Annotated in this window: 48 protein-coding genes and 1 tRNA gene (2 of these 49 cut by a window edge); 24 read left to right on the top strand and 25 right to left on the bottom strand. The window is 66.3% G+C overall.

Annotated elements, in window-relative coordinates; genetic code table 11:
- Window positions 1-817, bottom strand: the 5' portion of a protein-coding gene (fadD8, locus tag ACKY0X_RS08595; protein ID WP_409429092.1) for a fatty-acid--CoA ligase FadD8. It extends 776 nt beyond the left edge of the window; the window shows 817 of its 1593 coding nt (coding positions 1-817); the start codon lies at window positions 815-817; the stop codon falls past the left edge of the window.
- 119 nt (window positions 818-936) lie between these two features.
- On the opposite strand from fadD8, the gene ACKY0X_RS08590 reads away from it, so the two are divergent.
- Together ACKY0X_RS08590 and ACKY0X_RS08585 are read left to right on the top strand one after the other, a co-directional pair.
- Window positions 937-1353: an ArsR/SmtB family transcription factor gene (locus ACKY0X_RS08590; protein ID WP_409429091.1), complete on the top strand. Its 417-nt coding sequence runs from the start codon at window positions 937-939 to the stop codon at window positions 1351-1353.
- A 7-nt stretch (window positions 1354-1360) separates the two neighbouring features.
- Window positions 1361-1579, top strand: coding sequence for a zinc transporter Slc39a7 (locus ACKY0X_RS08585; protein ID WP_409429090.1), 219 nt, complete (start codon window positions 1361-1363; stop codon window positions 1577-1579).
- Window positions 1580-1643: 64 nt separating this feature from the next.
- Here ACKY0X_RS08585 and ACKY0X_RS08580 read toward each other — a convergent pair whose 3' ends face one another.
- Window positions 1644-1862, bottom strand: a complete 219-nt coding sequence (locus ACKY0X_RS08580; RefSeq protein WP_409429089.1) for a hypothetical protein — start codon at window positions 1860-1862, stop codon at window positions 1644-1646.
- Window positions 1863-2473: 611 nt separating this feature from the next.
- On the opposite strand from ACKY0X_RS08580, the gene ACKY0X_RS08575 reads away from it, so the two are divergent.
- Window positions 2474-3895 carry a hypothetical protein gene (locus ACKY0X_RS08575; RefSeq protein ID WP_409429088.1) on the top strand — a complete coding sequence of 474 codons (1422 nt, stop codon included), beginning with the start codon at window positions 2474-2476 and terminating at the stop codon, window positions 3893-3895.
- 932 nt (window positions 3896-4827) lie between these two features.
- On the opposite strand, the gene ACKY0X_RS08570 is transcribed toward ACKY0X_RS08575, so the two are convergent.
- The 4 genes from ACKY0X_RS08570 to ACKY0X_RS08555 all read right to left on the bottom strand — a co-directional run bounded on the left by ACKY0X_RS08570 (window position 4828) and on the right by ACKY0X_RS08555 (window position 6488).
- Window positions 4828-4902 (bottom strand) — tRNA-Val (locus ACKY0X_RS08570).
- A gap of 96 nt (window positions 4903-4998) precedes the next feature.
- Window positions 4999-5460, bottom strand: a complete 462-nt coding sequence (locus ACKY0X_RS08565) for a peroxiredoxin (RefSeq protein WP_409429087.1) — start codon at window positions 5458-5460, stop codon at window positions 4999-5001.
- The gene (locus tag ACKY0X_RS08560; RefSeq protein ID WP_046188338.1) at window positions 5460-5882 is read right to left on the bottom strand and encodes a DUF3052 domain-containing protein; all 423 of its coding nucleotides are present in this window, start codon (window positions 5880-5882) and stop codon (window positions 5460-5462) included. The genes ACKY0X_RS08565 and ACKY0X_RS08560 overlap by 1 nt, the downstream gene beginning before the upstream one ends.
- A gap of 84 nt (window positions 5883-5966) precedes the next feature.
- Complete coding sequence (locus ACKY0X_RS08555) at window positions 5967-6488, bottom strand: hypothetical protein (RefSeq protein ID WP_409429086.1); 522 nt, start codon at window positions 6486-6488, stop codon at window positions 5967-5969.
- Window positions 6489-6741: 253 nt separating this feature from the next.
- On the opposite strand from ACKY0X_RS08555, the gene aceE reads away from it, so the two are divergent.
- From aceE to ACKY0X_RS08515, 8 genes are all read left to right on the top strand, one after another.
- Window positions 6742-9531: a pyruvate dehydrogenase (acetyl-transferring), homodimeric type gene (gene aceE, locus ACKY0X_RS08550; protein WP_409429085.1), complete on the top strand. Its 2790-nt coding sequence runs from the start codon at window positions 6742-6744 to the stop codon at window positions 9529-9531.
- A 64-nt stretch (window positions 9532-9595) separates the two neighbouring features.
- Complete coding sequence (locus ACKY0X_RS08545) at window positions 9596-10912, top strand: PucR family transcriptional regulator (RefSeq protein WP_409429084.1); 1317 nt, start codon at window positions 9596-9598, stop codon at window positions 10910-10912.
- A gap of 178 nt (window positions 10913-11090) precedes the next feature.
- Window positions 11091-12023 carry an ACP S-malonyltransferase gene (locus tag ACKY0X_RS08540; protein ID WP_409429083.1) on the top strand — a complete coding sequence of 311 codons (933 nt, stop codon included), beginning with the start codon at window positions 11091-11093 and terminating at the stop codon, window positions 12021-12023.
- Between the two features lie 90 nt (window positions 12024-12113).
- Entirely contained in the window at window positions 12114-12413 is a 300-nt protein-coding gene (gene acpM / locus ACKY0X_RS08535) for a meromycolate extension acyl carrier protein AcpM (RefSeq protein ID WP_046287036.1), read from the top strand.
- A gap of 2 nt (window positions 12414-12415) precedes the next feature.
- The gene (gene kasA / locus ACKY0X_RS08530) at window positions 12416-13669 is read left to right on the top strand and encodes a 3-oxoacyl-ACP synthase KasA (RefSeq protein WP_064887541.1); all 1254 of its coding nucleotides are present in this window, start codon (window positions 12416-12418) and stop codon (window positions 13667-13669) included.
- 32 nt (window positions 13670-13701) lie between these two features.
- Complete coding sequence (kasB, locus tag ACKY0X_RS08525; protein WP_046286328.1) at window positions 13702-14970, top strand: 3-oxoacyl-ACP synthase KasB; 1269 nt, start codon at window positions 13702-13704, stop codon at window positions 14968-14970.
- Between the two features lie 55 nt (window positions 14971-15025).
- Window positions 15026-16447 (top strand): acyl-CoA carboxylase subunit beta, encoded by a 1422-nt coding sequence (locus ACKY0X_RS08520; RefSeq protein ID WP_409429082.1) that lies wholly within the window; start codon window positions 15026-15028, stop codon window positions 16445-16447.
- A gap of 150 nt (window positions 16448-16597) precedes the next feature.
- Window positions 16598-19054, top strand: coding sequence for a sulfatase-like hydrolase/transferase (locus ACKY0X_RS08515; protein WP_409429556.1), 2457 nt, complete (start codon window positions 16598-16600; stop codon window positions 19052-19054).
- A gap of 6 nt (window positions 19055-19060) precedes the next feature.
- Here the strand turns inward: ACKY0X_RS08515 and ACKY0X_RS08510 are convergent, their stop codons facing one another.
- Window positions 19061-19810: an SDR family oxidoreductase gene (locus tag ACKY0X_RS08510; protein ID WP_409429081.1), complete on the bottom strand. Its 750-nt coding sequence runs from the start codon at window positions 19808-19810 to the stop codon at window positions 19061-19063.
- A gap of 107 nt (window positions 19811-19917) precedes the next feature.
- Between ACKY0X_RS08510 and ACKY0X_RS08505 the strand changes: the two genes are divergently transcribed.
- Both ACKY0X_RS08505 and ACKY0X_RS08500 read left to right on the top strand, forming a co-directional pair.
- Window positions 19918-20796, top strand: coding sequence for a LysR family transcriptional regulator (locus ACKY0X_RS08505; protein ID WP_409429080.1), 879 nt, complete (start codon window positions 19918-19920; stop codon window positions 20794-20796).
- Between the two features lie 75 nt (window positions 20797-20871).
- Window positions 20872-21438, top strand: a complete 567-nt coding sequence (locus tag ACKY0X_RS08500; protein ID WP_409429079.1) for a methyltransferase family protein — start codon at window positions 20872-20874, stop codon at window positions 21436-21438.
- Here the strand turns inward: ACKY0X_RS08500 and ACKY0X_RS08495 are convergent.
- From ACKY0X_RS08495 to ACKY0X_RS08480, 4 genes are all read right to left on the bottom strand, one after another.
- Complete coding sequence (locus tag ACKY0X_RS08495) at window positions 21374-23050, bottom strand: FAD-dependent monooxygenase (protein ID WP_409429078.1); 1677 nt, start codon at window positions 23048-23050, stop codon at window positions 21374-21376. The two genes, ACKY0X_RS08500 and ACKY0X_RS08495, sit on opposite strands and share 65 nt — an antisense overlap.
- A 62-nt stretch (window positions 23051-23112) precedes the next feature.
- The gene (locus ACKY0X_RS08490; RefSeq protein ID WP_409429077.1) at window positions 23113-23739 is read right to left on the bottom strand and encodes a TetR/AcrR family transcriptional regulator; all 627 of its coding nucleotides are present in this window, start codon (window positions 23737-23739) and stop codon (window positions 23113-23115) included.
- A 46-nt stretch (window positions 23740-23785) separates the two neighbouring features.
- Window positions 23786-25324: an FAD-dependent oxidoreductase gene (locus ACKY0X_RS08485; RefSeq protein WP_409429076.1), complete on the bottom strand. Its 1539-nt coding sequence runs from the start codon at window positions 25322-25324 to the stop codon at window positions 23786-23788.
- On the bottom strand, window positions 25324-25902 hold the full coding sequence (locus tag ACKY0X_RS08480) for a TetR/AcrR family transcriptional regulator (RefSeq protein WP_409429075.1): 579 nt from the start codon (window positions 25900-25902) through the stop codon (window positions 25324-25326). Before ACKY0X_RS08480 ends, ACKY0X_RS08485 begins: the two co-directional genes overlap by 1 nt.
- 56 nt (window positions 25903-25958) lie before the next feature.
- On the opposite strand from ACKY0X_RS08480, the gene ACKY0X_RS08475 reads away from it, so the two are divergent.
- Window positions 25959-27539 carry an FAD-binding oxidoreductase gene (locus ACKY0X_RS08475; protein ID WP_409429555.1) on the top strand — a complete coding sequence of 527 codons (1581 nt, stop codon included), beginning with the start codon at window positions 25959-25961 and terminating at the stop codon, window positions 27537-27539.
- Complete coding sequence (locus ACKY0X_RS08470; protein ID WP_409429074.1) at window positions 27536-28444, top strand: diacylglycerol kinase; 909 nt, start codon at window positions 27536-27538, stop codon at window positions 28442-28444. The genes ACKY0X_RS08475 and ACKY0X_RS08470 overlap by 4 nt, the downstream gene beginning before the upstream one ends.
- A gap of 28 nt (window positions 28445-28472) precedes the next feature.
- Here the strand turns inward: ACKY0X_RS08470 and ACKY0X_RS08465 are convergent, their stop codons facing one another.
- The 3 genes from ACKY0X_RS08465 to ACKY0X_RS08455 form a co-directional block, all read right to left on the bottom strand.
- Window positions 28473-28994 (bottom strand): DUF3145 domain-containing protein, encoded by a 522-nt coding sequence (locus ACKY0X_RS08465; protein WP_065040603.1) that lies wholly within the window; start codon window positions 28992-28994, stop codon window positions 28473-28475.
- Window positions 28995-29129: 135 nt separating this feature from the next.
- Window positions 29130-29972 (bottom strand): serine hydrolase domain-containing protein, encoded by an 843-nt coding sequence (locus ACKY0X_RS08460; protein WP_409429073.1) that lies wholly within the window; start codon window positions 29970-29972, stop codon window positions 29130-29132.
- An 11-nt stretch (window positions 29973-29983) separates the two neighbouring features.
- On the bottom strand, window positions 29984-30994 hold the full coding sequence (locus ACKY0X_RS08455) for an AraC family transcriptional regulator (protein ID WP_409429072.1): 1011 nt from the start codon (window positions 30992-30994) through the stop codon (window positions 29984-29986).
- A 92-nt stretch (window positions 30995-31086) separates the two neighbouring features.
- Between ACKY0X_RS08455 and ACKY0X_RS08450 the strand changes: the two genes are divergently transcribed.
- From ACKY0X_RS08450 to ACKY0X_RS08440, 3 genes are read left to right on the top strand one after another with little or no spacing between them, the layout of a single operon-like run.
- Entirely contained in the window at window positions 31087-32892 is a 1806-nt protein-coding gene (locus ACKY0X_RS08450; protein WP_409429071.1) for an N-acyl-D-amino-acid deacylase family protein, read from the top strand.
- 9 nt (window positions 32893-32901) lie between these two features.
- Window positions 32902-33987, top strand: a complete 1086-nt coding sequence (locus ACKY0X_RS08445; protein WP_409429070.1) for an S-(hydroxymethyl)mycothiol dehydrogenase — start codon at window positions 32902-32904, stop codon at window positions 33985-33987.
- Window positions 33984-34616 carry an MBL fold metallo-hydrolase gene (locus ACKY0X_RS08440; RefSeq protein ID WP_409429069.1) on the top strand — a complete coding sequence of 211 codons (633 nt, stop codon included), beginning with the start codon at window positions 33984-33986 and terminating at the stop codon, window positions 34614-34616. The genes ACKY0X_RS08445 and ACKY0X_RS08440 overlap by 4 nt, the downstream gene beginning before the upstream one ends.
- 126 nt (window positions 34617-34742) lie before the next feature.
- Here ACKY0X_RS08440 and ACKY0X_RS08435 read toward each other — a convergent pair whose 3' ends face one another.
- Complete coding sequence (locus ACKY0X_RS08435; protein ID WP_409429068.1) at window positions 34743-35459, bottom strand: SHOCT domain-containing protein; 717 nt, start codon at window positions 35457-35459, stop codon at window positions 34743-34745.
- Window positions 35460-35542: 83 nt separating this feature from the next.
- On the opposite strand from ACKY0X_RS08435, the gene ACKY0X_RS08430 reads away from it, so the two are divergent.
- Window positions 35543-36619, top strand: a complete 1077-nt coding sequence (locus ACKY0X_RS08430; RefSeq protein ID WP_409429067.1) for an SAM-dependent methyltransferase — start codon at window positions 35543-35545, stop codon at window positions 36617-36619.
- On the opposite strand, the gene ACKY0X_RS08425 is transcribed toward ACKY0X_RS08430, so the two are convergent.
- Window positions 36616-38154: an Hsp70 family protein gene (locus tag ACKY0X_RS08425; RefSeq protein ID WP_409429066.1), complete on the bottom strand. Its 1539-nt coding sequence runs from the start codon at window positions 38152-38154 to the stop codon at window positions 36616-36618. The two genes, ACKY0X_RS08430 and ACKY0X_RS08425, sit on opposite strands and share 4 nt — an antisense overlap.
- 151 nt (window positions 38155-38305) lie before the next feature.
- Between ACKY0X_RS08425 and ACKY0X_RS08420 the strand changes: the two genes are divergently transcribed.
- The 3 genes from ACKY0X_RS08420 (at window position 38306) to ACKY0X_RS08410 (ending at window position 41138) form a co-directional block, all read left to right on the top strand.
- Window positions 38306-39559 (top strand): MFS transporter, encoded by a 1254-nt coding sequence (locus tag ACKY0X_RS08420; protein WP_409429065.1) that lies wholly within the window; start codon window positions 38306-38308, stop codon window positions 39557-39559.
- A 154-nt stretch (window positions 39560-39713) separates the two neighbouring features.
- Entirely contained in the window at window positions 39714-40388 is a 675-nt protein-coding gene (locus ACKY0X_RS08415; RefSeq protein ID WP_065040572.1) for a cutinase family protein, read from the top strand.
- Between the two features lie 90 nt (window positions 40389-40478).
- Window positions 40479-41138, top strand: coding sequence for a cutinase family protein (locus ACKY0X_RS08410; protein WP_409429064.1), 660 nt, complete (start codon window positions 40479-40481; stop codon window positions 41136-41138).
- An 11-nt stretch (window positions 41139-41149) separates the two neighbouring features.
- Here ACKY0X_RS08410 and ACKY0X_RS08405 read toward each other — a convergent pair whose 3' ends face one another.
- The 8 genes from ACKY0X_RS08405 to ACKY0X_RS08370 form a co-directional block, all read right to left on the bottom strand.
- Window positions 41150-42709 carry an acetolactate synthase large subunit gene (locus ACKY0X_RS08405; protein ID WP_409429063.1) on the bottom strand — a complete coding sequence of 520 codons (1560 nt, stop codon included), beginning with the start codon at window positions 42707-42709 and terminating at the stop codon, window positions 41150-41152.
- A 55-nt stretch (window positions 42710-42764) separates the two neighbouring features.
- Window positions 42765-44147, bottom strand: coding sequence for an FAD-binding oxidoreductase (locus ACKY0X_RS08400; protein WP_409429062.1), 1383 nt, complete (start codon window positions 44145-44147; stop codon window positions 42765-42767).
- Between the two features lie 6 nt (window positions 44148-44153).
- A complete protein-coding gene (locus ACKY0X_RS08395) occupies window positions 44154-46496 on the bottom strand; it encodes a Tex family protein (protein WP_409429061.1) in 2343 nt (780 codons plus the stop codon).
- 11 nt (window positions 46497-46507) lie between these two features.
- Window positions 46508-49936, bottom strand: coding sequence for a DEAD/DEAH box helicase family protein (locus tag ACKY0X_RS08390; RefSeq protein ID WP_409429060.1), 3429 nt, complete (start codon window positions 49934-49936; stop codon window positions 46508-46510).
- A complete protein-coding gene (locus tag ACKY0X_RS08385; protein WP_409429059.1) occupies window positions 49933-51156 on the bottom strand; it encodes a Fic family protein in 1224 nt (407 codons plus the stop codon). Before ACKY0X_RS08385 ends, ACKY0X_RS08390 begins: the two co-directional genes overlap by 4 nt.
- Before the next feature lie 224 nt (window positions 51157-51380).
- Window positions 51381-52607, bottom strand: coding sequence for an exonuclease domain-containing protein (locus ACKY0X_RS08380; protein ID WP_409429058.1), 1227 nt, complete (start codon window positions 52605-52607; stop codon window positions 51381-51383).
- On the bottom strand, window positions 52607-53779 hold the full coding sequence (locus ACKY0X_RS08375; RefSeq protein WP_409429057.1) for a restriction endonuclease subunit S: 1173 nt from the start codon (window positions 53777-53779) through the stop codon (window positions 52607-52609). Before ACKY0X_RS08375 ends, ACKY0X_RS08380 begins: the two co-directional genes overlap by 1 nt.
- A complete protein-coding gene (locus ACKY0X_RS08370; protein WP_409429056.1) occupies window positions 53776-55233 on the bottom strand; it encodes an N-6 DNA methylase in 1458 nt (485 codons plus the stop codon). Before ACKY0X_RS08370 ends, ACKY0X_RS08375 begins: the two co-directional genes overlap by 4 nt.
- 198 nt (window positions 55234-55431) lie before the next feature.
- Here ACKY0X_RS08370 and ACKY0X_RS08365 point away from each other — a divergent pair, with 198 nt between their 5' ends.
- Both ACKY0X_RS08365 and ACKY0X_RS08360 read left to right on the top strand, forming a co-directional pair.
- A complete protein-coding gene (locus tag ACKY0X_RS08365) occupies window positions 55432-56820 on the top strand; it encodes a DUF222 domain-containing protein (protein WP_409429055.1) in 1389 nt (462 codons plus the stop codon).
- Window positions 56821-56865: 45 nt separating this feature from the next.
- The gene (locus ACKY0X_RS08360; protein WP_409429054.1) at window positions 56866-57576 is read left to right on the top strand and encodes an ankryin; all 711 of its coding nucleotides are present in this window, start codon (window positions 56866-56868) and stop codon (window positions 57574-57576) included.
- Here ACKY0X_RS08360 and ACKY0X_RS08355 read toward each other — a convergent pair.
- Window positions 57567-57671, bottom strand: the final stretch of a protein-coding gene (locus tag ACKY0X_RS08355) for an AMP-binding protein (protein WP_409429053.1). Its footprint extends 1479 nt past the window's final position; 105 of the gene's 1584 nt are visible here — the last part of the coding sequence; the start codon falls outside the window, past its right edge; it ends in the stop codon at window positions 57567-57569. The two genes, ACKY0X_RS08360 and ACKY0X_RS08355, sit on opposite strands and share 10 nt — an antisense overlap.

Here is a 57671-nt window from a genome sequence, read left to right as displayed (position 1 = left end):
CCATCAGCGCGTAGATCATCGACGGCACCAGCATGGTGGCGGTGATCTTCTGCTCCTCGATCACCCGCAGCACCTCGGCCGGGTCGAATTTGGTCAGCACCACCAGCTGACCGCCCTTGATGATCGTCGGCACGAAGAACGCTGCGCCGGCGTGCGAAAGCGGGGTGCACATGAGGAACTTGGGGTGCTCCGGCCATTCCCACTCGGCGAGCTGAGTGGTGGTCATCGCGGTGATGGATGCCACGGTGCCGATGACGCCCTTGGGCTTGCCGGTGGTCCCACCGGTGTAGGTGAGACCGCCAATGTGGTCTGGGGCAAGGTCGGCGGGCACCAGTGGCTGCGGCGCGTACTTGGCCGCCTCGGCGGCCAGGTCGACGGCCTTGCCTTCGAGCTCCGGCGGCACCGGACCGATGGTCAGCACCTGGCGCAACGTCGGCACCTTTTCGAGCAGGCCCAGGGCCCGCTCCACGAACGCCGGTGTGGGATCGATGATCAGAGTGCTGACTTCGGCGTCGGCCAGCACGTAGGCGTGGTCGTCCAGCGAACCCAGCGGGTGCAGTGCCGTGCGCCGGTATCCCCGGATCTGCCCGGCACCGATGATCATCAGCACCTCGGGACGGTTCAGTGACAACAGCCCGGTCGCGTCAGCTCCGAGTGCGTCGAACGCCTGGATGTACTGGCTGATGCGCTCGGCGAGCTGACCGCCGGTCAACGTGGTGTCGCCGAGGAACAGCACCGGCTTGTCTTTATTGCGCTTGAGGGCGCCCACGGTGAGATGCCCGGAATGAATGGGCTGGCGCATGGACTGCGTCGACATCGGGGCTACCTCCACTAGTGCGTAACGACCTGCCCGCAGGACACTACCGACCGCCTCATCCGCCGTTGGGACGAGCCGAGGGTTGACAGCCGGCGGACCCCAAGGCCTACTATTTGCGTATGCATGCAGATAATGGTCCAGCGGATCGGCTGCCGGAGGATCAGGTCGGCCTGATCGTCGAGGTGTTCCGAATGTTGGCCGACGCCACGCGGGTTCAGGTGTTGTGGGCGCTGACCAGCCGGGAAATGTCGGTCAACGAACTCGCCGAGCACGTCGGCAAGCCGGCGCCATCGGTGTCACAACACCTGGCGAAACTTCGGATGGCGCGGCTCGTGCGTACCCGCCGCGAGGGCACCACGATCTTCTACAGCATGGAGAACGAGCACGTCTGCCAGCTGGTCACCGACGCCGTCTTCAACGCCGAGCATGCCGGCCCGGGGGTGCCGCCGCATCACCGCGCCGCCAAGAACCTCCCGGCTACGGCCGGAGAGGCGTTGCCCCAATTGAGGCAACGAGCCATCGAACAAGGGAGATGAGCCACCCATGTCGCACCACAACCACGGTGAAGACCACAACCACGACGCGCCGCACGCGCACGAGCACACCCACGGCGACCTGACGCACACCCATGTGCACGACGCCCACGAGCACGAGCACGTCGAGCACGAACACGAGCACACTCACGAAGACGGGACCGTGCACAGCCACCCGCACACTCACCAGGCGGGCCTGGAGCACGCGGGCCACGCTCATTCGCACTGAGCACGCGGTGTAGCGATGCCCGCCCGGTCAGGTGCCTGCCCGGGCGGGTTTTCGCTGTCGGCGCTCAGGCCGAGAGCACGATCAGCAGGACGATGACGCCGATCAGCACGAGCAGGGCCGCCCACAGCACCGCACGCACGCCTGGCGGCTTTTCAGAACGGCCCGTGCGAGTGAACTGAGGGCTGGTCGACGGAGGTACGCCCCACTTGCCGGTCGGCGCCCGTTGCGGAGGAACGGGCGGCGACTGTGGAGTGGGTTCGTCCGGTGTCGCAGAAGTTGTCATGCCCACCGCATTGACGATCTGCGGCGGTGTCAAACAACTGGTGGGCGCGGACGGTATCGAACCGCCGACCGCTGGTGTGTAAATGGTTTATTGCCGCACTTGGAACGTTTCGCGCTGTGCATTCTCACAGCATCTACAGTTCAGCGTGTCGCAGCCGCCCTGCGGTGTCAACGGTCAATCGTCAGTTGACACCCGTCTTGGCACACTCTCGGCGCAGCGGGGGCTTGGATTTCCGGTCGTTCCGGCCGCCCGCGGACCCCCGCCAGTGGCAATCTCACCTTGCGTCCCGCAAGCCCGGACATGCTGCGCGACGCAGTAGCTTGTACGGCATTTGGTGTGGACACGGTTCCCTGCGTTGACTAGAACCGAACAATCGTTGATGCTGGGTGGCCGTGCGTTACGTACAGCGTTTGCGTGACCTCTGGGCGCAGCCACCGTGGGGCGGACGCGGTTTACCGCGGACGAGGTTCAAGTCCTCGATGCGCCACACAACCGGGGAGAAGCAGATGCAGTTGGACGTGCAGTGGATCACGGCCACGACTGTCCCTGCACTTTCATGGACCGAGGCCCGAGTTCGACGATTTTTTGACGTTAAGCCCCATCCTGCGTTAGTGAGCCAATTCGACATCCCCGAGCCGTACGTTGTCGTACCTTATGCGCTCAGACCTAAGGACGGGTTCTATCGGCTATTTTCCCGAAGCTCAGACCTCTTCGACCAAGAACTTACACGCCTGCCGAGCGCTCCGACGCAATTTGGCAACTTCACCGGATCAATTAATTCTATTTCAGGTGAACTCTTTCCAGGGGTTTTACTCGCCCGCATCAAGGCGACTTTAAATATCGATGCAACCAAGATCGCAAACAAGGATTTCGACGATCTATATAGACTGCGCTCACCCCGAACCATTCCCGTAATCGACCACGCGTTGCGGATGATAAATTATCTAGCCGAAGGAGATCGCGAGGCAGAATACGAGGCCATTCGGTACCAGGATAGCTATTTCGGATTTCATCTCAACTTGAACCAACCGTCAGATAACTTCCAAAATTCAGCGCTTGAAAATATTGAGGAGATCGTCGCACTATTAATCGGCACTCGCGATCCAAAATCCCTCAACAAAGAGCTAGTCAAGGCCGTTATAGACGAATGTGAAGCGATTAACAGGAAATCGCGGACAGAATATCTCATCCTAAATCGACAGGGATCGATTTACTTGACACCTCGCGACACCTATACCGGACCCCATAAGCATCGATTTACGCGCAGCATGGACCTCGCATGCTTAGCTATGTTTAGCGCCTCATTTTACCAGAATTCCGCTCATAGCAGCCGCCATCCCATATACAATGAATTCATCGGCGAAAGACTAAGCCACTGGGTTACCGCTCCTCGCCTTGTGTTTAAATCCAGTGAATCTAACAAACTGACATGGGATGCACTCTCATATTCGCTAGCGCTACAAGGCCATCTTGATCACTGGCAGAAATCGTTAGATGCCCAGACCGATCGCCAATCTGTGCGAAAATTCGGGGCAGCGCCTGCAGATTGGTGGTCAGACGCCGAGTTTCCACAACTCATCGAAGTTCAGTCTGAACCCGACGAGAGTGGCATTGCATGCATCATCGATCCGTCTCTTCGAGAATTCGTTATGGCCGACCGCCTTGAATCGACGCGCTGCCGCGTCACGGGAAATTATAGGGCCTCAGTAGTGATGGCAGGAATCGCGATCGAGGGCATCCTACTCGACGTAGCGATCCGGTCCTCAAACCTGCCACGAGAGAAGGCTATAAAACTTGGCTTCCAAGGCCTCATCAACGCCTGCTGCCCCGGGTTCGCAGATGATCCGTCCAATACGAAAAATGCGCAGCGCTATATTAAGCCGACCACTGCGCAACTATTGGATAATGTCTTTAGGAAATGGCGGAATTTTGTTCACCCCGGTGTTGCACTGCGTTCAGGTGACGAGGTGACTAAAGCCGTTGCAGATTCTGCCATTGCAGCGCTCGACCTGCTTTTGGAGGAACTGAGCTGACATACTCGAATTTCGACGGAGATACTACGGAACGGCCGGTGACACGCCTGTCATCGAAGAACGATGGTGGCAACCGCTGCGCTTGCCACCATCATCGGGTCGTGAGCCCCGAGCGATGGCGCTCGGGCGCAGGTCGACATCGGTGAAGAGCACATCGCTGCTCTCATTTCGCCGCTCGATGCCAATTTACGCTTGCGACCTGGCTAATCGTCGACTCCGTGCAACCGTCGCGGATAGTCTCCGTGGCCTCGCTATGGAGTTGCACAGCCGATCGCTGAATTCAGTCGTGCACCGCGTTCGGAGCCGTGGGGGCCGCTGCGCCGGCAGACCGTCGTGACACATGTGTGTCAGCACGCCGGCGTTGGCGCAGTCCGTTGTGCGACCCTTTCGCATCATCTTCGCGAGCCTCAAAGCTCCGAGCGCAACGTCGATGCGCGTTGAGGCTGGCGGATCCGAGAGGCATCCTGCGTTCCCGGCCTAGAGAAAGCCACTTCCTCATTCAGTAAAGTCTCCATCCCGCGACGAGATTGTCCGCATGGGGCCGCCACGAGACATCTTTCGGTTGAACTTCAGAATCGACGGACGTTAATACCTTGCCGAGACGGGTCACCGCGCTCATAGTCCTCTCGAACGGCTCAATCAGGTGTTCGCGCGACTCACCGAGGATGTCCTCCAACTGTGTACCGATCGTGGCCAATGATCCTCCCCGGCAATCCGACTCACAGTCACCTTGAGGCTTAATCCCGCTTCTATCACTGTCGCGGTTATTTCACGTCTTCGGGTATCTTCCGATTCGTTGGCGTTTGGTAGATCGCGCACACGCTGTTTCGGGTCCCATCGCCTCGCAGAAAACCTCGGCACACTGTTGGCGCAACGGGGTTTTGGAGAACGAGAGAGAACGCAGTTCAACATCCTCTGAACTGGAGTTTTGATGGTGGGCGCGGACGGTATCGAACCGCCGACCGCTGGTGTGTAAAACCAGAGCTCTACCACTGAGCTACGCGCCCCTGCCTCGGGCAGGTTACCCGGATCGGTGCCCCAGACCCAAAACGGCCACCACACATCCCGCTGATTGGAGGCCCGGCTTTCCGGGGTTGCCGGAACTACCCCTTGAGCGCGCCCAGGGCGTCGAGCCAGAGCTGCTGGTCGCGCGCCTCGCCGGGCTGCTTCATCTCGGCGAACCGGATGATGCCGGACTTGTCGATGACGAACGTGCCGCGGTTGGGAAAGCCGGTGTCGGAGTTGAACACCCCGTAGTCCTGGCTGACGGCGCCGTGCGGCCAGAAATCCGAGAGCACCGGGAACAGGAACCCGCTCTCGGTCGCCCAGATCTTGTGGGTGGGCGGCGGGCCGACCGAGATCGCCAGCGCCACACTGTCGTCATTGACGTAGCTGGGCAGGTGATCGCGCAGCTGATCCAGCTCGCCCTGGCAGATGCCGGTGAAGGCCAGCGGGAAGAACACCACCAGGACGTTCTTGTCGCCCCGGAAGCTGCTCAGCGTCACCTGCTGCTGATTCTGGTCCTTGAGGGTGAAGTCAGGGGCCTGCGCGCCGACTTCCAGCATCAACGCTTCCCCGCGCGGGACTTGGGCTGCACCAGACGACTGGCACTCCAGTCCCCCAGGTTGACCGACGACGTCGGCATCAGGCCGGCAGTCGGCGCCGCCTCGGCGATCTCGGCGGGCTGCACGTGGCCGGATCGGCCGGTCTTGGGTGTCAATACCCAGATCACCCCGTCGTCGGCCAAGGCGGTGATCGCATCCATCAAGGTGTCCACCAAGTCACCATCGCCATCGCGCCACCAGAGCAGCACGACGTCGACCACCTCATCGGTGTCCTCGTCGAGCAGTTCGCTGCCGGCGGCCTCTTCGACGTCGACACGGATGTCGTCGTCGGCGTCCTCGTCCCAGCCGAACTCCTGGACCAACTGCTTGCTCTCGATGCCCAGTTTGCGGGCGAAGCTCGGGGCGTTATCCGCCGCGACCACCGTGTGACCTCCCTCGATCGTCAGCGCTGTGTGTGATGTGAATCATCGTTGCACAGCTCCCCGTGCGGCGCGGGATCAGCGGGCTCAGAAGGCTTTGCACAGCTGCATCCCCTTGTCCCGAGCCCGGTTGAGTTCATCCTTGCGGGCGTTGTACACCGACACCGGCGCCTTGGATGAGATCGCCGTCGCGACGCCGCGCGCGGCCTGTGCATAGGTATTGAATGCGTCGGTCAGGTCCTGCGACAACTTCTCGTTGATTGCCGCAGCAACCTCGTCGGCGCTGTGGTTGAGCGCCTCCACCGCCGGCCCAGCAGTGCCGGAGATATCGCCACCGTTGTTGAACGCCTCGACGTACTTGTTCACCACGTCGACGGCGTCGCTGCTGCTCGAGGCGAACCGGCCGCACGCGCCACGGACCGCCTGGGTGGTCATCGACTGCTGACGCTGGGTCTCACGAATGCTCGAGGTGGCCTCCGAGGCCGACACCGACGCCGACACCGAGGAGCGGTAGGCCGGGGCTTCTGAGGTGTCCGCCTCCGGGGTGCCGGCGATGATGCTGGTACAGCCGACGACACCCATCGCCAATGCCGCAACCACACCGGCCACCGACGCGCCTGCCCGAGCGTGTCGCCGCGTCTGGGCGCGCGAGGCAGTCAGCCGTCGGGTCAGCACAACTTCAAACGTTACCGCGTACCTGCCGCCAGGCCGAGATCAGCCCACCCAGGGGCACTGGCGCACCGGCGGTCGGGTGTCCGGTGGGGCACGATAGAAAAGACGAGACCGGCGAATCGATCGGTCGGTGTCGTCCTGGCCACAAGCCGGGAGGCACATCTTGTCCTCCGAACCAAGGAGCATTGCGTTGACCACTGAGGCCGTAGATCAGGATCAGGCCAAAAAGCCAAGCAGCACAACCGAATCCGACCGGGTCCGGGTGATCCGCGAGGGGGTGGCGTCCTACCTTCCCGACATCGACTCCGACGAGACCTCCGAGTGGCTGGAGTCCTTCGACGAACTGCTGGCCCGCTCCGGTCCGGCCCGCGCCCGCTACCTGATGTTGCGATTGCTCGAGCGCGCCGGCGAGCAGCGGGTGGCGATCCCCGCGCTCACCTCCACCGACTACGTCAACACCATCCCGACCGAACTGGAGCCCTGGTTCCCCGGCGACGAGGAAACCGAGCGCCGCTACCGCAGCTGGATCCGCTGGAACGCCGCGGTGATGGTGCACCGCGCGCAGCGCCCCGGAGTGGGAGTCGGCGGGCACATCTCGACCTACGCGTCGTCGTCGACGCTCTATGAGGTCGGCTTCAACCACTTCTTCCGCGGCAAGGACCATCCCGGTGGTGGTGACCAGGTGTTCATCCAGGGCCACGCCTCCCCCGGCATCTACGCGCGCGCCTTCCTCGAAGGCCGGCTGAGCACCCACGACCTCGACGGCTTCCGTCAGGAGCACAGCCACCCGGGCGGCGGGCTGCCGTCCTACCCGCATCCGCGGCTGATGCCCGACTTCTGGGAATTCCCCACGGTGTCGATGGGCCTGGGCCCGATGAACGCCATCTACCAGGCCCGGTTCAACCACTACCTGCACGACCGTGGCATCAAGGACACCTCCGATCAGCACGTGTGGTGCTTCTTGGGCGACGGCGAGATGGACGAGCCAGAGAGCCGCGGGCTGCTGCACGTCGGCGCGCTGGAGGGCCTGGACAACCTGACGTTCGTGGTCAACTGCAACCTGCAGCGCCTGGACGGCCCGGTGCGCGGCAACGGCAAGATCATCCAGGAGCTGGAATCGTTCTTCCGCGGCGCGGGCTGGAACGTGATCAAGGTGGTGTGGGGCCGCGAGTGGGATGCCCTGCTGCACGCCGACCGGGACGGCGCCCTGGTCAACCTGATGAACGTCACCCCCGACGGCGACTATCAGACCTATAAGGCCAACGACGGCGGCTACGTGCGGGAGCACTTCTTCGGCCGCGACCCGCGCACCAAGGCGCTCGTGCAGAACCTGTCCGATCAGGACATCTGGCACCTCAAGCGCGGTGGACACGACTACCGCAAGGTCCACGCCGCCTACCGCGCGGCCATCGAGCACAAGGGCCAGCCCACCGTCATCCTGGCCAAGACCATCAAGGGCTACAGCCTGGGCAGCTACTTCGCCGGCCGTAACGCCACCCACCAGATGAAGAAGTTCCGGCTGCAGGACCTCAAGGACTTCCGCGACGAGATGCGGATTCCGATCCCGGACGCCGAACTCGAGGAGAACCCGTACCTGCCGCCGTACTACCACCCCGGCGAGAACGCCCCCGAGATCCGTTACCTGCTGGATCGGCGACGTGCCCTGGGCGGCTTCGTGCCGCACCGCCGCACCCAGGCCAAGACGGTGGAACTGCCGGGCTCGCAGGCCTATGCGGCGGTCAAGAAGGGTTCGGGCAACCAGGAGGTCGCCACCACCATGGCGACCGTGCGGGTGTTCAAAGAGTTGTTGCGGGACAAGCAGTTAGGCCCGCGCCTGGTGCCGATCATCCCCGATGAGGCGCGCACGTTCGGGATGGACTCGTGGTTCCCGTCGTTGAAGATCTACAACCGCAACGGCCAGCTCTACACCTCGGTGGATGCCGACCTGATGCTGGCCTACAAGGAAAGCGAAGTCGGCCAGATCCTGCACGAGGGCATCAACGAAGCCGGCTCGACGGCCTCGTTCACCGCGGTCGGGACGTCGTATGCGACCCACGACGAGCCGATGATCCCGATCTACATCTTCTATTCGATGTTCGGCTTCCAGCGCACCGGCGACGGCCTGTGGGCGGCCGCCGATCAGATGGCACGCGGCTTCGTGCTGGGGGCCACCGCGGGACGCACCACGCTGACCGGTGAGGGTCTGCAGCACGCCGACGGCCACTCACTGTTGTTGGCGTCCACCAACCCGGCGGTGGTCTCCTACGATCCCGCGTTCGCCTACGAGGTCGCCCACATCATCGAAAGCGGCCTGCACCGGATGTACGGCCCGGACCCGGAGAACGTGTACTTCTACGTCACGCTCTACAACGAGCCCTACGTGCAGCCGGCCGAGCCCGAGGGTTTTGACCCCGAGGGTCTGCTGCGCGGAATCTACCGTTTCCGCAAGGCCGCCGACGCGCGGTCGCACACCGCGCAGATCCTGGCTTCGGGAGTGGCGGTGCCCGAGGCGCTGCGGGCCGCCGACATGTTGGCCGCCGACTGGGATGTGGCCGCCGACGTGTGGTCGGTGACCAGCTGGGGTGAGCTCAACCGGGACGGTGTCGCCATCGAGCGCGAGCGGCTGCGGCACCCCGAGCGCCCGGCCGCGGTGCCGTATGTGACCCAGGCGTTGGCGGACGCCACCGGCCCGGTCGTCGCGGTGTCGGACTGGATGCGTGCGGTGCCCGAGCAGATCCGCCCGTGGGTGCCCGGCAATTACGTCACCCTGGGCACCGACGGGTTCGGGTTCTCCGACACTCGTCCGGCCGCGCGGCGCTACTTCAACACCGACGCCGAGTCGGTGGTGGTGGCGGTGCTAGCGGCGCTGGGCCGCGACGGGGTCATCGACCCGTCCGTGGCGGTGACTGCGGCCACGCAGTACCAGATCGACGACGTGTTGGCGGCCCCCGAGCAGACGTCGGATTCCGGGGTGGCCTAAGGAGGCTGGGGCGACGCCCGTGGGGTTGTCAGTTGTCACTAGAAAATTGGCGTAGCTTTTAGGAATGGTTGACAACCCGGCGGGCCCCGTCCTGCCGCGCTCCACGCTGGATCTGCTCAGCGCCGTTCCGGACACCTTGCTGCGCCGGCTCAAGCACTACTCGGGCCGGCTGGCCACCGAAGCGGTCTCCATGATGGGCGATCGGTTGCCGTTCTTCGCCGACCTCGAGGCCTCCCAGCGCGCCAGCGTGGCCCTGGTGGTGCAGACGGCGGTGGTCAACTTCGCCGAGTGGATGCACGACCCGCACGGCAACGTCAGCCACACCGCGCAGGCGTTCGAGTTGGTTCCCCAGGATCTGACCCGCCACATCGCGCTGCGGCACACCGTGGACATGGTGCGGGTCACCATGGAGTTCTTCGAGGAGGTCGTGCCGCTGCTGGCCCGCTCCGAGGAGCAGGTGACCGCACTGACGGTCGGCATCCTCAAGTACAGCCGGGACCTGGCGTTCACCGCCGCCTCCGCCTACGCCGACGCCGCGGAGGCCCGGGGCACCTGGGATTCCCGAATGGAGGCCAGCGTGGTGGACGCCGTGGTCCGCGGCGACACCGGTCCGGAGTTGTTGAGCCGCGCAGCCGCGCTGAACTGGGACACCACCGCCCCGGCCACCGTCGTGGTGGGCACCGCACCGCCGGGCCCGGACGCCTACGCCGGACAGAAGGCCAGCCAAGACGTCCGTGATGTCGCCGAACACCACGGCCGGGCGGCATTGACCGACGTGCACGGCACATGGCTGGTGGCCATCGTGTCGGGCCCGCTGACGCCCACCCAGAAGTTCTTCGCCGACCTGCTCGGCGCGTTCTCCGACGGTCCGGTGGTGATCGGACCGACGGCACCGACGCTGACCGCCGCCTATCACAGTGCCAGCGAAGCGATCTCAGGGATGAACGCCGTCGTCGGCTGGACCGGGGCCCCGCGGCCGGTGCTGGCACGCGAGCTGCTTCCGGAGCGGGCACTGATCGGCGATGCGTCGGCGATCGCGGCCCTGCACACCGATGTGATGCGACCGCTGGCCGAGGCCGGGCCCACGCTCACCGAGACCCTGGACGCCTATTTGGACTGTGGCGGCGCGATCGAGGCGTGCGCCCGCAAGTTGTTCGTTCATCCAAACACCGTCCGTTACCGACTCAAGCGGATCGCCGATTTCACCGGACGCGATCCGGCCGTGCCGCGCGACGCCTATGTGCTGCGGGTTGCCGCCACGGTCGGGCGGTTGGCCAACCAAGCGCAGCACGCCAGTTTCAGCAGTGCGGGCGTGACCTACGCCGCCCCGCCGCTGTCCTCCGGTGGTCCCGATGAACCTCAGGTCAGCCCGGAGGAGTGACTTGCCGGAGGTAGTCCGGGCACGTACGGGTGCACACCAACGGCGGACAGTTGTCGCAGTTCGGTATCGAACACGTCGCATCGAACGGCAGGTTTGTAGGGTCTCCACAAAAACATAAGACAATGTTCATAATCTAGGACATCCTGCAAATCGCGCTTCACAATGTTCTCTTAAAGACGTGATTGCGTTGCTCGCTCCCGGACAGGGATCTCAGACCCCCGGCATGCTCGCGCCGTGGCTGGAGTCGGCTGACGCCGATGCCGCCCGCGAGCAGTTGGCCGCCTGGTCGGAGATCGCCGGCCTGGATCTGATCGCGCTGGGCACCACCGCGACCGCCGAGGAGATCACCGACACCGCGGTCACCCAGCCGCTGGTGGTGGCGGCGACCCTGCTGGCCTACGCCGAGCTGGTCAAGCTGCGCAACGCCCCGGTAAGCGGCAGCGACGTGATCGTGGCCGGCCACTCCGTCGGTGAGATCGCCGCCTACGCGATCGCCGGCGTCATCTCCCCTGACGACGCCGTCATGCTGGCCGCCACCCGCGGCCGCGAGATGGCCAAGGCCTGCGCTCTCGAGCCCACCGGCATGGCCGCGGTGCTCGGCGGCGACGAGGCCGAGGTGCTGACCCGCCTCGAGCAACTCGATCTGACCCCGGCCAACCGCAACGCCGTCGGTCAGATCGTGGCCGCCGGCCCGCTGCCGGCGCTGGACAAGCTCGCCGAAGACCCGCCTGCCAAGGCTCGGGTTCGCAAGCTGGCCACCGCCGGGGCGTTCCACACCCAGTACATGGCACCGGCGCTGGAGGCCTACGCCGCCGCCGTCGAGCAGGTCAAGGCGTCCGGCGTTTCGGAACCCACCGCTACCCTGTTGTCCAACCGCGACGGGCAGCCAGTGACGTCGGCGGCCGAGGCACTGGAGCACCTGGTGGCGCAGCTGACCCGGCCGGTGCGTTGGGACCTGTGCACCGAGACGCTCCGCGCCCGGGAGGTCACGGCGATCGTGGAGTTTCCGCCCGCCGGCACGCTGGCCGGTATCGCGAAACGCGAACTTCGGGGGACTCCGACGCACGCCGTCAAATCTCCCGCGGATCTGGACGGGCTTCCCGAGTTCTAGCCCTTTTCAAGCCCGCTCCAACCTGCACAACCAGATACGCAGTAATTCACCCCCGCACACCCCGTGCGGATCCAACCGAAGGGAAACACAGTGGCTGCCAGCCAGGAAGAAATCATCGCCGGTCTCGCGGAGATCATCGAAGAGGTGACCGGTATCGAGCCGAGCGAGGTCACCGTCGAGAAGTCCTTCGTCGACGACCTGGACATCGACTCGCTGTCGATGGTGGAGATCGCGGTTCAGACCGAAGACAAGTACGGCGTGAAGATCCCGGACGAGGACCTCGCCGGTCTGCGCACCGTGGGTGACGTGGTGGGCTACATCCAGAAGCTCGAGGCCGAGAACCCCGAGGCTGCCGCCGCGCTGCGCGAGAAGTTCGGTTCCGAGAGCTAATCGTGTCCTCTCAGCCTTCTACGGCCAACGGCGGTTACCCGAGTGTGGTGGTAACCGCCGTTGAGGCCACGACTTCAGTCGGGGCGGACATCGAGAGCACGTGGAAGGGCTTGCTCGCCGGTGAGAGCGGCATTCACGTGCTCGAAGACGAGTTCGTCAGCAAGTGGGACCTGCCGGTCAAGATCGGCGGCCACTTGAAGGATCCGGTCGACGACCACATGGGCCGGCTGGACATGCGGCGCATGTCCTACGTCCAGCGGATGGCCAAGCTGCTCGGCACCCGCCTCTGGGAGAACGCCGGCACGCCTGAGGTGGACCCTGACCGGTTCACCGTGGTGATCGGCACCGGTCTGGGCGGTGGCGAGAAGATCGTCGAAACCTATGACCTGATGAACGAGGGCGGACCCCGCAAGGTGTCGCCGCTGGCCGTTCAGATGATCATGCCCAACGGTGCGGCCGCGGTGGTCGGCCTGCAGCTCGGCGCTCGCGCCGGGGTCATCACCCCGGTGTCGGCCTGTTCGTCGGGTTCGGAGGCGATTGCACACGCGTGGCGTCAGATCGTCATGGGCGACGCGGACTTCGCGGTCTGCGGCGGTGTCGAAGGCGGCATCGAGGCGCTGCCGATCGCGGCGTTCTCGATGATGCGCGCGATGTCGACCCGCAACGACGACCCCGAGGGTGCGTCGCGGCCGTTCGACAAGAACCGGGACGGCTTCGTCTTCGGTGAAGCCGGCGCGCTGATGATCATCGAGACCGAAGAGCACGCCAAGGCACGCGGCGCCAAGCCGCTGGCCCGGCTGATGGGCGCCGGAATCACCTCCGACGCCTTCCACATGGTGGCTCCCGGCCCCGATGGCAAGCGGGCCGGCCGTGCGATGACCCGGTCGCTGGAGTTGGCGGGTCTGTCCGCCAAGGACGTCGATCACATCAACGCGCACGGAACGGCTACTCCGATCGGTGACACGGCCGAGGCGAACGCGATCCGGGAAGCCGGTTGCCAGCACGCCGCGGTCTACGCACCCAAGTCGGCGCTGGGCCACTCCATTGGGGCGGTCGGTGCGCTGGAGTCGGTGTTGACGGTGCTCTCGCTGCGTGACGGGGTCATCCCCCCGACGCTGAACTACGAGACGCCGGACCCCGAGATCGATCTGGATATCGTGGCGGGCGAGCCCCGGTACGGCGACTACAAGTACGCCATCAACAATTCATTCGGGTTTGGTGGGCACAACGTCGCGCTCGCCTTTGGGCGGTACTGACACCGGATCAGAGAGGGAAGTTCGCAACAGCCATGTCAACGCTGGCAACGGGAAAGGGTCTCCCCAACGTCGTCGTCACCGGCTACGCCATGACGACGGCATTGGCCGCGGACGGGGAGAACACCTGGAAGAAGCTGCTGGACGGCCAGAGCGGCATTCGCAAGCTCACCGATTCATTCGTCGAGGAGTATGACCTGCCGGTTCGTATCGGCGGGCATCTCGTCGAGACCCCGGAGTCGTTCGACGAAGGGCTGAATCGGACCGAGCTGCGTCGGCTTTCCTACCTGCAGAAGATGGCTTTGGTGCTGAGCCGGCGTGCGTGGGAGCACGCCGGCTCACCCGAAGTCGACACTCGGCGCCTCATGGTGTCGATCGGCACCGGGATGGGTTCCAGCGAGGAGCTCGTCTGGGCCTATGACGGCATGCGCGAACGCGGCCTGAAGGCGGTCTCGCCGTTGGTCGTGCAGAAATACATGCCCAATGGAGCGGCCGCCGCGGTCGGTCTGGACCGGCAGGCAAAGGCCGGGGTGATCACTCCGATCTCGGCCTGCGCATCCGGCTCCGAGGGCATCGCCCATGCCTGGCAGCAGATCGTGCTCGGCGAGGCCGACATGGCGATCTGCGGTGGTGTGGAGACCCGGATCGAAGCAGTGCCGATCGCGGGGTTCGCCCAGATGCGCATCGTGCTGTCCACCAGCAACGACGACCCGGAGGGCGCCTGCCGCCCCTTCGACCGCGACCGCAACGGGTTCGTGTTCGGCGAGGGCGCCGCACTGATGGTGATCGAGACCGAGGAGCACGCCAAGGCGCGCGGGGCCAACATCCTCGCCCGGATCATGGGTGCCTCGATCACCTCGGACGGCTACCACATCGTCGCGCCGGACCCCGACGGCCAAAGCGCGGGTCGGGCGATGACACGGGCAATCCAGGCCGCCGGGCTGACCCCCGGCGACATCAGCCACGTCAATGCGCACGCCACCGGAACCACGGTGGGTGACGTGGCCGAAGGCCACGCCATCAACCTCGCGTTGGGCCCGCACGGCGGCAACGCCGCGGTGTACGCGCCCAAGGCGGCACTCGGCCACTCGGTCGGTGCGGTCGGCGCGGTCGAGTCCATCCTGACGGTGATGGCTCTGCGTGAACAGATCGTCCCGCCGACTCGGAACATGGAGAACCTCGACCCCGAGATCGACCTGGATGTGGTGGCGGGCGAACCGCGACCTGGCAACTACGAGTACGCGATCAACAACTCATTCGGGTTCGGCGGGCACAACGTCGCAATCGTCTTCGGCCGGTACTGAAGACCCCAGACGGACCAGAAGCGAGACCCGCGATCAAAAACCAAGGAGAGGCGCGATGACGACTATGGCTCCCGAAACGGTGGGCGAATCGCTCGACCCGCGCGATCCCCTGCTGCGTCTGTCGACGTTCTTCGACGACGGCACCGTGGAATTGCTGCACGAGCGCGATCGATCCGGCGTGCTGGCCGCGGGCGGCACCGTCAACGGAGTGCGCACCATCGCGTTCTGCACTGACGGCACCGTGATGGGCGGGGCGATGGGCATCGAGGGCTGCGACCACATCGTCAACGCCTACGACACCGCGATCGCCGAGCAGAGCCCGATCGTGGGCCTGTGGCACTCGGGCGGCGCCCGGCTGGCCGAGGGCGTGCGAGCCCTGCACGCGGTCGGACGGGTCTTCGAGGCCATGATCCGGGCTTCCGGATTCGTCCCGCAGATCTCGGTGGTGGTCGGTTTCGCCGCCGGCGGCGCCGCCTACGGGCCGGCCCTGACCGACGTCATCGTGATGGCACCGGAGGGTCGGGTTTTCGTCACCGGCCCCGATGTGGTGCGCAGCGTCACCGGTGAGGACGTCGACATGGCCGCGCTGGGCGGCCCCGACACCCACCACAAGAAGTCCGGCGTGTGCCACATCGTCGCCGACGACGAGCTCGACGCCTACGAGCGGGGCCGCCGTCTGGTCGGGTTGTTCTGCCAGCAGGGCCATTTCGACCGCAACAAGGCCGAGGCGGGCGAGATCGACCTGCACGCGCTGCTGCCGGAGTCGGCCCGACGCGCCTATGACGTGCACCCGCTGGTCAACGGGCTGCTCGATGCCGACGCTCCGTTCGATGAGTTCCAGGCCAAGTGGGCGCCGTCGATGGTGGTCGGGCTGGGCCGGTTGTCGGGTCGCACCGTCGGTGTGCTGGCCAACAACCCGCTGCGGCTGGGCGGCTGCCTGAACTCCGAGAGCGCCGAGAAGGCGGCACGTTTCGTGCGGCTGTGCGACGCGTTCGGAATTCCGCTGATCGTGATCGTCGACGTGCCGGGCTACCTGCCCGGTGTCGGCCAGGAATGGGGTGGCGTGGTGCGCCGCGGCGCCAAGCTGCTGCACGCGTTCGGTGAGGCCACCGTCCCCCGCGTCACGCTGGTGACCCGCAAGACCTACGGCGGGGCCTACATCGCGATGAACTCGCGGTCGTTGGGCGCCACCAAGGTGTTCGCCTGGCCGGACGCCGAGGTCGCGGTGATGGGCGCCAAGGCCGCGGTCGGCATCCTGCACAAGAAGAAGCTGGCCGCCGCGCCCGATCACGAGCGCGAGGCGCTGCACGAGGAGCTGGCCGCCGAGCACGAGCGGATCGCCGGCGGGGTGGACAGCGCCATCGACATCGGCGTGGTCGACGAGAAGATCGACCCGTCGCACACTCGCGGCAAGATCACCCAGGCACTGGCTGAGGCGCCCGCCCGCCGCGGCCGCCACAAGAACATCCCGCTGTAAACACACCGCTGCAGATCTGACAGCGGATGGGCCCGAATCGCCATCCGCCGGCCGACATTTGGCGAATACTCCATTCCCATGGAGTCATTCGACGAGACATCGCAAGTCAACACCGGTGAGTCCGAGACCGATGACGGCCGACCTCGCGCCATGCTGCGACGACGCCAGATATTGGGCGGCCTAGCGGCTTTAGGGGTGGGCGGCGCCGGCGTCTCGGCGCTGGCCGGCTGCGAAAGCAAAGGCAGCAGCGGTGAAGCTGCCGGCGCCCCGGGTTATGGCACCGGGATCAACGACGGGTTCAACGGCAAGATCGAACTCGACGTGCGCGATTCGCAGCCCGACTGGGGCCCGTTCGAGCTCAAGCATGCCCCCCAGGACGCACCCAATGTGCTGGTGGTGCTCTACGACGACACCGGGATGGCGGCGTGGTCGCCCTACGGCGGGGCAATCGACATGCCCGTCATGCAACGCCTCGCCGACAACGGGCTGACCTATTCGCAATGGCACACCACGGCGCTGTGTTCACCGACCCGATCCTGCGTCTTGACCGGTCGCAATCACCACGTGAACCGCTTCGCCTCGATCACCGAGGGCTCCGACGGCTTCCCCGGCGCGGCGGCCCGCCTGCCCGCGCAATGCGCGACGATCGGGCAGGTACTTCAGGACAACGGGTACAGCACGTTCTGGGTGGGCAAGAACCACAACGTGCCCGAGGAGGACGTGTCCAGCGGGGGCAGCAAATCGGAGTGGCCACTGCAGAAGGGCTTCGATCGGTTCTATGGGTTTCTCGGCGGGGAAACCAACCAGTGGTACCCGGATCTGGTGGAGGACAACCGATTCATCGAACAGCCCTACAGCCCGGAAGACGGCTACCACCTGTCGAAAGATCTGGCCGACAACGCGCTTCGCATGCTGCGCGACCAGCGGTCCAGCAATCCGTCCAAACCCTGGTACATGTGGTTCTGCCCGGGGGCCAATCACGCCCCGCACCACAGCCCGACCGAGTACGCCGAGAAGTACCGCGGCAGGTTCGATGACGGCTACGAGGCGTATCGGGAGTGGGTGTTGGCCCGCATGGTCGACAAGGGCATCATGCCCAAGGGCACCCGGCTGACGCCGCTCAATCCCCTTCCCGACGACGTCGCGTTGCCGGCTGACGCGGTACGGCCATGGAATTCGCTCAACGCCGACGAGAAACGCCTGTTCTCCCGGATGGCCGAGGTCTTCGCCGGATTCTCCGAATACACCGACGCCCAGGTGGGCCGCATCGTCGACTACCTCGAGCACACCGGCCAGTTGGACAACACGCTCATCTTCTACTGCGCCGACAACGGCGCCTCCGGCGAGGGCTCCCCCAACGGCTCGGTCAATGAGAACAAATTCTTCAACGGCTACCCCGATGACCTGGCCGAGAACATGCGCTACCTCGACACGCTGGGCACCCCCGCCACCTACAACCACTATCCGACCGGCTGGGCGGCTGCGTTCTCCACACCGTTTCAGATGTTCAAGCGCTACTCGCAGTTCTCCGGAGGTACCTGCGACCCCATGGTGATCCACTGGCCCGCCGGGATCAAGGCCAAAGGCCAAGTGCGCCACCAATACCACCACGCCACCGACATTGTGCCGACCATCCTCGATGCGGTCGGCATCCCGATGCCCGGGGAGTATCGCGGCGTGAAGCAGTACCCGCTCAACGGGGTGTCGATGCGCTACAGCTTCGACTCCCCCGATGCGCCCACCGCCAAGAAGCGGCAGTACTACGCCATGCTGGGCACCCGCGGAATCTGGGAGGACGGCTGGAAGGCGTCAGCGCTGCACGCACCGATCAGCGGCAAGGGCCACTTCGACCAGGACCGCTGGGAGCTCTACCACGTCGATGAAGATCGCTCCGAATCCACGAACGTCGCCGACCAACATCCCGACAAGCTCAAGGCACTCATCGACGCGTGGCACGTGGAGGCCAAGGACAACTACGTCCTGCCGCTGGACGACCGCACGGCAACCGAGTTGATCACCATCACCCGGCCGCAGTTCGAACCACCGCGCGATCGCTACACCTACTACCCGGACACCGCGCCGGTTCCGGAAGGCGTGGCAGCCAACATCCGCGGGCGGTCCTACAAGATCGTGGCGAGCGTCGATCTGGCCCGCGACGCCCAAGGGGTGCTCTTTGCCCACGGGTCCCGGTTCGGCGGACATGTGCTGTTCATCAAGGACGGCAAGCTGCACTACGTGTACAACTTCCTCGGCATCAAACCCGAGCAGGAGTTCGTCTCGCGGCCACTGACGCCCGGCAAGCACACCCTCGGCATGGAATTCGTCCGCAAAGAGGCGGGAAAATACGGCGAATCCCTCGGCACCACCACGCTTTACGTGGACGGAAGCCCCGTGGACACGGGTCCGATGCGGGCCCAGTTGGGCAAGTTCACCCTCGCCGGCGACGGCCTGTGCGTCGGATACGACAGTGGCGACAACGTCTCCGACCAGTACCAGAATCCCGGTACCTTCACCGGCGGCAGCATTGCGGCCGTCGTCATCGACGTCAGCAATGAGGCCTTCGTCGACCTCCAACGGGAAGCGGCAGCGGCACTGGCGCGCGACTGACCGGGCTCACCGGGTGGTGTAGCCGCCGTTGGCGAAGACGGTCTGTCCGGTGATCCAGTGGCCGCCGTCGAGCAGGAACAAGACCAGCGGCGCGATGTCCTCGATTTGGGTCAACCGATTGCCCATCGCCTGCGACTTGTGGAACTCGACGCGCTCGGGGGTCTCCTGCGGGTAGAAGAACGGCGTGTCCATCGGCCCGGGCGCGACGCTGTTGACATTGATCCCCCGGCTCCCGAACTCCTTGGCCGCAGCACGGGTGAAGTGCTCGACCGGACTCTTGGAGCCCGCATAGGTGGAATAGCCGTCGGTGAACGCCCCAAGCAGCGCGGTCACGATCGTCACCACCGAACCGTTGTCGTTGAGGCGCTTACCGGCCTCCTGCAAAAAGAAGTACGCGGACTTGGCATTGATGTCGAACATCGAGTCGTACTCGGCTTCGGTGGTCTCCAACATGGGCTTTCGCAGCACCTTGCCGACCGTGTTGACGGCGAAGTCCAGGCCGCCGAAGGCGTCGACCGCGGCGTCGAAGAGGGCGGTGACATTGGCCGGAACGGTCAGGTCGCCCTGCACCTTGATGGCCTTGGCACCGGCGTCCTGCACCGCAGCCACGGTCTTGTCGGCGTCGGGTTCGGAGCTGTCGCTGTTGTAGTGCACCGCGACGTTGACGCCGTGCGAGCCCAAGGTGGTGCTGATCAGCCCGCCCAGGTTCTTGGCCCCCGCGGCCACCACTGCCGATTTTCCGGTCAAATCACTCATGGAAGTCCCCTTCTGTGTCTGAACCCGAAACTAACCGGACACCACACAAATGAGAAACAGCGTTATACGCGCGATCGACAAATATTGTTTGTAGCTAGCATGGGCCGATGTTCCCGGTCCCGGACCTTCGCCGCCTGACCCACTTCATCGCCGTCGCCGAGTCCGCCGGCTTTACCAGCGCCGCCACGCAGCTGCATCTGTCACAGCAGGCGTTGTCGCATTCGGTGCAACAGCTGGAGAAGGAGATCGGCGTGACGCTGCTGGTGCGCGCCGGGCGCCGCGTCACCTTGACCGCCGCCGGCCAGACCCTGATGGACGAGGGCCGCGCGCTGTTGGCGGCGGCTCGAACCCTCACAGCGCACACCCGGGCCGCGGCCAGCGCCCAGCCGGATGAGTTCGTGGTCGGGCACTCCCCTGCGATCAGCAATCACGACGTCTACGCCCTGATCGAACCTGCGATCGCCGCCTCGCCCGACACGTCGTTCACCGTCGTGCAGCTGTTTCCCGATCGACTGACCGCCGGGGTACGCGAAGGCTCGGTGCAGTTGGGGCTGCGCCGCGCCGTGGTGCCGCAGGACCTATTGGCCGGCGCGGTGATCGGCTACGACCCACTGCGGATCGCCGTGCCCGCCGATCACCCGCTGGCAGCGCGCTCCCGCATCCGCATCGCCGATCTCGCCGACGAACTGATCGCGCTGTGGGCGCCGCCCGGCGCGTCCTACTACAGCGACTTTCTGATCAACGCCTGCCGGCGTGCCGGTTTCGAGCCGCAGTACCGGGTCAGCCGGGTGCAGGGCTGCCCTCCTGAGGTCGCGGCCCTAACCGAGAGCGCCGTCGCGTTCGTCACCGCACCGGCCGGTCCGGCCCTCGGCGGCACCGTTACCGTCGTCGATCTCGACGAGCCGCTGCTGGTGCCGCTGCAGGCACTGTGGCAGCCCCACACCAGTTCAGCGGTGCGAGATCTCATCCTGCGAGGTCGCCCTTGACAACCGGTAGGCCCAGCCCAGACAATTCATCGTGTGATGAATTAGTTGTGGCCGCTTGGAACCGGAAGGATTCCGATGCCCGGATATCTCGCCGCCTTGGCGCTCGCGCTCTGCCCCATCGTGGTCGTTGCCCGTCTGATCATGCTGCGACGCAATGGAACCGACGCCATGCACTTCGGGAGCACGGATCGCAAGGACTTCCTGATTCCACCCTTCGCGCTGGTCTACTTCTACGTGGTCTTCGCCGGCGCCTTCGGATGGCCGTTGGTGGGCCCCGAGCGGTTCTGGCAATCCGAGACCATCTCGTGGGCCGGAGTCGCCTGCTGTTTTGCCGGCCTGATGTTCCTCGCGTCGAGCCTGGCCGCCTTCGGCAGCAGCTTTCGTGTCGGCATCGACACCGACAACCCGGACAAGCTGGTGACGTCGGGCGTGTTCGCGTTAAGCCGCAACCCCATCTATGTCGGGTTCGGGCTGGTGCTGCTCGGCCAGTTCCTCGTGTTTCCGAGCTGGATTCCGTTGATCTATCTGCTCGCCGGCGGTTGGCTGTTCAACCGCCAGGTGCTGCGCGAGGAAGCATTCATGCGTGAGCACTACGGCCGCGAGTACGCCGACTACTGCAGCCGAGTTCGCCGGTATCTGTAGGACTTCCGCCGAGGGCGAGGATCGCCGACAACGCCCGCTGCAGCGCGGCGTCGGGGTCGGCCGGCAGCGCGTCGGCGCGCCATCCCACGAAGTCATCGGGGCGGACCAGCACCGCGCCGTCGGGCGCCAGCCCGGTGGCGCGGGCCCACTGTTCATCGGCGATCCGGTGCACCGGCATCGCGATACCCAACGCCTTCGAGGTCTGCGTGGCGGCGGATCGCCACCGCTGCCCGTCCCGGCCGGTCAGCACCGTGAAGCCCGATCCCAGCAGGTCGAGAGTCGAAACCCGTTGTCCGCCATGCGTCAGCCACACATGCGGGACCCGCGTGCCGGGCTGTCCGCGCAGGTCGGACACCAGTGCGACAGCACTCGGATCGCATGGCGGCGGCTCATCGGTGACCACCGCGGCCGAGTGATACCGGTAGCCGATCAGCAGGGCGAACATCGGCGCCTCCTCGCCCGGCGAGAGACCCGGACCGGTGTCGTCGAGTCGCAACAACGGCAGCACCGGCCCGGTCAGCGATTGGCGGGCGCTGAACCGCCCCACCGGGTGCCGTTCGACGTGGTAGGTGTCCAGCAACAAAGGATCGGCCTTCCCCGCCAGTACGGCTGCCAGCTTCCAGGCCAGATTGTGCGCGCCCTGGATCGCACAGTTCGCGCCGCCGGCCTTGAACGGCGGCATGGCGTGAGCCGAGTCTCCGACGAGAAACACCCTGCCGCAGCGGAACTGGTCGGCAACGCGCTCGTAGGGCTGCCACGGCGTCACCTCGACGATCTCGATGTCGATGTGCTCGCCGATCGCCCGGGTGAGTAGTTGGCGGCAGCGATCGGCGGTGAACTGTTCAGCGCTCTCGCCCTGGCCGGGCAGATAGGTGGTGATGAACATGCCGAAGTCGTCGCGGACCGGCAGAAAGATGCCGTCCACATCGTCGTTGGCCACCTGAATAGCGTCACCCTCACCGAGTTGCGGAACGAATTGCCGCCAGGGGCCGCGGAAGTAGATGAATACGACATAGATCGGCAACGCCCCGTGTCCAGACGTCGGTATGCCGAGCGCGTCGCGAGCCGGGCTGCGCACACCGTCTGCGGCGATCAGGTAGTCGGCGCGCAGCACTTCGGCGCTGCCGGTGTCGAGGTTGCGCACGACAGCGGTGACCCCGGTGTCGTCCTGCTCGAAGGAGCACAACTCGGTCCCGTAGCGAACCTCACTGCCGCGCCCGCGGATGTGTTCCAACAACATCGGTTCCAGTGCGCTTTGTGGGCAGTACTGTGCGGACGGCTCCGGGCTCGCACTAGCGAACGGTGCGAAGATCGCGTCGACGTCAAAGGCCTGCCGCACCTGGGTGCTGGTGAGCGAGGCTTTGGTGAGCATGGCCGACACACCTTCGGCCACCGCGTGCACCTGGTCCGCCAGGCCCAGGCCGCGCAGGATCTCCAGGCTGCGGAAGCTCAGGTTGCGGGCTTTCGGGTAGATGAAGGTCTCGCGGCGCTTCTCGATCACGAGCGAGTGCACGTCGTGTTTGGCCAACAGTGCTGAAGTGCTCAGACCGCCCGCACCTGCGCCCACGACCAGTACCGGGACCCGATTGTCAGTCATCCCCACCTCCGACATAGACGGAACTAATTAGTTCCGTCTAATCCAATGTGGCACGCGCCGACGCTCGGTGCAACCGGCTACGGAGATGAATTGCCGGCGAGCGGGAGGATGACGTCCTCCAGGACGCGCCGCACAAAGACGCGGTCGACGGGGCGGCCGGTCATCACGCGCAGCACATTGAGGCCCAACGCCACATCGGGGATCAGGCTGAGATCGCGACCGGCCGGGATCTCACCGCGCGCCCGCGCCTGATCGAGCAGCACTCGGACCACATGGCGCGGCGGGTCGAGCACCAGATCGTCCAGCGCTGCCGCCAGGACCGGATTGTGCATCGCCGCCGTCGCGACTCCGACAACGACTTTCATTGTTTCCATTCCCGATTCGTCGAACTCGGGTGCCGCGGCAACCAGCGCGTCGATGTCACCGCGCAGGCTACCGGTGTTGGGCGGCTCGACCGGTCCCTGCCGTCTGCGCCAGTGCGCGATCGCGTCGGCCACCACCACCTCTTTCGACGGCCAACGCCGATAGATCGCGGCCTTGCCGACACCGGCGCGGGCCGCGATGTCGTCCATGCTCAACCGGTCATAGCCCATCTCGGCCACACCCCGAAGCGCCGCATCGAGGATGGCGGGATCGCGAGACCGGTCGAGGCGTCCCGGGCTTCGACCCACTCGGGTGGCGGGCGCGGGCTCCTGGGCTCCCATAGCGAGCCAGCTTAGTCGATACGAGCTGGTTCCGTTATGAGCCGGCTCAATCCGCAGCCGCGAGAAATTCGCGTGCCACCTGCACGACGCGGTCGCGGTCTTCGGCCACCAGTCCGATCCGGGTCCGGCGATCCACGATGTCCTCCACGGTCAGCGCATTTTCGTGACTGACCGCGTACTCGAACTCGGCACGGATCACGTCGATGCCCTCGGCCACCGCCGCGGTGGGCCGATCACAGGTGGCGGCGGCCAACACATTGGCCGCCTCCCCGCCATAGCGCAGCACCAGCGACTCGGGCAGGGCAGCAGTCAGCGGAAGGCGCGACCCCTGGTTGCCGGGTGCACCGATCAACGGCAAGTCCCGCGTGCGACACGGCGCGGCCGGTAACGCTCGCAGGCGCACGGCCCGGTCCAGCACGTCTTCGGCCATGTGCCGGTACTCGGTCAGCTTTCCGCCGATCACGCTGAACACCCCGGTCTCCGATTCGACGACGGCGTGATTGCGTGAGACGTCCGCGGTGCGGCCTTCTCCGGTGTCGATCAGCGGCCGCAGCCCGGCGTAGGCGCCGCGGACGTCGGCGGTGCTCAGCGCGGTGCCCAACGCGGTGTTGACGGTCTCCAACAGGAACGAGATCTCCGCCGAGGTGGGTTGCGGCACATCGGGAATCGGCCCGGGCGCCTCTTCGTCGGTAAGTCCCAGATACACCCGGCCGAGCTGCTCGGGCATGGCGAACACGAACCGGTTGAGCTCACCGGGGATCGGCACGGTCAGCGCGGCGGTCGGATTGCCGAAGGCGGCCGCGTCGAACACCAGGTGCGTTCCGCGGCTAGGGCGTAGCCGTAGTGCCGCGTCGATGTCAGCGGCCCAGACTCCGGTCGCGTTGATCACCGCCCGCGCGGTGACGTCGAACGACGCACCCGAGATCTCGTCGGTCAGCCGTACCGTGTCCCCGGTGGCGTGCGATGCCGCCACATAGGTCAGGATCGTCGCGCCGTGCTGGGCCGCGGTTCGAGCGACCGCCGTGACCAGGCGGGCGTCGTCGATCAATTGCCCGTCGTAGGCCAACAGGCCACCGTCGAGGCCGTCGCGGCGCACGGTCGGCGCCAACTGCACGGCGTGTTCGGCGGAGACCCGTCGCGAGCGGGGCAACACCGTCGCCGATGTGCCGGCCAACCTGCGCAGGGCGTCGCCGGCGAGAAACCCGGTGCGTACCAGGGCCCGATCCCGTCGCGGCATCGATCCCAACAGCGGGACCAGTTGCGGCATCGCCCGCACCAGGTGAGGTGCGGTGCGGGTCATCAGGATTCCGCGCTCGATGGCGCTGCGCCGCGCAATGCCCACATTGCCGGTCGCCAGGTAGCGCAGTCCGCCATGCACCAGCTTGGAACTCCACCGGCTGGTGCCGAACGCCAGGTCTTGCTTGTCCACACACACCACCCGCAGGCCGCGGGTGGCCGCGTCCAGGGCGATGCCGGCGCCGGTGATGCCCGCGCCGATCACGATGACGTCAACGGGCGCGCCGTCGGCCAGTGCGGTCAGTTCGGCGGTGCGGCGGGCGGAGTTGAGCGCAGCAGTATCGGGCATCAGGAGAGGTACCTGTTCAGTGTGTAGGCCAGTTCGGTGGAGAGCGCGTCCTCGTCGAGGATCGACGCGACGACTTGCGCGGACTGAATGGCCGATTGGGTGATCAGCAGGCACATCGCGGCCAGTTCACGCGGGTCGCCGGCTCGCACGCTGCCTGCGGCCTGGGCGCCGCCGAGTTCGCCGGCCACCAGATCGATCAGTCGCCGCTGGCTGGCCCCCATCCGCTGGGCGATGTAGACCATCGCCAGATCGGGAGCGTGATGCAGCACCTGCATCACCACCTCGTCGTGGCGCAGCCGCGCCGCCACCGCGACTATCCGCGTCACCAGCGCCTCACGCCCGGTTCCCGGTTGCCCGAGTTCGGTCCAGGCCGCGGTGATCCGCGAGGTCAGCAGTGCGGCGATCACCGAGCGGCTGTCCGGCCACCGCCGGTACACCGTTGGGCGACTCACTCCGGCGCGGCGCGCGATGGCCGCCAGGGTCACCCGCTCCATTCCCAATGCGAGCAGGCAGCTCGCGGCGGCATCGAGGATGCGCTCCCCGACCTCCACCTGCTCGTCATTACTAGTTGACAGCATGTGTAATACTGTAACGCATGACGCAGGTCGATGCCCAGGACCCTTTGAACCCGCCGATGAAGTGGAACGCCTGGGGCGATCCGGCCGCGGCCAAGCCGTTGAGCGACGGCATCCGCCAACTGCTCAAGGCAGCCCTGGGAGTGGACGGCACAAGCGCCCCGGAGCGCGACCCCAGCCAGGTGTCGCTCACGCCGTCGACGCTGACCGACGCCGACCACGCAGCGTTGGCGGCGATCGTGGGCGATGATTTCTGCCGCACCGATCACACCGCCCGGCTACTGCACGCCGGGGGCAAGTCCACCCTGGATCTGCTGCGGCGCAATGATTCCGGCACCCAGGATGCGCCCGACGCGGTGCTGCTGCCCGGAACTGACGACCAAGTCGCGGAGATCTTGAGCTACTGCAGCCGGCAGGCCATCGCGGTGGTTCCGTTCGGCGGGGGCACCAGCGTCGTCGGCGGGCTCGACCCGATCCGCGGCGAATTCGCGGCGGTGGTGTGCCTGGACTTGCGCCGGTTCGACGAACTGCTGAACCTCGACGAGGTCTCCGGCGAGGCGGAATTCGGCGCCGGGGTCACCGGACCGCAGGCCGAGCGACTGCTCGGTGAGCGCGGCTTCTCGCTGGGCCACTTTCCGCAGAGCTTCCAGTTCGCCACCCTCGGCGGCTTCGCCGCCACCCGGTCCTCGGGACAGGACTCGGCCGGCTATGGCCGCTTCGACGACATGGTCCGCGGCCTGCGGATGATCACCCCGGCCGGCGTGCTTGACCTGGGCCGCGCCCCGGCCTCGGCCGCCGGGCCGGACCTGCGCCAGCTGTTGCTGGGGTCCGAAGGCGTGTTCGGCGTCATCACCCGGGTGCGGGTGCGTGTTCACCCGGTGCCGGCAACCACCCGCTATGAGGCCTGGTCGTTCCCCGACTTCGCCACCGGCGCAGCGGCACTGCGCGCGGTCACGCAGACCGGTGCCGGACCGACCGTCATCCGACTGTCCGACGAAGCCGAGACGGGCGTGAACCTGGCCACCACCGAGCAGATCGGCGAGCAACAGATCACCGGGGGCTGCCTGGCGATCACGCTGTTCGAGGGCACCGCCGAGCACACCGAAAGCCGGCATGCCGAGACCCGGGCGGTGCTGGCCGCGCACGGCGGCACGTCGCTGGGCGAGGAACCGGCGCGGGCCTGGGAGCACGGTCGATTCTCCGCGCCCTACCTGCGCGATTCGCTGCTGGCCGCCGGGGCGCTGTGCGAAACGCTGGAGACCGCCACCGACTGGGCGCGCGTTCCCACGCTCAAGACAGCGGTCACCGAGGCGCTGACCACCGCGCTGGGCGACAGCGGGACGCCCGCACTGGTGTTGTGCCACATCTCGCACGTCTACCCGACCGGGGCATCGCTGTACTTCACCGTGGTGGCGGGTCAGCGCGGCAATCCCATCGAACAGTGGCAGGCCGCGAAAGTCGCTGCCGGCGATGCGATCATGCGGGCAGGCGGAACCATCACCCACCACCACGCGGTCGGGGCCGATCATCGGCCGTGGATGGGCGAAGAGGTGGGCGAGCTGGGTGTGCAGGTGTTGCGAGCGGTCAAGGCCACGCTGGACCCGGCCGGAATCCTCAACCCCGGCAAACTGATTCCATGACGTCGCGTCCGATCAAACGGATCACGCTGCTGACCAACCCGGCCGCCGGGCACGGTAATGCCCGGCATGCCGCCGAGCGGGCGCTGGCGCGGTTCCAGCAGCGCGGGGTCAGCGTCAACCACATCGTCGGCTCCGACGCTCACCACGCACGACAGCTGCTCGATGAGGCGCTGGCCGCCGGAACGGACGCCGTGGTGGTAGCCGGCGGCGACGGCGTCATCTCACTGGCGCTGCAGTCACTGGCGCTCGGCGACGTGCCGCTGGGGATCATCCCGGCCGGCACCGGCAACGACCACGCCCGCGAATACGGTTTGCCCACCGGCGATCCCGAGGCGGCCGCCGACGTCGTCGCCGAAGGCCAGACCGAGACAATCGATCTGGGCCGCATCGTCGAAGACGGCGGCGCGGTGTCCTGGTTCGGCACCGTGATGGCGGCCGGTTTCGATTCGCTGGTGAGCGACCGCGTCAACCGGATGCGCTGGCCGCACGGCCGGATGCGCTACAACGTCGCCATGGTCGCGGAGATGTCCAAGCTGCGCCTGCTGCCATTCCGGCTGACCTTCGACGACGACGAGCCGCTGGATATCGAGCTGACGCTGGCGGCGTTCGGCAATACCCGCAGCTACGGCGGCGGCATGCTGATCTGCCCGGGTGCCGATCACGCCGACGGCCTGCTGGACGTCACCATGGTGCACTCGGGCTCGCGGACCAAGCTGATCCGCCTGTTCCCCACCGTGTTCAAGGGCACCCATGTGCTGCTCGACGAGGTGAGCACCCGGCGGGCGAAGTCGATCCGGGTGGAGTGCCCCGGAATCAACGCCTACGCCGACGGCGACTACGTCGCCCCGCTACCCGTGACGGTGTCAGCGGTACCGGGCGCGCTGCAGATCCTGCGCCGCCCCTAACCCGCAGTCCCCCACAAGCGGGAGGAAATCAGCCCACACCGCGGCTGAGCCAGGACACCTCCGCGCCTTCACCGCCGTCGCGGTAGGCCTCCAGCGCTTCATCCCAGGCCGTGCCGAGCACCGTCTCCAGCTCGGCGGCCAGCGCGTCGGCGCCGGCCGCCATCAGCGTGCGCAGGCGGTTCTCCCCGACCATCACGTCGCCGTTGGCGCTCATCGTCCCGCTCCACAGGCCGAGCTGCGGGGTGTGGCTGAACCGCTGGCCGTCGACTCCGGCGCTGGGGTCTTCGGTGACTTCGAACCGCAGCACCGACCAGGAGCGCAGCGCACTGGCCAGCTGGGCGCCGGTTCCCACCGGCCCGACCCAGTTGACCACGGCTCGCAGCTGTCCCGGCATGGCCGGTTGCGGCGTCCAGTTGAGCTTCGCCTGGCCGTTTCGGGCACCCAAAGCCGAGGTCAGTGCCCACTCGACATGCGGGCACACCGCCGCGGGCGAGGCGTGGATGTACACCACGCCGCTGGTCACGTCGGCGAATTGATTCGTCGCGCGCATCAGTTGCTCCTTCGGATCCACGAGGGACGTCTTCCCCAACGACCTGGTGGGACCGAATTTGAGCAGTGTTGCTGCAGAAACTGGAGTGTATTCAGTGTTGTATGTGTCTATTGTGCCTTGTGTGACGCCTGTTGGCTAGTCCCGGCTGTACGCAGCCACCACGGCGTCGGCCAGCTCCGGCCACCGGCCGGTGACCCAGTCGCCGAAGTCGCGGTCGGTGAGCACCACCAGCGCCCGCTCGATGGCCGGATCAGCCCAGATCAGAGTGCCCGACTGGCCGAAATGGCCGAACGTCCGCGGGGAGTTGTCCCGACCGGTCCAGTGCGGTGTCTTGCCGTCCCGAATCTCGAAGCCCAGCCCCCAGTCGTTCGGCCGCTGCGGCCCGTAGCCGGGCAGCACACCGTCCAGGCCGGGAAACTGCACACGGGTGGCCTCGGCGTGCAGCTCCGGCGACACCGTGACCGGGGTCAGCAGGTCGCCGGCGAAAGCGGCCAGGTCCGCGACGGTCGAGGTACCACCGAAACCGGCCGCCGGCGCTCCCCCGTCCAGCCGACTGTCCGTCATGCCCAGCGGCTCGAACACCGCCTCGGCGAGGTAGCGGCCGAATTCGATCCCGGACGCCTGCTGCAAGGCCTCGGCCAGCACGGCGAAGCCGTGATTGGAGTAGACCCGCCGCGTGCCGGGCTTGGCCAGGACGCGATCGGAGTCCGGCGCGAGCCCGGACGCGTGCGCGAGCAGATGTCGCACCGTGGCACCCGGCGGCCCGGCCGGGGTGTCGAGTTCGACGGCCCCCTCCTCCACCGCGACCTGCACCGCCCGCGCCACCAGGGGCTTGGTCACCGACGCGAGGTAGAACGGTCGGGCGGTATCGCCGTGGGTGGCCAGCACCCCGTTCGGGCCGATCACGGCGGCGGCCACGTGACCGACCGGCCAGTCGTCGAGGGCGGCAAGGGGGACCGGGGCTTGTGCGGCAGACATCGGCAGTCAGCCTAATGACGGCCGGGGGCACGGACCGCCTTGCGGTGACTGGTCGCACTGCACCCGAACCAGCGCTGACAGGACCGGCTGAGCACGCTCTGCTCGGCGTAACCGAGTTCGCGGGTCAGGTGCGCCAGGCTGATGTCGGTGTCACGCAGGTAGCGATGGGCGGCATCGCGGCGGACGCCGTCGACCAGGGCCGCAAACGTAGTCCCCTCGACGGCCAGCCGCCGATGCAGCGTCTTGGGGTGCAGGCCGAGCTGACCGGCGATCAGCTCCAAGCTCACGGCGCCGGTGGGCAACAGCTGGCGCGCCATCGCGCGGACCGACCCAGCGATGCCCGGCGACTCGGCGGTGATGCCACTGAGATAGCGCACCATCGCCTGATGGGCTTGATCGTCGCGATGTAGGGGGCGGTCCAGATCGACGGTGCGGAAGGTGAACCCGGCGACCGGCTGCGCGAAGTAAGGCCGGCAACCGAAGTAGGCCAGATAGTCGCGCACCGGGGTGAGCGCCTCGTGCGGAAGGTGCACCGACAGCGGCGCATACGGGGCGTCGAACATCATCCGCATGATCCCCAGCGACACCCCCAGCGACAGCTCGGTGGTCTGCGGATGCGGCGGGGACCGTTCGATGAGCACCTCGAACGCATAGAACGATTCGCCTGCTCGGGCCCCCGGGATGATGCGCGCCGAGATCGCCGGGCTGTAGGCGGACAAGAACCGCTCCACGATCGAGAATCCGCCGCCGACGGTGGCCGCGGTGCGTGCGGCCACACCCAGCGGCCCGAAGTTGCCGATGTCTTGGCGTAGGGCCAGGCGGCGCCCGAAATCCGGGCAGCCGGTCGCGGTCGCCGCGGATTCAACGGCCAGGATCACCGCGCGGTACGGCACGAAGATGTCGTGGGCTCCGACGGACCCGTCCGGTACCCCGGCGGCCAGCAGCAATGCCCCGGGATCACCGCCGAGCTCGGTGACCAGCTCCGGGTATCCCGACAGCGCGGTGCCGCGCACCACCGACATGTCCGCAAATATCAAAGAAATGTCCGCAGATGTCAAGACTTCGCCCGGCTGGCGAGACATGCTGGAACGGCATTCGGCGGAAAGGAATACCCGTGAGCTTTGACACCGTGATCCGTGGCGGCCGGTGGTTCGACGGCACCGGGGCGCCGTCGGCGATCCGCAATATCGGTATCCGCGACGGACACATCGCCGCCATCTCGGCCGAACCACTCGACGAGTCGGGCTGCGACCGGGTGATCGACGCGTCCGGCAAATGGGTGATGCCCGGGCTGCTCGACATCCACACGCACTACGACGTCGAGATCCTCCTCGCGCCCTCGCTGTCGGAGTCGGTGCGGCACGGCGTGACCACGGTGCTGGTGGGCTCGTGCTCGCTGTCCACCATCCACGTCGACGGCCAGGACGCCGGCGACCTGTTCGGCCGGGTGGAGGCAATCCCGCGCCAGTACGTGGTCGACACCATCGATGCGCACAAGACCTGGTCGAGTTGTGAGGACTACATCGCCAGCCTGGAGAAGCTGCCGCTCGGCCCCAATGTGACAGCGCTCATCGGACATTCCGACATGCGCGCCGCGACCATGGGCTTGGACCGCGCCACCCGCTCCGATGAGCGGCCCACGGCGGCCGAGCAGGCCCGCATGGAACAGATGCTGGACGAGGCATTGCAGGCGGGCTTCGTCGGAATGTCTTCCCAGCAGCTGCTTTTCGACAAGATGGACGGTGAAGTCTGCCGCTCGCGCACGCTGCCGTCCACGTACGCCAAGCCCAGGGAATTGCGCCGGCTCAAGTCGAAACTGCGCCGCAGTGGGCGGATCCTGCAAGCCGGCCCGGACGTCAAGAACCCGTTCGATGTGGTGTCTCAGCTGGCCCAGGCCCTGGGGATATTCCGCCGGCCGCTCAAAACCACCCTGCTGGCCGCCGCCGACGTCAAGAGCAACCGTCTGGCGATTCCGACCATCATCAAGACGTCGCGCCTGCTCAATAAGTTGGGCGCCAATTTCCGCTGGCAGCACCTGCCGGTGCCGTTCGAGGTGTACGCCGACGGCATCGATCTGGTGATCTTCGAAGAGTTCGGCTCGGGCGCCGAGGCACTGCATCTGCGCGAGTCGCTCGAGCGTGACAAGTTGATGCGGGACGAGGCCTACCGGCGACGCTTCCGCAAGGACTACGAAAACAAGTACGGGCCGCGGGTCTGGCACCGCGACTTCTTCGACGCCGAGATCGTCGCCTGCCCGGACGCCTCGGTGATCGGAAAGTCCTTCGGGCAGGTCGGAATCGAGCGTGGCGGAGTGCATCCCGTCGATGCCTTCCTCGATCTCGTCCTCGAGCACGGGACCGCCCTGCGCTGGCACACCACGATCTCCAACGACCGGCCCGAGGTGCTCAAGACACTCGCGGCCGAACCCGGCATCCAGATGGGGTTCTCGGACGCGGGCGCGCACCTGCGCAACATGGCGTTCTACAACATGGGCCTGCGGTTGCTGCGCCACGTCCTAGACGCCCAGCAGTCCGGGCAGGCGTTCTTGTCGGTCGAGCAGGCGGTGCATCGGCTGACCGGTGAACTCGCCGACTGGTACCGGGTCGACGCCGGTCACCTGCGCGTCGGGGACCGCGCCGACGTGGTGGTCATCGACCCCGCGCATCTCGACGACACCCTCGACGCCTACGCCGAGGAGTCCTTCGACCAGTACGGCGGGATGTCACGCATGGTCAACCGCAACGACGAAGCCGTCAGCGCCGTGTTCATCTCCGGCCAAGCGGTGATCCTCGACGGTCAGCCCACCAGTGTGCTCGGAAGGCAACGCACCGGGAGTTTCCTGCGTGCCGATACCCGCACCCCGGCCCCGGGCGTGCCGGCCACGCAAGCCAGCGCATCGGACGCCACACCGGCAACATAAGGTGACCCCATGAGTCAGACAGTGCGCGGGGTGATCTCCCGTGAAAAGGGCAAGCCGGTCGAGGTGACCGAGATCGTCATTCCCGAACCCGGTGCCAACGACGTCGTCGTCGCCATCACCGCCTGCGGGGTATGCCACACCGACCTGACCTACCGCGACGGCGGTATCAACGACAGCTACCCGTTCCTGCTGGGCCACGAGGCCTCCGGCACGGTCGAGTCGGTGGGATCGGCGGTCACCGCGGTCGCTCCCGGCGACTTTGTGATCCTGAACTGGCGTGCGGTGTGCGGACAGTGCCGCGCCTGCAAGCGCGGTCGTCCGCATCTGTGCTTCGACACCTTCAACGCCTCGGTTCCGATGACGCTGACCGACGGCACCGAGCTCACCCCGGCGCTGGGCATCGGGGCGTTCGCCGACAAGACCCTGGTTCACGAAGGTCAGTGCACCAAGGTCGATCCCAGCGCTGACCCCGCAGTGGCCGGGCTGTTGGGCTGCGGCGTGATGGCCGGTCTGGGCGCCGCGATCAACACCGGCGGCGTCACCCGCGATGACACTGTCGCGGTGATCGGGTGCGGCGGTGTGGGCGATGCCGCGATCGCCGGCGCGGCCCTAGTTGGTGCCCGGCGCATCATCGCGGTCGATACCGACAACACCAAGCTGAACTGGGCGCGTGAATTCGGCGCCACCCACACCATCAATGCCCGCGAGCTCGACCCGGTGGAGACCATCCAGGATCTCACCGACGGTTTCGGTGCCGATGTGGTGATCGACGCGGTCGGGCGTCCGGAGACCTGGAAGCAGGCGTTCTACGCACGCGACCTGGCCGGAACCGTTGTGCTGGTGGGAGTTCCGACCCCGGACATGCAGCTCGAGATGCCGCTGATCGACTTCTTCTCCCGCGGCGGTTCGCTGAAGTCCTCGTGGTACGGCGACTGCCTGCCCGAGCGCGACTTCCCCACCCTGATCAGCCTTTACCTGCAGGGCCGGCTTCCGCTGGACAAGTTCGTCTCCGAACGCATCGGGCTGAACGATGTCGAGAAGGCGTTCGGACGCATGCACGGCGGCGAGGTACTGCGGTCGGTCGTGGTGCTATGACCTCCGCCGGTCCGATTCAGCGGGTCATCACCCACGGCACATTCGAACTCGACGGCGGCAGTTGGGAAGTCGACAACAACATCTGGATCGTCGGTGACGATTCCGATGTGGTGGTCTTCGACGCGGCCCATGACGCCGCCCCGATCATCGAAGCCGTCGGCGGGCGCAACGTGGTCGCGGTGGTGTGCACGCATGGCCACAACGACCACATCACGGTGGCACCGGAGCTGGGCCGAGCGCTCGACGCACCGGTGCTGCTGCACCCCGGCGACGACATGCTGTGGCAGATGACGCACCCGGACAGCGACTTTCGGGCGGTAGCCGACGGCGACACGCTCACCGTCGGGGGCTTGGAACTGCGGGCGCTGCACACCCCAGGCCACTCGCCGGGATCGGTGTGCTGGCATGCACCGGACCTGGGCGCGGTGTTCAGCGGCGACACCCTGTTCTGCGGCGGCCCGGGGGCCACCGGCCGCTCGTTCTCGGACTTCCCGACGATCTTGGCGTCGATCTCCGGGCGGCTCGGCGAACTACCGGCCGACACCGTCGTCTACACCGGGCACGGCGACAGCACGCGTATCGGTGACGAACTGGTCCACTACGACGAGTGGGTGGCGCGCGGCCACTGACGATGCGCGCGAGGAACGAGCGCGAGGAGGAAGAGGCCCATCCAGCCCGGCCACTGACGATGCGCGCGAGGAACGAGCGCGAGGAGGAAGAGGCCCATCCAACCCGGCCACTGAGCGTCACTGAGGTCAGTGCCCGCGCAGGATCCGGCGCTTCTCTTCGGCGAACTCCTGCTCGGTCAGCGCTCCCGAATCACGCAGCGCCGTTATCGTTTTGAGCTGCTCGATCCGGATTCCTTCGCCCTCGGGAACGAACCGGTCGTGGCTCAATTCCGTTCCCGTGCCGACCGTCTCCACCGACGGGCGGCGACGGCGGGCCGCCAACAGCCGGCCTGCGATCAGATCCACGAGCCCCAGTACGAAGATCACCGGAAACACCCACAGCAGCGTCGAGTGGCCGGCGGGCTTGCCGAAGGCCAGCCGCGGGGCGATATAGGCGCCGACCTGCCCGTCGGTGACGATCTGGTAGTCGCCGTCCTCGGCCACGTATATCCGCCACAGCCGCCGCCGGGTGTCGTTGTTGACCGTGGTGGTCATCCCGACGCTTTCCTCGAACTCGGGATCGGGCACGCCGTCCGGTGATGTCACCGTCACGCTGATCGGCGGGACCGGCAGTCCGCCGCCGGTGGGACTTGAGATGACACGGGTGTGCAGACTCACCGTCACCTCGCCCGCCGGCAGATGCACCCGGCCCGAGCCCGGGATCGGCACTTCGCCGTAGGCGTCGTAGCGGTCGAGCACAAAGACGTTGAGAATCAGCGCAACCACGAAGCCGATCACCCCAATGGTCATCAGGCCGGCTGCCACCACGATCGGAATGCGTCCGGTCGCCCGCTGTGCGCCCACTTACGGAAGTGTGCCACGGATCGCCGATACCGCTACCGTCAGTGGTGGATATCGATGACGGTTTCGCCGGGGTCGGAGGTGCCATGCCAGAGTCGAGCATCGTGGTCCGCCCCGAGTCCGGCGGCGCTCCCTCGAGCCGGTTGCAGGCGGCCGGACTGGCCCACGCGACCGGTGTTTTCGCCGAGCTCGCGGCGACGGTTCCACTGCCCGCCGCGCCGCGACCGATCGTCGTCGCAGATTATGGCGCCGCCACCGGCTACAACTCACTGCTGCCGATCGGTGCCGCCATCACGGCGTTCCGACGGCGAACCCGGACCGACCATGCCGTGTTGGTTGTCCATACCGACCTGCCGGACAACGACTTCACCGCGCTGTTCACCACGCTGGCTGACGATCCCGACAGCTATGCCCGCAAGGACACCGCCAGCTTCCCCTCGGCGATAGGCCGGTCGTTCTACAGCCAGATTCTGCCCTCGCAGAGCGTCAACCTGGGCTGGACGTCCTGGTCGACCATGTGGCTGCGCCGGCCCGCCGGGGAGCTGCCCGAGTTCGCCGACCACGTCCATGTCGAGCACAGTGACGACGACGCCGCCCGGCGCGCCTATACCCGCCAGGCCGCCCAGGACTGGCATGACTTCGTGGCGTTCCGCGGCCGGGAGTTGAGTCCGGGCGGCAAGCTGCTGGTGTTGACCGCCGCCGTCGACGCCGCCGGCCGATCGGGCTACCGGCCGCTGCTCGATGCGATCGTGGCGGTTCTTGACGAGCAGGTCCACGCCGGCACACTGACTCGAGATGAGGTGGCCCGCATGTCGATTCCGGTGCTCGGCCGCAGCGAGAAGGAACTTCGTGCGCCGTTCGCCCCCGCGGGGCGGTTCGAGTCGCTGACGATCGAGCGGCTGGAGGTGTTCGACGCCGAGGACCGGTTCTGGGACCGATACCTGCTCGACGGCGACGCGGTCGCGCTCGGCACCCATTGGGCCGCCTTCGTCAGCGCCGCCATCTTCCCCACGCTGGCCTCCGCATTGGCCGGCGGCACCGACGATCCGCGCGCGGCCGACTTCGTGCGTCACCTCGAAGCCGGCGTCGCCGCCCGGCTCGCGAGCAACCCCCAGCAGGTGCAGATTCCGCTGGCGCTGATCGTTCTAGCCAAGCAGCGCTAGGGGCTGACGGGACTCTCAGTGGATTCCGGCGCCGAGCTCTCGGGAAGCTCGGGCAGGCTCGGCGCAATGGGTTCGGGGCTGGGCGCGAACGCCGGGGGCGGCTCGAACGTCGGTGACGGTGCGGTGGTGGTTGTCGTCGACGACACCGTCGTCAGCTCGCTCGGGCCCGGTCCGGTGTCGGCCGCATGCCGCAGCACCAGCACGGCAACCGTGCCCAGCAACATCGCGACCAGAGCAGCCAAGATCACCACCGGGACCGGCCGCCGGTACCACTCCACACCACCTTGGCCGCCGATCTCCTCGGGTTCTGGTGCGACGGGCTGGCGCGGCGCGGCGGGCGCCGGGCGCGCTGGAGGTGGCGGTGGCGGTGGCGTCACCAACGGTTGCAGCCCCGCCTCCGGGACGCTTTCAGGCACCGGTGGCGGAGCGTGCTCCGGCGGCGGCGCCGACTCCGGGAACTGCGGCGGCGCCACCGGCGGCGGTGCCTTCTTCGGGATGGCCACCACATTGCCGGCAACGCTCAGCGCGGCGCCGATGGCCGCCGTCAACTGTGGTCGTGGCGAGCTGATTACGGCGACCCCGAAGCGTTGCGACAGGCCGGTCGTGACCGTCGGCATGTTCGCCCCGCCGCCGACCGACACGATCGCCGACAGCGAATCGGGAACAATCTCGTTGTCGTCCAAGGTGTTCTGCAACACGGTGTAAAAGCCCTCGAGCGGCTGGCGCAAGGCCTCGTCGAGTTCTACCCGGGTCAGCCAAACCCCGCCGTGGAATCCCGCGAGTTCGGCCACCGTCTCAGACGACAGCTGCTCCTTGGCGTCACGGCACTGGCTGCGCAGCCGGGTCAGCGACCCCACTGTCGGAGGCCCGTCGCCGTTGCCACCCAGATCGGCGACCACGTGATCCAGCAGCGCCTGGTCGATCACATCGCCGGAAAAGACCGTGCTGCGCCGGGTGGCGCCGATCGGTTCGAAACCGCGTTCCGCGTCAACGAGGGTGATGTTGGTTCCGCTCCCCCCGAAGTCACACACCGCGATGATCCCGTGATCGGGTAGGCCCGGATTCGCTTGCAGCGCAGTCAAAGCTGCCGTCGTGTCAGAGATCAGCGACACCGGATGCTGCGCCCACTCCGAAACCCGCCCCAGCGCGGTGCGCAGCGCGCTAACGGCGTCACGTGACCAGTGCGCGGGATAGGTGACCGCTACCGCCGGCGGGATCGGACGCCCCTCGGTGACCGCGTACGCCAACGCATGCAACCCATCTGCGAGCAGTTGCTCGGGCCGGTGGGTAGATCCGTCGCTCGCCACCACCGGCCCGCCGCCGCCGACGCGATCCACGAAATCGGTGACTACGAGGCCGCGGTCGTGCAATTCCGAACTCACGGCGGAGTTCTCCGAGGGCATGCCGATTTGGGATGGCCGATCCCGGAACAGCGTCAGCACGGGCCGACGGGTGATCGCGCGATCGGCGGTGACCGCCGCCAATGTGGTTGCCCCGACGGACATCCCCAACGCGGGGCCTGTCTCTTGCGCCATGCTGTCCCATCCACGGTGTCATCCGGCGGTCAGAGCACACCGGTCTAGGTAATTTTACCGATGGATGTTCGATATACCCCGCATTGCAGCGCCGTTGGTGCGCCGGAGAAGTCACGTCAAGGGCTGCCGCAGACGTCTAGCATCTGATCGCATGCGAGCGCCGAGCCACGGTGCCTCCCGCCCGACGTTGAGCGCCTGGCGATTCGTCGCGGTGTTCGGCACCGTCAGTCTGCTGGCCGACTTCGTCTATGAGGGCGCCCGTTCCATCACCGGGCCGCTGCTGGCGTCATTCGGCGCCACCGGCCTGGTGGTCGGGACGGTGACCGGAATCGGCGAGGCCGCCGCGCTGGGCCTGCGACTGGTGTCCGGGCCGCTCGCCGATCGGACACGGCGCTTCTGGGCCTGGACGATTGCCGGATACGCCCTGACGGTGCTCACGGTGCCTCTGCTCGGTGTTGCCGGCACGCTCTGGGTTGCCTGTGCCTTGGTGATCGCCGAAAGGGTCGGCAAGGCGGTCCGCAGCCCCGCCAAGGACACCTTGTTGTCGCACGCAACCAGCGCCATCGGCCGTGGCCGGGGATTCGCCGTGCACGAGGCACTCGACCAGGTCGGGGCGGTGATCGGCCCGTTGACGGTGGCCGGGGTCCTGGCGCTCACCGGCGGTGACTACGCCCCAGCGCTGGGAGTGCTGGCGTTGCCCGGTGCCGCAACGCTGGCGCTGCTGGTCTGGCTGCGCCTGCGCGTGCCCGAGCCCCGGGACTATGAGCGCGAGGAACCCGGCGCGGTTCCAGCACACCCGGCCGACGCCGTCGGGCGGCTGCCCGCAGCGTTTTGGCGGTACTGCGGGTTCGTCGCGCTCACCATGACCGGTTTCACGACCTTCGGTTTGGTGTCATTTCACCTGGTCACTCAGGGCTTGCTGCCGGCCGCGGCGGTGCCGGTGCTGTACGCAGCAGCCATGGGCGCCGACGCGGTGGCGGCCCTCGTCTCGGGGTGGTGCTACGACCGGTTCGGCGGCAAGGTCGTGTTCGCTCTGCCGATCCTGTCGGCTGCGGTGGCAATGTTCGCCTTCGCCGGCAGCGTCGCCGCGGCGGTGACCGGAGCGCTGCTGTGGGGTGCCGCGGTGGGCATTCAGGAGTCGACGCTGCGTGCGGTGGTTGCCGATTTGGTGCCGCCGGGGCGTCGAGCCAGCGCCTTCGGCGTGTTCGCCGCCGGGCTGGGCGCAGCGGCCGCGATCGGCGGGGTGCTCACCGGTTGGCTCTACGACGTGTCGGTCGGCGCGCTGATCGCGTCGGTCCTGGGGATTCAGCTGCTCGCACTCGCGGCCGCGGGCGCCTCCAAGGTTTGCTGGATACGCGATCGCCAGCCGTTACGCCGAGGACACCCGACGGACATCGCCCGGTAACTGAAGGCCGCTTCCGGCCCGATCTCAGTTGTGACTCAGATCCTCGATATGAACTACTCAGCATGTCGCACGACGACGGTCAGCAACCGCCGAATATGTTCACTGCCTGGGGTGTCTGCTGCACACGAGGCGCTTCTTATGCCACCATGTACCGGTGAACCCACGACGGATCCTTCGCTCCCTCGGTGTTGTTCTGGCCCTGACTTGGCTGCTGCACAGCACCGTCGCCACCCCTCCCGCTGCCTTCGCAGACCCCTGTCCGGATGTCCAAGTTTTGTTTGCTAGAGGCACTGGCGAGGAAGTCGGTCTGGGCGAGACCGGGCAAGCATTTGTGAACTCGCTCCGGAACCGACTTCCCGAGCGGCCGATGGACGTCTACGCCATCGACTACCCGGCCACCAACGACTGGCCGACCGGCATTCAGGGCATCCGTGACGCCACCGCCCACATCGAGGCCACGGCGGCGAATTGCCCCAAGACAAAGATGGTGCTCGGCGGCTTCTCGCAGGGCGCCGCGGTGATGGGCTTCTCGACCGCCAGCGTCATCCCGGACGGGGTGGAAGGGGTCGATATACCACGGCCGATGCCCCCGGAAGTGGCTGACCACGTCGCCGCCGTGGTGCTCTTCGGAACCCCGAACGACCGGGCGATGAATTTCCTCGGCCAACCGCCCTTGGTCATCGGCCCGGCATACACCGCCAAGACCATCCAGCTGTGTGCGCCCGAGGACCCGGTCTGCTCCGAGGGACTGAACTTCTCCGCACACGCTCCCGGCGCCTATGACGGCATCGCGGACGAGGGCGCCGCGTACGCGGCAAACCGCCTTTAACCTCCGTTTTCGCTCCGTTCGGCCGACTTTGCGGTTTGCTGATTCGTAACCCGCAGGTCAGTGGCGAGCGAGACATGTCAGCATTTAGGGATGAATTTGCGTAACACTGTTCGCACCTTCGCGGCCGCGGCGATGTTCACCGGAACCATGGTGGCCGCGCCGGTGGGCCTGCCCAGCGCAACCGCAGAGCCTTGCCCGGACGCCGAAGTCATATTCGCCCGCGGCTCCGGCCAGCCCGTCGGGCTCGGTGACGTCGGTGATGCGTTCGTCGGCTCCTTGCAGGAGCAGCTGGCAGGCCTCACCGTGAACGTCTACCCGGTCGAGTACCCGGCGAGCACGGACTACCGCAACAGCGCGGTGCTCGGTGAGTCTGACGCCACCGCCCACATTCAGGCCACGGTCGCCAACTGCCCCAAGACCAAGCTCGTGCTCGGCGGCTACTCCCAAGGCGCCAGCGTCATCGCGATGTCCAGCAATGCGCTGCCGGCGCCGGTGGCCAACCATGTGGTGGCGGTGGCACTGTTCGGCCCGCCGTCAAGCCCGTACTCGACCTCGTTGTGGGGCGGCCCGCTGCCGGTCCTCGCCTCGTCCTACCGCCCGAAAACCATCGACTTCTGTCTGACGGGCGACATCTACTGCGAAGACAGCGGAAGCGTCGTCCCGCACCTGATGTACGTGCAGGACGGCAAGACCGTTGAGGCCGCGACATTCGTGGCGAGCCGGCTCACGGCCGGCCAGAGCGTCAACTAGGGCCGGCGCGCTCAGAACAGGGTCGGGATCCGCGCATCGATCAGGTGCGGCCCCGGTTCTGCGACGGCACGGCGGAACTGTTCGGCGAGTTCCTCGCAGGTAGTGACCACGGTGGCCGGCACCCCGAACCCCTCGGCGATCTTCGCGAAGTCCATGTTCGGCCGCGACAGGTCGAGTAGGTCGTTTGCTTTCGGGCCACCACCCTCGGCGCCCACCCGGGCCAGCTCCAACCGCAGGATCGCATACGAGCTGTTGTTGATCAGCACCGTGGTCACGTTGAGGTTCTCGCGCGCCATCGTCCACAGCGCGGAGATGGTGTAGGCCGCACTGCCGTCGGCCTGCAGCGCGATCACCGGCCGGTCGGGTGCGGCGACGGCAGCCCCCAGCGCGACCGGCAGTCCCTGCCCGATCGCCCCGCCGGTGAGCGTGAGCACGTCGTGGCGGGGTGCGCCCGCGGTGGCCGCGGGCAGCATCAGCCCCGAGGTGTTGGACTCATCGGAGATGATCGCGTTGTCGGGCAGTAGCGCCCCGATCACCTGCACCCAGTTCTGCGGGGTGAGCTGACCGGTCGGAAGCTCCGGGCGGGCCGCAGGCGCGGGACGCGGCTGCACCCCGGCGGCCACCGCTTCGGCCAGCTGCTCGAGAGCGGCCACCACGTCGGTCTCCAGGCCGGCCAGGTTGTGCACGACGCAGCCCTCGGGAACCAGGTCGCTGGCCTTGCCGGGGTAGGCGAAGAACGACACCGGAGCCCGGGTGCCGGCCACCACCAGGTGCTTGATGCCGTCGAGTTGGAACGCGGCCTGCTCGGCCAGGTAACCAAGCCGGTCGATCGCCGGGACCCCTGCCCCGCGGACGAGCCGGGCCGGGAACGTCTCGACCAGAGCACGGGCCCCGGTTGCCGCGACGATCCGGTCAGTGGCCTCCAATGCGCGTACATCGGCGACGGCGGGCCCGCCGATCAGGATCGCGACCGGCTCGCCGCTGCCAAGCACGGCGGCGATGTCGGCGACGGCCTGTGCGTCGGGAGCCGACGCGGGGACCGGGTCGACCGGTCCGGCCGCCTGCGCCCCGTCTTCCCAGGAGATGTCGGCGGGCAGAATCAGGTTGGCCACCTGCGCCGGGCTGGCCATCGACTCCGCGACCGCTTCGGCGGCGTCGCGCCCGACGTCGTCACCGGAGTTGGTGCGGCGCACCCAGCCGTGAGTCCAGTCGGTCAGGGGCTCGATGTCGGATTCCAGCGGTGCGTCGTACTTCTTGTGGTAGGTGGCGTGATCACCGATGACGTTGACTACCGGCACGTGCGCGCGGCGGGCGTTGTGCAGGTTGGCCAGGCCATTACCCAGGCCGGGCCCCAGGTGCAGCAGGGTGGCAGCCGGCTTTGCAGCCACCCGGGCGTACCCGTCAGCGGCACCGGTCACCACGCCTTCGAACAAGCAGAGCACTCCGCGCATCTGCGGCACCGAGTCCAAAGCGGCCACGAAGTGCATCTCGGAGGTACCGGGGTTGGCGAAGCAGACCTGCACCCCGCTGTCGACCAAAGTGGCGATCAGGGCCTGTGCTCCGTTAGTCATGTGGCTGCCTTTCTTGACGGGCACCGAAGTATGCGGCGTGCGCGCGAACTGCTGCCTATAGAAGCACGCCTGGATTGAGGATCCCGGCGGGGTCGAAGGCATCCTTGATCCGGCGCATCAGGGCGATCTTGACCGGGTCCTCCAGGTCCAGGAAATGCTGCGTCTTGACCCGTCCCAGACCGTGCTCACCGGAGATGGCGCCACCGAGGTCCATCGCAGCCGCGAAGATCTCGTGCAGCAGCCGGTGGCGGACCTCGTCGTCGGCGCAGAACACCGCCAGGTGGACGTTGCCGTCACCGGCGTGTCCGCAGCCGACCACTCCGGCACCGGCGGACTGGGCGAGTCCTTGTGCCTTGGTGAGAAATTGGTGCATCTCGGAGCGCGGGACCACCACGTCGATCACGTCGTGGGCGCCGGCGGCCTTGGCCGTCCAGAACGCCTTCTCACGGGCCTCGATCAGGGCATGCGCTGAATTGCCCTCCAGCACATAGACATCGTCGGCGCCGAGTGCGGCTAGCAGCTCGCCCAGCATGGCCACGTCGTCGTCGAGGCGCTCACGGTCACGGTTCTCCACCCCCACCACTAGGTAGGCCTCGGCGGTCTCCCGCACCGCATCGGGGATGCCCAGGTTCAGGTTCTGCGAGTAACTGATCGCGGCCAGGGTGAGCTTGTCGACGTATTCCAGGATCACCGGATCCACCCCACTCCGCACCACCGCCGGCACCGCGCGCATCACCGCGGGCAGATCGCAGAACGGCGCCAACAACGTGGCGGAATGCCCGAGCCGCGGGTAGAGCCGCACGGTGACCTCGGTGGCCAGCGCGCAGGTGCCCTCCGACCCGATGATCAGCTGGGTCAGGTCATATCCGGTGGACAGCTTGGTGATTCGCCCGCCGGTGCGGATCAGCTCGCCAGTGGGCAACGCTGCCTGCAGGCCGAGCACGTTGTGCCGCGTCACCCCGTATTTGACTGCGCGCATACCGCCGGCGTTGGTACCGACGTTGCCGCCGACACTGGCCGACAGTTCCCCGGGGAAGACGGTGTACATCAGCCCCGCCTCGGCCGTCGCGGTGTCGAGGTCGGCCAATGTGACGCCGGGCTGCACCACCGCAACCTGATTGTCGGTGTCGATCTCCAGGATCGCGTTCATCCGTTCAAAGGAGATCAGCAGTCCGTCGGGACACGGCCGCGCGCCGGCCGACATGCCGGTGCCCGAACCGCGAGCCGTCACCGGGACTTTCGCCTCGGTTGCCGCGGCCAGCAGCGCCGCAACCTGCTCGGCGCTCTGCGGGCGGGCAACGTAGCTCGGCATCACCGGGGTTCCGACCAGCGCCTCGTCATGGGCATAGTCCGGGCCGATCTGCTCACCGGTAAGCAGTGCGCCTGCTCCGACGATGTCGGCGAACGTCTGCGCCACATCAGTGCCTACCGCGCCCATCCGTACCTACCTCCCGAAACCGGCGTTACGCAGCGCGTCGGCCATCGACCCGCTGGGGCGGCCACTGTCGCGGCTCCGGCCGGAACCGCCGTCGCGCTGCCCGCCCCGATTCTGCTTGCCGGTGTCGCGCCGGGGGGCCGATTTGGCGCTGCCGCCCGCCTTCGGATCGTCTTTGAGTCGCAGACTCAGGCCGATCCGCTGCCGATCGACGTCGACCTCGAGCACCTTGACCTTCACGACCTGACCGGATTTCACCACCTCATGCGGGTCGGAGACGAAGCGGTCCGCCATGGCCGAGACGTGCACCAGACCGTCCTGGTGCACCCCGACGTCAACGAAAGCGCCAAAGGCCGCGACATTGGTGACCACACCTTCCAGGACCATGCCCACCTTGAGGTCGGCCACCTTCTCGACGCCCGCGGCGAACGTCGCCGTGGAGAATGCCGGCCGCGGGTCGCGTCCCGGCTTCTCCAGCTCGGCGAGGATGTCGGTCACGGTCGGGACCCCGAACCGGTCGTCGGCGAAGTCACCCGGTTTCAGCGACCGCAGCACTCGCTCGTCGCCGATGATCTCGGCCAGCGATACGCCCGAGCGGTCCAGGATGCGCCGGACCACCGGGTAGGCCTCGGGATGCACCCCCGAGGAATCCAGCGGATCATCGCCGTCGCGAATGCGCAGGAACCCGGCGCACTGCTCGAAAGCCTTGGGGCCCAACCGCGGTACGTCGAGCAGGGCGGCCCGACTGCGGAACGGCCCGGTCTGGTCGCGGTACGCCACGATCGCTTCGGCCAGCGACTCCGACACCCCCGACACCTTGGCCAGCAGCGGGGCCGAGGCGGTGTTGAGGTCGACGCCCACGGCGTTCACCGCGTCCTCGACCACCGCATCGAGGCTGCGCGCCAGGGTTCCCGGTGTCACGTCGTGCTGGTACTGACCGACACCGATCGACTTCGGTTCGATCTTGACCAGTTCGGCCAGCGGATCCTGCAGCCGCCGCGCGATCGACACCGCCCCGCGCAGCGTGACATCCAGGTCGGGAAGCTCATGGGCGGCATAGGCCGACGCCGAGTACACCGACGCGCCGGCCTCGCTGACCATCGCCTTGACCGGTGTAGGGGCGCCGGCACTCTTGAGGTCGGCGATCAACTCGGCGGCCAGGGCGTCGGTCTCGCGCGACGCGGTGCCGTTGCCGACCGCGATCAGGTCCACACCATGGCGGGCCACCAGTGCGGCCAACGCAGCCTTGGCCTGGTCCCACTGCTTCTGCGGTTGGTGCGGGAAGATCGCGCAGGTGTCGACGACCTTGCCGGTGCCGTCGACGACGGCGACCTTCACCCCGGTACGAAAGCCCGGGTCGAGGCCGAGTGTGGTGCGGTTGCCCGCCGGCGCCGCCAACAACAGGTCTTTGAGATTCTTGGCGAACACCGCCACCGCGTCCTGCTCGGCACGCTGGCGCAACCGCATCCGGGCGTCGACTGCCGCGGAGAACGCCAGCCGGGTGTCCCATGCCCACCGGACGGTGTCGGCCAGCCAGGGCGTAGCCGGGCCAGAGGCGGTCATGTTCACGCCCAGCGATTTGGCGACCATCGCCTGGTACGGCTCGTTGTCGCCGCCGTCGAAGGCCAGCGCCAAGGCATCTTCCTTCTCGCCACGCAACACGGCCAGCACCCGGTGCGACGGCATGGTCTCCAGCGCTTCGCTGAATTCGAAGTAGTCCCGGAATTTTTGTGCCGCAGCACTTTTCGCTGCGTCTTCGGAGCGCGGCATCGTCCGCAGCGAGCCCGCTGACCAGAACTTCTCCCGGACCGCACCCACCAGCTCGGCGTCTTCGGCGGCACGTTCGACCAGGATCGCGCGGGCACCCTCCAGTCCGGCCGCGGCGTCGGCGACTTCCTCGCCGGTGTACTCAGAGGCGAGCTGCTGGGGGTCGAGTGCGGGGTCGGCGAGCAGCCGGTCAGCCAGCGGCTCCAGGCCGGCCTCACGCGCGATCTGCGCCTTGGTGCGACGCTTGGGCTTGTAGGGCAGGTAGATGTCCTCCACGCGGGCCTTGGTGTCGGCCGATAGCAGCGCGTTTCGCAGCTCGTCGGTGAGCTTGCCCTGCTCCTCGATCGAGGACAGCACCGCGGCCCGACGGTCGTCCAGCTCACGCAGGTAGCGCAGCCGCTCTTCCAGGGTGCGCAGCTGCCCGTCGTCAAGGCTGCCAGTGACCTCTTTGCGGTAGCGGGCGATGAACGGAACCGTCGCCCCCTCGTCGAGCAGCGCGACGGCCGCCGCGACCTGTCGTTCGGCTACTTCCAGTTCGTCGGCAAGGCGGGCATTCACCGGTTTGAGGGTCACGTTCGCGGTCACGCCGACGGACCCTACCGAACGCCGCTGACAGTTCCTTGGTGCGGCACGGCGTGGCTTTTGACTCCGCGCAGGATGGCTACGATGCGGTCCACGTCGGCCTCGTCGAACATCCCTTCCGGACCGCGCGGCGCGTGGTCGGTGTAGGGGGACTCATAGAGCCGGGCCGGCTCCATCACCCCGTTGTCGGTCAGCTCATCGACGACCAGGTTGACGAACCGGATCTGATCGACGGTGAACTTCGTGCCATCCAGGTAGGCGCCAAAGGCCTCGGCTGCCGCCTGCCGATCCAGCCCCACCAGCGACCGGACGAACAACCCCAACCCGTGGGCCTCTTCGCCGGCGTGTGCGATGTCGTCGGCACCGCCCGCACCGCTGTCGATCAGCATCTGCTCCAGTGCCTCCAGGTCGGCGACGGTGAGCTGTTTGTTCCGCCGCAGCCGCTGCAGTGCGACGTGGTCCTGGTGCGCTTTGAGGTAGGCCGCTGCCTTAGCGCGGAAGCGGTCCCAGTTTGTTCCAGGGGTGATGCCGGGCAGCTCGATCACCGTCGACACGGTCAGCGCATCCTCGAAGTCGGTGTAGACCCGCACCTTCTTGGTCTTCTCCAGGAACTTGAGCAAGCTGCGGAGCCGGCGTCGGGCAAGTTCGAGCATCGGCAATGTGACGTCAACCCACCACTGGTCGTCGGCGACCTCGGCGAGCAACTCTTGTTGTGCTGCCACCGACGGGATCGCGGTCTGATTGAGCAGCCCGGATGCGATGTTCTGCACCTGTTCCCGCAGCCGTTCGGCGGCCAGAATGTCGCCCTCCAGTTGCGCGAGCTGGCGGCGCAGGATGAGTAGATCGAAACGTTTTGCGTCCTCGTCGGTCTCGGTGGCACCCGACGGCAGCCCGGCCAGATGTTCGGCGACCTCCCCCGCGGCCTCTTGTGTCAGTGCAGTCCACGCCGCCCAGTCGCCGTAGCACTCAACCCATTTGCGGTGCGGACGGACCAGGAAGTTCTCCAGATTCATCCCGACGACGACCCGATGCAGCGACCAGGCGGCGTCGACTCGCAGGCCCCGTTCGGATTGAGTGCCAGCTCCCTCAGCAGGGTCGACCCCATCCGGCGGTACCGCCGCATCCAATGCGGTGATCAGGCCCAGTCGAGTTTCGAAAAGTCGCTGGTTCAACGACTTCTGAATTGACCCTTGCGATCCGGGCAGATCCTGGCTGAAGTATTCGAGGTTGCCGCAGAAGTCGAAGACGTAGAAGTTCTGCTTGTCTTGGCCCGGGCCGAACAGGTCGGCGCGCAGTCGGGTGCCGCGACCGATCATCTGCCAGAATTTCGTTTTCGACCGCACCAACTTGAAGAACACCAGGTTGATCACGTCAGGGACGTCGATGCCGGTGTCAAGCATGTCAACCGAGATCGCGATGTGCGGCGCCTTATCCGCAACCGAGAAGTCATCGATCAGGTTTTGCGCGTATTCGGTACTGTGGGTGATCACGCGCGCAAACTGCCCCGCATATTCTGGGTATTGGACGTCGAAGCGCTTTGCGATGAACTGTGCGTGATCCTGGTTCTTGGCGAAGATGATGGTCTTGCCCAACCGGTCTCCGCCGGCAACCTTGCTGCCCTTGTCCATTAGTTCGGCGAGCACCTTGTCGACGGTGTCCTCGTTGAACAAGAACTTGTTGAGCTCCTCCGACGTCACCGCGTCCGGGACAACGCCATCGTCACCCCAGTCAAGGGCGTCCCACTCGTCCTTCTCTTCTTCACTTAGGTCGGCGTAGCGGATGCCCTGCTGCAGGAATCGGGTGCCTACCGATACCCCCACCGGCGGAACCAGGAAGCCTTCGGAAACAGCATCTTCGAGGCTGTAGGCGTCGGTAGGAACGCCGTCTTCGAGGTGAAAGAGCCGGTAGGTGTTGTGGTCAACCTCATCCTTGGGTGTCGCGGTCAGACCTACCAGCAGGGAGTCGAACCAATCGAAGATCGCCCGGTACTTCTGATACACCGAACGGTGCGCCTCGTCGATGACAACCAGGTCAAAATATCCAGGACCGAAGGTTCGCAGCTCCCCCTCGGTATCGTTGATCAGGTTCATCATCGTCGGGTACGTCGAGACGTAAACCCTTCCATCGGTGATTTTTTCCGTGACCAGGTTGACAGTGGTCACCGCTGGAAGGTGCTTCTTGAATGCGTTGGCGGCCTGGGTGACCAGCGCCGTGCGGTCGGCCAAGAACAGCACTCGCTTGACCCAACCGGCCTTCATCAGCTGGTCGACCAAGGCGATGACCGTGCGGGTCTTTCCCGAACCGGTCGCCATCACTAACAGGGCCTCACGGCGCCTATCAGCGAAGTCCTTGTCCACCGCCCGGATTGCGCGATGCTGGTAATGGCGTTCGACGATCTCGGTGTCGATCGTCACGTCAGCCAGGGGCTGCCGGGCATGGCGGCGATGAATCGCCAGTTCCAGTTCGTCACGCGTGTAGAAGCCCTGGACTTGCCGGGGCGGGTAGCCGGCCGCGTCATCCCAGATCCAGTGTTCATAGCCGTTGGTGTAGAAGATGATTGGGCGACGTCCGGTCATCTTCTCCAGACAGTCGGCGTATAGCTTCGCCTGTTGCTGCCCGATCTCGGGACTTTTGCTGGTGCGCTTGGCCTCGACCACGGCCAGCGGTAGCCCATCAGCACCCCACAACACGTAGTCGGCGTAGCCGATGCCGTGGTTGTTGGGCATACCGGTGACTTCGTACTCACGGTCTCGTGCGTCGGTCAGCGGCCAGCCGGCCTCCCGCAGCAGCACGTCGATGAACCGGTCGCGGGTTTCATCCTCGGCGTAGTCGCGGTCATCGACTTGAGCGTTCGCGGCCTGGACTTGCTCGATCTGCGCACGCAGAGCGGCGATCTCGGCGTCCTTGGCCGCGGCCAACTCGTCTCTTTCGGCCAGCGCCTTGGCGTGCGCGTCGTCCTGAGCTTTGAACTTGGCGGCGAGGCGGGCAACATCCTCACGGGTCAGCGGAGCTGATCTGGCCGCCAGCGCCGGGTCAAAGACTGCCTTGAGCGGCACAGCCTTCGGGTTGGTGGAGTAATGGAATGCCGCCCACACCATCACGTGATGAAGTTCCTTGAGCGCGTCCAGGGCAGCGCGCGGCGGAATCGGGCGCGGGTCGTGCACCGCCGTGTTGCCGAGCCTGCGAATCAAGTTGAGTTTCTGCGTGATCCCCTGGCCGGCCTTCGCGCGAAATGCACTGTCGTTGATCCGGGCCGAGAGGTCGTCCTTGTAGGGGACGGAGATGTTCATGATGTCGTAAAGAAATTCGACCAGTTGTTCGGCTGTGCGCCGGGCGTAGAAACACGCCGAACGTGGGTCGCTGGTCGCGTAGCTCTCCGCTTTGGCGCAGTCGGCATGGATCTCTGGCCAATCAACGACTTTCAGGAAGGCGAAGTTGGTCACTGATCCTCCTGCTCATGGTTCCTGGCATCATCGCTGAGCACGGGCGCTTTGCGCTCCGGCAGTGCAGGTACCGACCGGTTGGGTTTACTCATCCGGGTATCGAACCGGGTGCTCGCCATCCGGCGCTCAGCCAGACCGACCAGGTCGAGCACCTCGTTTGCCAGATAGCCGGTGGTACCTCTGTCGACGCTCTTTCGCGACAACACGCCCGCCTCCGCAAGTTCATCAAGGGCATCTCGTGCCCGAGGAAACGAAACTTCAAGGAGGCGCTGTACCGTTCGCGCTGTCAGCATCGGCGCTTCCGAGAGCATCCCGAGCAATCTTGACGTGGCCGAGTCGGCGCGGGGCTCAGGGCGTTTTCCATGGTCGGTGCGCCAGCCCGCCAGTCGTTGGTTCCATTCGACTCGCAGCACCTCGATCTCACCCGCCAACCGCTCGGCCTGCTCGACGGCGATCTCCGCGGCGTCAGCGAAGGTCCGCAGCCATGCCGCGACACCGTTGACCGCGAGATCGCTCAGCGGATCACCGATGTAGCGAAACGCCGCTAGGCCATCGATGTAGCGGTCGCGCAACGTCGCAAGCACCAGACTCACCGGCAGAATCGCCCTCGGCGACAGTCCCCGCCGTGCCAGGACGGTGTGAACGAGAGCGCGACCGACCCTGCCGTTGCCGTCGACGAATGGATGGATGGTCTCGAATTGGGCGTGAACGAGGCCCGCCTGAATCAGCGGACCATGTGCCGAGCCGTTGAGATAGGCGACCAGGTCATCCATGAGATCAGCGACGACGTCAGCAGGTGGCGGCACGTAGGCCGATTCGAGCGGATTCCAGTTCGACCCGCCGATCCAGTTCTGCACCTCGCGCAGGCCACGGTGTCTTTCGTCCGGCAGCAGACTGGCATGCAGCGCGACGATGTCTTCGACCGTGATCGCGGGGGCGCGTAGCAGTCCGAGCGCCGCCCGTCGGAGCACCGTGATGTTGTTCGCCACCAGGCCAGCCTGGGTGCTGAATCCGCGGATCCGTTCGTCCTGGGCCAGCTCGGCAATCGCAACCTGCTGGGGCGAGGGGGCGATACCCTCGATCATCGAGCTGGCGATCGCCTCCGACCGAAGCAGGAACCGGGAGATGCCTTCCAGATTCCTCGCGTTGGACCCGTCTGCCAGGCGAAGTATCTTCCGTTCCACCGATGCTGCGAAGATCGCCAGCTCGGCGGGGATCACGACCGGGCGATCACAGAGTCGGTCCGGAACGTAAGCGGCGTACCGCCCGCCGCGCCGGTCGCGTGATACAAGGCCACGCCCGTGTGTCGGCTCCCAGTACAGCTCTCGAAACTCCGCCATCGCCTTATCTGTTCGCGACTTGCCCTTTGATTAACCCTTGTGCAATTAAACGTTAATAGCGTGTCTGGCGATGTACGTTTACGCACATTGCGACTGCCCGACGCTCATGCCGTAGCCACGCCCGCTTTGTACTGCGCAAACATCCGCTCAAACGCGTCTTCGCCGACCACCGGAATCCCGTAGGCGCGCGCCTTGACCGCCTTGCCGCTCAGCGAGTCGGGGTCAGCGGCGACCACCAGACGAGTGGACTTGGTGACCCCGCCGCTCGTTAAGCCGGCCGCGACGATTGCCGCGATCCACTCGTCGCGGCTGCATGTCATATCCCCTGTGAACACCACCCGATCTCCGGTCCTGAGGGCGAACCTGGACCGCTTCGCCTCAGCGGAGTTGGCGGCCGCCCACTCCAGAGCTTCGGCGACGTCATGGTCAGTGAGGCCGACAGCAGCCGCAACACACGTGAGGTCGTCGCGCTCAGCCGCGGTGACGACCCCGTCGACCAGCGCCTCCCGGGCGATGCTGCGCAGGTAATCGCGGTGCAGCCGTTCCAGGGTGCCTCGACCCAGGCCCGCCGCAGCGGCGGTATCGACGAGCTGCCTGGCCTCGGTGCGTGATACCTCACGATCCAACAGGGCGCTTTCTAGGACCAGCAGGTAAGCGGCTTCGTCTTCTGGAACTCCGGAAATCCAGGAGGCTTGCAGTACCGTGCGCAACCACTCGTGCGGATCCGTGCTGGCCTGACCACGCAGGACGGCGGCAACGTGCCTTGTCGGCGCCGACGGCGCGGGCCATGTGTAGGCGGCGCAGCGCTTGATGTCCTCGTGCCAGTCCACGCTGTCACAGCAGGACGCCATCAGCCGAGGCATCAGCTGCGCAGTGGCGCGAGCATCGCAGAGCGCCGAATGCGCTTCGGGCAATGCGATTCCGAACGCCTCGCAGCAGTGGGCGAGTTTGGCGGCGCCGAGGATGCGACCGGCCCATTTCATCGAGCACAGTGCTGCCGGACGGTCGACGATGGCGTAGTTGGCCCGTTGCAGTTCGCACAGCAGGAAGCGCATGTCGAAGGTGGCATTGTGCGCGACGACCGTGCGACCGCTGAGCATGTCAAGGACGTGGCCGCTGATGTCGCCGAATTCGGGGGCGTCCAGTAGGTCTCCGGCGGTGATGCCGTGGATGTGCGAGGCGCCGACGTCGCGACGCGGGTTGATCAGAGTTGTCCACTCGTCTTCGATCACGCCCTGGCCGTCGGTGAGCACAATCCCGACCTCGACAACGCGGTCGGCGCGTTCCGGAACGAACCCTGTTGTCTCGAAATCGATTACCGCGAAGGACATCAGAGTTCCCCTCGGAAGGCGCGGGATTGGAGGGAGGCGAAGAGGGCGTCGAGTGCGCTGAGCGACTTCCTGCATACGCGAACTTCAGAACGTATTCGTTCAACCCGACCGTTGAAACTTCGCTGCTGGCTTAGCGAAGGCGCCGGGATCGGAGCACTCCGGACTACATTCGCACTAATGGTATTCAGACCCGACGTAGTTTTGCCGGCACGCCGGAAATGGCACGCTCCCAACCTGGAGTTGAACCAGGATTCCGCAAACTGAGGTAACAAGACCCCGTCATGCAAACGTACGCGAATCAAGTGGTTCTGGTGCAGGCAACTGACGATCGACCCGTCCCACACTGCCACTCGACCAACTTCATCAGGATTAGCGTGCCCCTCGACGAACAAAAGGTCGTCCCGTTCCAGCCTGGTTCGAGCCGCCTCCGACTCCGTCACGTTGATGCTCTTGACCTGCGTCAGTTCCAATCGACCGCGGTAGACATTCGCAACGCGTAAGTAGGGCAGCGCGAGAGGCAAACCTTGGCGCTTACTCGTGACCTGCAAGCCACCTTGAATGTCCGCGCACTCGCCGAGGGTTATGCTGGGCCGAAGGTCGCCAAACATCTCAAGGAAGATTGACCGTGCGAGTTCGTCTAATTGTGCAATCATTTCGCGCCGCTTGACCCGGAGCGCATCTGCCTGGTCGAGGATCGCGGCGATGCGGCGCTGCTCGTAGAGGGGCGGGAGGGGCAGTTCGATCCGCTCGAGGTCGCTCTTCCGCAGGGAGGGAACCGTTGTCGACGTCGCATACCGGTACAGGTCGACCGACTGCAGAAACCGGAAAAGATAGCCTGAGTCGACTTGCGACGTAGGCGTCGCAGCCATGGCGTTGTTGTCGACGAGCATCGGTCTAGCAACTATGACTCTGTGGTTTTGCCGGATTGCTTCGCCGATCTTGGCGAAGAGTGTGCTGCCAGGTGGAATTGGCTTGCTCTTGAGCGCAGCGAGATCTGCGTCGTTGACGAAGTTGTCGGCGGTATCGATGTATAGCGCTCCATTGCGTCCGTGCCGTGATATGTCTCCGACCTTGGCGAACGGATACTCACCGCTCTTACGCCCCTGGAGCGCGGGCGGAAAGCCGATACCAGCGCGGAGATCCACGACTTCCCCCAAGGCCACCCGCCTCACGACAGCATCGCCTTCAAGTCCGCCAGCCCCGCCGAAATCTCCCCTTCTAACTTCTCGATCTCGGCGATGATCTCCAGCGGCGGCCGATGCTCGACCTCGTCGTGCACGATCTCCTTGTACCGGTTCAGCGACAGGTCATAGCCCTGGGCGACGATGTCGTCCTTGGGCACGCAGAAGGACTGCTCGGTACGTGCTCGTTCGAGTTCGGAACCATCACGCAACACCCACCGCTCCACCACATCTGGCAGGTCGTTTGCCTCCACCGGGTTGCGCTTGTCATCGAGCGAGAATCCGTCGGCCTGCACATCGTAGAACCAAACGTTGTCAGTTCCACTGGAGTCAGTCTTGGTGAATAGCAGGATCGCCGTTGACACCCCCGCGTACGGCTTGAACACCCCCGACGGCAGCTTCACCACTCCGTCGAGTTTCTGCTCCTCCACCAGCACCCGGCGAAGTTCCTTGTGCGCCTTGGATGATCCGAACAGCACCCCGTCGGGCACGATCACCGCTGCCCGGCCACCCGGCTTCAGCAGCTTCAAAAACAACGCTAGGAACAGGAGCTCGGTCTTCTTGGTCTTGACCACGCGCTGCAGGTCTTTGGACGTCGACTCGTAGTCGAGCGAACCCGCGAACGGCGGGTTGGCTAGGATCAGCGTGTACTTCTCGGCATCCTCGCTGGCGCCCTCAGACAGCGAGTCGCGGTACCGGATGTCCGGTGATTCCACCCCGTGCAGCAGCATGTTCATGCTGCCGATGCGCAGCATGGTGGCATCGAAGTCGTAGCCGTGGAACATGCTGGCGTGAAAGTGCTGCCGCTGCTCGGCGTTCGTTAGTACGCCGGGGTGCTGATCGCGGACGTACTCCGAGGCAGCCACCAGGAATCCGGCTGTGCCACAGGCGGGGTCGCAGATTTCGTCGCCCGGCCGCGGCGCCGTCATCGCAACCATGGCCTTGATGATGTGTCGCGGAGTGCGGAACTGCCCGTTGACGCCGGCGGAGGCGATCTTGGACAGCAGATACTCGTAGAGATCACCGTTGGTGTCGCGGTCATCCATCGGGATGTCGTCGAGCAGGTCCACCACTCGCGACAGCAGCTGCGGGGTGGGAATGGTGAACCGCGCGTCGCGCATGTGCTCCGAGTACGTCGATCCGTCGCCGCCCAGGCCGCGGAGGAACGGGAAGACCTCGTCGGCGACGATCTTGTGCATCAGCGTCGGGTCTTCATGCTTGAGCTTGGACCAACGCAGATGCTGCTGGCTCTCGCCGAACAGGATGCCGTCACTGGCGCCGGTGAGGCGCGCCTTCTGCTCTGCGAGCGTGTTCAGATCGTCCAGCCGGCGGATGAACAGCAGATAGGTGATCTGCTCGATGACCTCCAGCGGGTTGGAGATGCCGCCGGACCAGAACGCATCCCAGACCCGGTCGATCTTGCCCTTGAGCTCACCGGTTATCACTGCTGCACCCACCTGTCTGCGGCCGTCGAAGGTTGAACAGCACTGTATATAGGGCAATACCGACAGGAACGGAACCGGTGACATGCACGCCGGCGGGCGCGCCGCAGTTCCGGCCGCTTTCATCCACAGTTGCCCGATTGATCCACAGGCGATCGTTCGACCCCCAGCATTCGAACAATTGTTCGATACGTTGGGGATGTGTCCCAGCCAGATCAGGTCCTTCCCCCCGCCGCGGCGGCCCGTGCGGCCGTCCGCGCGGACCTGACACTGATCGACGACGCCCAGGCCCGGCTCCGCTGCGCCGACACCGACATCGTCGGCAACGCGTTTCGCGTGGAAGTTGCCGAACGCCTCGAAACCCAGCACAGAGTCAATCGCGGCCTGTCCTACCGCATCTTCGGCGAGATCGCCGATCCCGCCGACGGCCCCGACGACCCCCGACTGCCCGCCGACACCAAGATCACGGACCTGCTGTGGTCACGCCTGCGCATCACTCGGGCCGAGGTCCGGCGCCGTTTCCGCATCGCGGCGCGCATCCGGCCGCGGCGCAATCTGACCGGCTCCCCGACCCCACCCGAACTTCCCGAAGTCGCCGCCGCTGTCGAGGACGGCCGTATCGGCGATGACCACATCAAAGCGGTCACCAAGGCCCTCGACGAACTGCCCGCAAAAGTCGCACCGGCCGATCGTGAGGCCGCCGAACGGACTCTGGTGCGCCACGCCACCGAACAGGACGCCGTCTTCGTGACCGCGATCGGGCACGCCATCGCCGATCACCTCAATCCCGACGGCAATTTCACCGATGAGGACCGGGCACGGCGGCGCAACCTCGTCCTGGGCCGTCAAGGTCCCGATGGAATGAGCAAGCTGAACGGCTGTATCGACCCGGAAACTCGCGCCTACCTCGAAGCAGCCATCGCTGCGGTTCGCCCCGGCCACCGCAAGCCCGAGGGCACACCAGAACGCGATTCCAGGTCGTCGGGGCAACGAGACCACGACGCACTGAAGCTGGCCCTGCGTCATGGCATCGAGTCCGGCGCCATGGGCACTCACCGCGGCGTTCCGGTGACCGTCATCGCCGTCACCAAACTCGCCGACCTCGACCAAGCGGTCCGCGCCATGGCTGACCCGGACATCCCGATGCCGCCTGCGGCCCGCACCGGCGGTGGCAGCCGCCTGCCGATGCGTGATCTGATCCGGATGGCGGCCAACTCGATTCACTACCTCGCGGTGTTCGACAACCACTCGGAGCGGCCGCTGTATCTGGGCCGCAGCAAGCGCATCGCCACCCTGGATCACCGGATCATCTGCCACGCCCGCGACCGCGGTTGCACCAGACCGAACTGTCCGGAGCCCGGCTACCACTGCGAAGTTCACCATTCGACCGCTTGGGCACACGGCGGGCGCACCAATCCCGACGAGCTCCATTTCGCTTGCGGCGGCGACCACGGGGGTGCCACCCGTGGCGATCTACAGACCGTGGTCACCGAGCAAGGCCGCCTGGCCTGGACCGACGGCACCAGCCCACCACGGATCAACCATCTGCACCATCCCGAGGAACTTCTCGACGACGACGCAGATCCATAGCCGCGACATCAGGCATCCGAGCCCGAACCGCGAGAAGATGGCACCGTGACGACCTATGCCGAGATCCGCAACAACGCGCCGCTGTGGCCGGGCGTGATGGACAGCTCACTGCTGGGCAACCGGCAGGCACAGGCCGCGCTTTATCTGGCCGACATGGCCAAGCGGGGCAAGTGGAGCACGGTGATCCGGGAACTCGACCGCGGCGATCACGTGGTCGACATCAAGGCGTGGCGGCCCGGTGGCAAGACCTGGCTGACGGTGCTGCATCAGGCCGGCTGGCACGGCGCCTCTGCCGATGTCGCGTCCTGGCTGATCGAGCAGGGTGCGCTGCGCTCGCAACCGGACGCCGCCGGACGCACCGCTTATGACCTGGCCGTCGAGCACCAACGGTCCGCCGAACTGCTGGAGGTGCTCAAGCCTCCCCCGGCCGCCCTTGACCCAGACCGGGTCGCCGCGCTCAACTTCCAGCTCACCGCCGTGATCGACGACCTGATCCAACACCTGTTCCGCGGTGGTGACCTGCGCCAGATGCTCCGCTATCCCCCGGTCGAGGTGCTGCACGAGCTGCCCAGAAAACAACTGTGGTTCCCGGTGCCCTACCTGTGGGGCGGATTTCGGATCGGACTGCGCGATAACGACATCGAGGTGGTCGGCGGCTATCGAGAACTCGACCCGGTCGGCGATGTGCATGTCGCGACCGTCGGCTGCCTCATCACACCCGAGGGCCCGTCGCAGGTTTACGAGGGCTACGAGTGACCGCTGATCTCACGCAACTGTCCCTTGGCGATCTTTCCACCGGATGAGCGCGGCAACTCGTCGATGACGACAAGGCGTTCCGGCAGCAGCTCTTT

Source organism: Mycobacterium sp. SMC-11 (assembly GCF_046250095.1).
Lineage (GTDB): Bacteria > Actinomycetota > Actinomycetes > Mycobacteriales > Mycobacteriaceae > Mycobacterium > Mycobacterium heraklionense_A.
Note: the sequence above shows the minus strand (reverse complement) of the source record. Positions and strands in the feature narration are given on the sequence as shown.

What these genes read in the sequence shown, in the direction of transcription:
- ACKY0X_RS08505 (WP_409429080.1), top strand. Translation starts at nt 19,918, where the DNA reads ATGTTCCCGGTCCCGGACCTTCGCCGCCTGACCCACTTCATCGCCGTC.
- ACKY0X_RS08480 (WP_409429075.1), bottom strand. Translation starts at nt 25,902, where the DNA reads ATGCTGTCAACTAGTAATGACGAGCAGGTGGAGGTCGGGGAGCGCATC.
- ACKY0X_RS08515 (WP_409429556.1), top strand. Translation starts at nt 16,598, where the DNA reads ATGCTGCGACGACGCCAGATATTGGGCGGCCTAGCGGCTTTAGGGGTG.
- ACKY0X_RS08465 (WP_065040603.1), bottom strand. Translation starts at nt 28,994, where the DNA reads ATGCGCGCGACGAATCAATTCGCCGACGTGACCAGCGGCGTGGTGTAC.
- ACKY0X_RS08590 (WP_409429091.1), top strand. Translation starts at nt 937, where the DNA reads ATGCATGCAGATAATGGTCCAGCGGATCGGCTGCCGGAGGATCAGGTC.
- ACKY0X_RS08470 (WP_409429074.1), top strand. Translation starts at nt 27,536, where the DNA reads ATGACGTCGCGTCCGATCAAACGGATCACGCTGCTGACCAACCCGGCC.
- ACKY0X_RS08455 (WP_409429072.1), bottom strand. Translation starts at nt 30,994, where the DNA reads ATGTCGGTGGTGCGCGGCACCGCGCTGTCGGGATACCCGGAGCTGGTC.
- ACKY0X_RS08440 (WP_409429069.1), top strand. Translation starts at nt 33,984, where the DNA reads ATGACCTCCGCCGGTCCGATTCAGCGGGTCATCACCCACGGCACATTC.
- ACKY0X_RS08500 (WP_409429079.1), top strand. Translation starts at nt 20,872, where the DNA reads ATGCCCGGATATCTCGCCGCCTTGGCGCTCGCGCTCTGCCCCATCGTG.
- ACKY0X_RS08580 (WP_409429089.1), bottom strand. Translation starts at nt 1,862, where the DNA reads ATGACAACTTCTGCGACACCGGACGAACCCACTCCACAGTCGCCGCCC.
- ACKY0X_RS08420 (WP_409429065.1), top strand. Translation starts at nt 38,306, where the DNA reads ATGCGAGCGCCGAGCCACGGTGCCTCCCGCCCGACGTTGAGCGCCTGG.
- ACKY0X_RS08545 (WP_409429084.1), top strand. Translation starts at nt 9,596, where the DNA reads ATGGTTGACAACCCGGCGGGCCCCGTCCTGCCGCGCTCCACGCTGGAT.
- ACKY0X_RS08495 (WP_409429078.1), bottom strand. Translation starts at nt 23,050, where the DNA reads ATGTCGGAGGTGGGGATGACTGACAATCGGGTCCCGGTACTGGTCGTG.
- ACKY0X_RS08510 (WP_409429081.1), bottom strand. Translation starts at nt 19,810, where the DNA reads ATGAGTGATTTGACCGGAAAATCGGCAGTGGTGGCCGCGGGGGCCAAG.
- ACKY0X_RS08585 (WP_409429090.1), top strand. Translation starts at nt 1,361, where the DNA reads ATGTCGCACCACAACCACGGTGAAGACCACAACCACGACGCGCCGCAC.
- ACKY0X_RS08565 (WP_409429087.1), bottom strand. Translation starts at nt 5,460, where the DNA reads ATGCTGGAAGTCGGCGCGCAGGCCCCTGACTTCACCCTCAAGGACCAG.
- ACKY0X_RS08485 (WP_409429076.1), bottom strand. Translation starts at nt 25,324, where the DNA reads ATGCCCGATACTGCTGCGCTCAACTCCGCCCGCCGCACCGCCGAACTG.
- ACKY0X_RS08460 (WP_409429073.1), bottom strand. Translation starts at nt 29,972, where the DNA reads ATGTCTGCCGCACAAGCCCCGGTCCCCCTTGCCGCCCTCGACGACTGG.
- ACKY0X_RS08400 (WP_409429062.1), bottom strand. Translation starts at nt 44,147, where the DNA reads ATGGGCGCGGTAGGCACTGATGTGGCGCAGACGTTCGCCGACATCGTC.
- ACKY0X_RS08520 (WP_409429082.1), top strand. Translation starts at nt 15,026, where the DNA reads ATGACGACTATGGCTCCCGAAACGGTGGGCGAATCGCTCGACCCGCGC.
- ACKY0X_RS08445 (WP_409429070.1), top strand. Translation starts at nt 32,902, where the DNA reads ATGAGTCAGACAGTGCGCGGGGTGATCTCCCGTGAAAAGGGCAAGCCG.
- ACKY0X_RS08410 (WP_409429064.1), top strand. Translation starts at nt 40,479, where the DNA reads ATGAATTTGCGTAACACTGTTCGCACCTTCGCGGCCGCGGCGATGTTC.
- ACKY0X_RS08425 (WP_409429066.1), bottom strand. Translation starts at nt 38,154, where the DNA reads ATGGCGCAAGAGACAGGCCCCGCGTTGGGGATGTCCGTCGGGGCAACC.
- ACKY0X_RS08430 (WP_409429067.1), top strand. Translation starts at nt 35,543, where the DNA reads ATGCCAGAGTCGAGCATCGTGGTCCGCCCCGAGTCCGGCGGCGCTCCC.
- ACKY0X_RS08475 (WP_409429555.1), top strand. Translation starts at nt 25,959, where the DNA reads ATGAAGTGGAACGCCTGGGGCGATCCGGCCGCGGCCAAGCCGTTGAGC.
- ACKY0X_RS08490 (WP_409429077.1), bottom strand. Translation starts at nt 23,739, where the DNA reads ATGGGAGCCCAGGAGCCCGCGCCCGCCACCCGAGTGGGTCGAAGCCCG.
- kasB (WP_046286328.1), top strand. Translation starts at nt 13,702, where the DNA reads ATGTCAACGCTGGCAACGGGAAAGGGTCTCCCCAACGTCGTCGTCACC.
- ACKY0X_RS08380 (WP_409429058.1), bottom strand. Translation starts at nt 52,607, where the DNA reads ATGTCCTTCGCGGTAATCGATTTCGAGACAACAGGGTTCGTTCCGGAA.
- ACKY0X_RS08405 (WP_409429063.1), bottom strand. Translation starts at nt 42,709, where the DNA reads ATGACTAACGGAGCACAGGCCCTGATCGCCACTTTGGTCGACAGCGGG.